Here is a 50,382-nt window from a genome sequence, read left to right as displayed (position 1 = left end):
CAGGTTACCCACGCGTTACTCACCCGTCCGCCACTCAGTCAACAAATCGTCATCCCGAAGGAATCGTGATAAGTTGCTTCGTTCGACTTGCATGTGTTAAGCACGCCGCCAGCGTTCATCCTGAGCCAGGATCAAACTCTCATAAAAAGTTTTACCTTAGCTTAGTTCTGAACGAACTAGCTTAATAGTTTCGTTTCCGTTTAACATTACTGTTATTAAGGATAATCATTTCAAAACAAAATTGTTTTACGATTGATTACTCGCTTGAATATTTCAAAGAATTTTCAAGGTTGTCATTCTGTTCAGTTGTCAAGGTTCTTATCTTCAAAGCCTCGTGTTTACTGGCTTTGTTGATGTTTTGTTGTCGTTGCTGTATCGCAGCGACTTGTATATATTATCACCACAGTTCCTTTCTGTCAACACTATTTTTCTAATTTTTTGCGATTTTTTTAAAGTTTTTCAAAAAAATCAAAGAAAGCCAGTATTTATCAGGCTTTAATGGTGTTTTTCAAAAGAATATATACATTTTTACAAATCACAATTTAAAGATTCGTGTTTCTATTATAATGATTTTTCTTTTCTTTTTCAATTAAAAAAATCACATCTAACTCGCAATTAATAGGTTTTTAATCCTATGTCTACGAGCTAGATGTGCTTATTTACTAGCTTATATTTTTTGTTTTGAATTAAAGCGACACATTTTCTAGAAGATTCTAGTAAGTAATAATGTATTTAGTGGGTTGTGATTATATAAGAAGGCTAGTATTGCATTTTCATTAATATCTAATAATAGATTAGATGCAAACTCTGTGTTTCCAAGAGCTGTTATTACTATAAAGAATAACCATACTATTATTAAGCCTTCACATAAACCAACTGCTGCTCCAAGGATTTGATTAGCTCCTTCTACAAATGGAATCTTAGCAAGGATATTAGTAAATGCTAAGATCATTCTGATTATAATGTAGAGAACTACAATTAATATCATGTATACTAAAGCGTTAAATACAATATTTGTAAGGCTTGTAGCTGCAATGTGTAATGTAATATCTCTTACACTTGTTGTGCCATACTCAGACATTGTTGATGCCATATCTGAAGATGAGTTATTTGAAAGAGCTTTTACAAGTGAATCTGGTAATTCGAACTTCTCACCGATTTGTTCAATGATTTCATTCATCTTATCAGAGATTTGTGTAAGCTTTGATGTATCTATTGTCTGATTAGCAAGTTCATTGGATGTGAGGTAAGAATTTACCGCCTCATTCTCTCCTAAAATTTCATAGAAGGATTGTTCCATCTTGTTGTCTAAATCAGAATTGTTTTTAATTGCTTCTGTAATAATTGGGGCAAAAATTGTTGTTACTAAAATACTTGCGATTAATGAAACAATTGAAAGCGCAATCTTTAACACGCCTTGAGCATAACCCCATATAGCAAATCCAACCAAAATAGCTAAAATTATAACTACTAACATTTCTTGTCCTCCCTTAATTTATTAATCTGAAAAGATTATTTTAGTTTTATAGTTTGTATGTAATTTCTATTAATTATAACATACTTTCCTTTTTTACCTAAGCAAACCACATCTGAAATTGTGGAATCAAAGGAAATATTTGCTAAAACCTTTCCCTTCATATTCATAACACAAAGAGATGAGTCATTGTTTAAAACAATACTTGAATCATCAAACTGGATTGTGTCATAGTTTGTGTCAAACGTTGTTTCACATACCTCATTACCTGATGTGTTATAAACCACTAATTTGTATAAATCGGACGAATCCGTGTTATCTGTAACGATACCAATGTATTTGTCGCTATAAAAGATTCTTTGAATTTCTTCATCTATACTAATCTTTTTTAAAAGCTTTGGTGTTTCTTTTACCTTATATAGGCTGATGCTATTCTCGCTTACTGCCACTGCAAGTGTATCTGTAAGGAACTGCACATCTCCAACAATTGTTGAGTCGAAATCATAGCCGCCTACAACTCTTTCAGTTTCATTTTTACCAACTTCAGAGAAATTATAGAATACGATGTTGTTCTTAATTTCTTCTCCACTTACATATATGTAAGCTGCCATAAGTTTTGTACCATCATCTGTAATGCTTACATCAAATGGATAGCCATCTCCGGAAAGCGTTGTCTTTACGCTATAGATTTTCTCACCGGATTTGTCATACATATTAATATAGTTAGCGTTGTTATCTTCAAGAACTGCAACCACTAAGCCATCCTTTGCTACTTCCACCTGGGAAATTGTAAGGGATGTGTTAACTTCACTTATGTAACCTGACTTATCAAATAAATAAATCATGTTACCGTTAACATCGCCAACAGCAATAAAGCTATCGCAAATCTTAACCTGAGGTTTCTTCATGCTAAAGGTTTGATTCCATACAGCGGTTCCATCTAATGTAAAATATGAAATACCATCACTACTACATCTTAAATATCCATCTCCATAGGAAATGTAATCTGATGTTTCCACGTCTTCTCTACTTATTGACTTAGTCAATTTATATGAGGAATAAGTTCTATTATCCAAAATGTAAATAACTAAGAGCACTATCAAAGCAATTACAAATACTACTGCCGTCACCACCTTAAGCTGTGTGATTCTGTGCTGTCTTACTTTTTGACGTATTTCTTCCTCTGTGTAAATATCATTGCTATCCTCTGAATCTTTTTGAACTATTTTTCTAATTGGCGCATTCTTATCGCCATTGAATCTAGGTTTGCCTGATAATATGTCAGCCATACGACCTCCCTATTTATCTTAGTTCCTTAAATTCAGAAATTGCCTGACCAATTGTATCAAATTCATACTCTTTCATCATTTCTGCAAGCTCAAATAACTTGTCTTCATCATCTATGAATTCTCTTCCAAGATAAGATTCATAGTTATTAGAAATAAACATTTTCTGATCAGTTAATTTCTTTTCAAGAACTTCTCTTTCTTTTTTCTTGGATGCTAATAAATTTTTGTTTTCTTCAATTTTACCTGTATATCTGCCCTCAATTTCAGAGATAATATTAGTCTTAGTCTTTTGCTCAAACTCATCGCACGCAGCTTCTCTTTCGCTTTCGATCCTAATAATCTCGTTGTTGATAGCTTCTATTTTCTCATCATATGACTCTAGGCCATACATTTCTTCATTCTTATCTTTTTTAATACTATGTCTGATTTTTTCAATTTTGAATTCATTAATCTTAATGAGATTCTTAACTTCTTGTGCCTGTGTTATTAATTCTCTGTGATTAACCATAATTCCTGAGTTAACCTTCTTGTAGATGAGAATAACAATTAAAGCAACAACAAATGTATATAAAACAAGAAATATATCATCTATAACTGGGCTTATATAAATTCCAAATGGAATCAAGCCAAAAACAATAGCAACACATGCTACAAAGATAACATAATCTAACATAGTTTTCGAATTAAATAATGCTAAAAATAATCTTGAATTGCAAAATAGACTTACCTTTTCTTGAGCAAAGGCCTTTTCTATCTGACGCTTTAACTCTCTATTTTCTGTCTTTAAGTCCTGTGTTTCTGCGGCAATACGTTCCTTTACTCCTGCCATCTTAGCCTGGTCTCTTTTAGACTGAGCCTTCTTTAGTTTATTTTTTCTTGCTCCAACAAGTTTATCATAGCTCGCATTTATACTTGCGCTGCCTTCCTTTACACGTGATGTAACTTCTGTCTGAATATTTTTTTCTGCTGTATTAACTTCTCTAGATAAAGCTTTGATGCTTTCGTTCAACTCATCAAGTTCCTCTCTATTGTCGTTATACTCTGTTACATCAGATATAATCTGCTCTAAAATTTCTAATCCGCCATTAAGTATATTCTGGTCTGCCATAATATATTTCACTCCCTCTTTCTAAGCCAAAAGTGTTTTCTTATAAAGCTGATGGGAGACTCTCAACCGAGAATCTCCCTCATCCTTTATAAATTATATAAATTGTAACAATATTTTAAAACAATCGCAATTATAATCTGAAAGAAATTCAACTTTTTCTAAATTATTATGTCCATTTTTTGCAAAATTAAATTTGCCAATTAGCAAGCTAATTTATGGATTATTAGTGATGTGACTTATAGTAATTGATTAAGCAACCATCTAAAATAATCTGGCGCTCATCATCTGTAAGTTCATCCATCTTAAGTTCGAATTCCTTCATTCCCTTATTAACAACGTATGCCTTAAAGCTTGTAGCTTTCTTTGTGATTGCATCCTGTACATTTGGAATGAAAATGTAATCATCATTAGCAAATGGTAAATCACCCTTATCAATAATAAATGGCAACATACCCCAGTTAATAAGATTTGATCTATAACGCTTAGTTGCATATTCGTTAGCAATGTTAGCCCAACCGCCAAGAACCTTCTGACAAGAAGCAGCCTGTTCTCTAGCTGAACCATCACCTGGCTTAACTGCAAAGATTGTAGAACCAACACCTGTATTTTCCTTAGATACATCAAAGCTTTCCTTGATTGTATGCATGATTTCTCTTAATTCAGGTACTGCATCACCCATGCATTCTCCAGCTTCTCTAGCCTTTTCAGCCTTCTGGATTTCCTTAGCCTTTCCTACATATGCAGGATCTTTTCTTGAAAGAGCAAATTCTGCAAGACCAAGTGGATTTGATCTGTATGATGATGTTTCACCTGATGGAATAAGTTCATCAGTTGTTGTTACAGGATCATGGATCTCAGATACCACCTTAATTACAAGATTTTCTGGTAATGAAACCATATCTGGCCAATCCTTAATATTAGGGCCAAACTGAATTTCCTGACTTGGATCTGCAACGCCCTTGCTATCAAATACACGATTAGCATAGATTGAGCTATCGAAATGATATGTTGGACCGCTAAATTCTACATCTAAGTCTGTTGCTGAAGTTAAGTAACCCTTATTAGCTGCTGTTGCTGCAATAGAACGAGCATCCATAAGTGCAACTGATGCAATCTGGCCATTTTGTAACTTAGAACCTTCTCTGTTAGGGAAGTTTCTAGTTGAATGTCTAATTGAGAAGGCATTATTAGCTGGAGTATCACCTGCACCAAAGCAAGGTCCACAGAATGCTGTCTTAACAATAGCACCTGTTGCCATAAGGTCAGCTAATCTACCATTTCTTGCAAGTTCAACATAGATTGGTGTTGAAGCTGGATATACAGATAATGTAAATTCGTCTGCACCAATTGAGCGGCCCTTTAGAATATCTGCGGCTGCGCAAATATTTTCAAAACCACCACCAGCACAACCAGCGATAATTCCCTGATCAACATATAACTTGCCGTCTCTAATCTTATTCTGTAATGAGTAGTCAACCTGACCATCAAGACTTACTAAAGCCTTCTTTTCAACATCAGCTAAGATGTCCTTTAGGTTAGCGTTAACTTCTTCGATTGTATATGTATTACTTGGATGGAATGGCATAGCAATCATAGGCTTGATCTTTGAAAGATCAACGTATACAACTCCATCGTAGTAAGCAACATCACCAGGATTAAGTTCAGCGTATGACTGACTTCTTCCGTGAATGTCGTAGAATTCCTTGATTCTATCGTCTGTTCTCCAAATTGAAGAAAGACATGTTGTCTCTGTTGTCATTACATCTACACCGATTCTGAAATCAGCTGAAAGACTTGAAACACCAGGTCCAACGAATTCCATAACCTTATTCTTAACATAGCCATTTGCGAAAACTTCGCCGATGATAGCAAGAGCCACATCCTGAGGACCAACACCCTTAGCTGGCTCGCCTGTCATATAGATAGCAACTACCCCTGGCATGTTAATATCATAAGTTCTATTAAGTAACTGCTTAACAAGTTCAGGACCACCTTCACCCATAGCCATTGTACCTAGAGCACCGTAACGAGTGTGGCTATCAGAACCAAGAATCATCTTGCCTGCTTCTGCGAGCTCTTCTCTAGCAAACTGATGGATAACTGCCTGATGAGGTGGAACATAGATTCCGCCATACTTCTTAGCAGCTGTAAGTCCAAACATGTGATCATCTTCATTAATTGTTCCACCAACAGCACATAAACTGTTGTGGCAATTTGTTAAAACATATGGAAGTGGGAACTTCTCAAGTCCAGAAGCTCTTGCTGTCTGAATAATACCAACGAAAGTAATATCATGAGAAGTCATCTTATCAAACTTGATCTTTAACTTTTCCATATTACCTGATGTATTATGCTTCTCTAAAATTCCATATGCGATTGTGTTCTTTTTAGCTTCTTCTACTGAAACTTCTCTGCCAACCTTTGAAGCAACTTCTTTACAGACATCAACACCATCCTCAATAATGTCGACACCGTTTAAAAGGTAAGCTCCGCCTTTGCTTAATTTTATCATACCAACTTCCTCCATTTATAAGCACTAAAATAACATGTCTACAAAATTAGATATATTCAATATGGTAATAAATTACAATAAAGAAGAAACCTTTTTCTTAATTTCATCTATATCTGCTTGTGTAGCTTCACCTGGAGTCCAAGTCACATTTACAGAATCATTCTTGTATCTTGGAATAATATGCATGTGGAAATGGAAAACAGTTTGACCTGCTGCCTCACCATTATTCTGCACGATATTAAGTCCGTCAAAATCAAGTACCTGATTATATGCCTTAGCCACCTTAGTAGCTACCTTGAATATATGGGCTGCTGTCTCATCATCTAACTCATAAATGTTATCAAAATGATTCTTTGGTAAAATGAGAACATGGCCCTTAGAAGCTGGACTAGCATCAAAAATTACCTTTACAAGCTCATCTTCATAAATTGAGTTTGTCTCTATCTCTCCATTAGCAAGTTTACAAAAAATACAATCATCTTTCTTCATGTGCTTTCTCCCTTATTATTATTAGCACTTCCTGTATAGTACACATTTACCTACTGTACCCTACTAAAGTACACTTAGTATAATAACCTAAAGAAAGGGATATTACAATATTACTATTTTTGAAAAATAAATAATTCGTCTAACATTTTCAAATCCTTTAGATTGCCCTTTGCGGTCATGTCTCCTGCCATAAATGAGCGCTGGAAAGAGGTCTGTCCGCTGACAATTCTTTCAAAAGTTTCTTTATCCATTTTGCCAATCACATCTGCATCAAGCTTTTCACCAAAGCTTACCTCTATGTTGGAACCTGAGATTTCAATAACTAGTTTCTTGCTTGAAGAAGTATCTGTAATGCTTGTTTGCTCTTTCTTATCGCTGATTATTAGCATGTAACTTCCTAGGTATTTGCTGCTGTTATTGAAATTATTTTTCAAGACGTCGATGTAATATTGGTCGCCGCCCTTGCTTTCGCTATCATAGAGTTCCTTATACATTGCCGATAGATACTCGATGTCTTCTTTTTGAGTTTTTACAAATGTGTCGTCGGCCGCAAACTTTGAAAGCTGCTCATTTTCCTGCGGTGTTAGATGAATTGTATCTCGAAGTAGATTTTTCTTAATCATACTTGTGCTTGAGGGTAGTGTTAGAGCCTTCTTTGAGATGGTTCTGTATATATTTTCAGAAAACTTTTCAATGAAGGTGTTGTAATCTACATTAAATTCGAAATCAGAAACATTATCCACATAGGCACTTAGGCTATTCCCTAGTTTTCCACCAATGATCTCCCAAGAATTGTTAAAAGCGTTAACAACTTCTCTTTCTCCATAACATCTTGAAAGGACAACTGGGAACATGTAGACGTCTTCTACCTTGCTTTTATCTGCGTAGAGCCAGCAGCTATCAAGAAAATGTTGCATATAGCCGCCCATGCCTACCCATTCCACAGTGGTTGCAAGGACCACGCCGTCGCAATCGCCTATAGTTGAACCTAGTGAAGTGATTTTATTTTTTAATTCGTATAAATTGTATCTTTCAACCTTAACCTTTAATTCCTCTAAAATGTCCTGAATCTTTGAAATTACTGTTAAAGTTGGGTCATCAGCTAAACCTCTTCCGCCATAATAAATATTTACCCTCATAATCTATCCCCCAAATTCTTTAATTGTTCCAAAACTTTATTATTATTATCTTGAATATAGCATAAAGGCTAGCTTATTTCAACCTTAAAACTTACTGATGCTATAGTTATTATATCTCCATCCTTAAGAATTTTCTTTTCTCTAGTTTCAAGTCTTTCCCCGTTTAGGAAGCTTCCGTTAGAGGAATTAAGGTCTTCGAAAATGTAATCCTCTCCTTCTTTTTTAATGCTAGCGTGCATTCTGCTAACTAGCTTTGAGTCAAAGAAAATGTCTGCCACTTCCTTAAAGTTACCCATTACCATAGGGAATTTCTTTAGGGTGATTTCTTCTTTATCTAATTCAAGTTCTACATCTTCTGGATTTTTAAAAGCCATGTTTTTATGAACTGATTCAATAAGGCCTGTGCTGTCCCCATCAAGAATTAACTTGAATTTATTGGCATGTCTCTTTTTTACAAAATCCGAGAGAAGGACTGTATCAACGGAAATGTTATCCTCAACTTTAAAGGCTGTCTTAGATGTTGGATTTGTTTTAGTTGGACTTGTATAGCTGTACTCTGGCGCTGGGACTGGGGATGTTTTGCTCTTATAAGCGGCTGAGGCTTCTTTGTTTTGATAGTTTGTCTTCTTTTCTCTTGTCACATAAGGAATTTCTTCCTTTGTAAGGGCTGGCTCTGTCTTTAAGCTATCTAAGCTTTTCTTATATAAGTAGATACAAGCAACGCCCACTAAAAGAAATGCAAAGTTTAGGGCCTTTGGGATAGCAATTGGAATTAATCTTGGAGACAACATTTCTATTAAAGAAAGGATTGTAAAAATTATACCTGCTGCCAGAACCTTTTTATTGACCTCTAGTTTTTCCTTTTCAGGATCATCAATTAAGATTTCTTCCTTTGAAATTGTATCAATGGTTACCCCTTCCTCACTAAAGCCTTCATTATCATAAAAGTCATCCTGATAACTTCTATATTTTTCTTTAGGCTCCGGTGAATTATTTTCCACTTCCGGCTCTGTTGCATTTTCATAATCTGTAGTTTGAGGAGTGTCATTGTAGTCTGGCTCAAGAGCTTTTACTTCCTCTACAAACATCTTGTCGTGAAGTTCGTTGTAGAGCTTTAAAAGATTATATGGGTCGTAGCTATTAGAGAGAATATTTTGGTAAAATTCATACAAAAATACCACGCTAGTTTTATCCATGGAATGATCAAAGTGCTCTAAGACATACTCAAATACTGAGCGGAGATTATCTGTAAAGTTGGAGTTTTTCAAACTTGGTAGGTAAATAAAATTCAAATTTTTAGTGATGACATCCATGTAAATAAAGTTAGGGTCAAGTAGGACAAAATCAAGATCTAACATGTATTCATCTACTAGTCTTACCATTTCTGAGATGTTAGAGCAAAGTAATCTAACGTCTTCTAGTTTCATTTTCTCATATTCATAAAACTGGGCGAACTGCTGACGCTTGCTGATGTCATACTTTAAATAGTGTTTGTTGTTTACAGACGCGTTGCTAATCTTTAGGAAGTGATCAAGTCGATTTTTTACAATCATCTTAATCTGGTAATCCTCTTCGTAGCCCTTGTCTGTCTCGATGGTCATTAGGCTCTGGCCGTTTACTCTTTCGTATTCTATATTTAAATTTTCTTCGATTAGGTTTTTATTCATCTTCATTAATCCACTGCCTCCTTTAAGGCTTTAGTAATTCTTATCCATTTTTTCGGGTTGTTTACTGATATCATTTCACTTGTGTTTATGCTTTTACCCACGTAGGCTGTCACTAGAGGGAAACTTGCCTTCGCGGTGATTTTAATATTGTTATCTTTCTTTTGTATATTTATATCTGTGTCATTTAAGTAGAGAGTTTTTGCATCTATGTAGTCTTTGACTTTTGTGGCAAATTCCTCTTCTGTCATTTCATTCTTATCTTTAACTTCTGCTGCATTAATGTAGCGATATTCGTATTCGATTGCCGCTTGCTCTAGGGCGTTTCGCAAAATAATCCTATCATGCATATAAATTGCAACGCTTATGGAAATTATATAGACCATAAAAAATATGGGGACAATCACTGCATTTTCAAGGGTATAAACTGCCTTAAATCTAAAGTTTGCCAATGTCTTGATTCTTTTAAAAATTCCTTTCATCTTGCCCTCCTTTAATTAAAGTAAGCCATAGTGCTTATTAGGTAGCCAGCAAGTAAAAAGGGAATAAAGGGGATTGTTGCTTTTCTTTTTAATTTCTTTAGGGCTAGGCCTATGAGGGAAAAAACTGCTGCCGCTAGCATGGCAAGAAAGAAGCTAGAAAGGGCTATAAGAAAGCCGTTTGTTAGGGCTACTAAGCCTACTGTTATAGAATCTGCAATAGCAATTGCTTTGAATAAAAGAGACATAATAATTAGTATAAGCATGAATGATAAGCTTAAGATTAGCTCTTTTAAATCGATTTTGTCTTTTGTAAAAAATGGACATAGTAAATTTACTATCATCATTAGACCGTAGACTAGTAGCGCCCAAAGGCTTACTTCTTTTCTTTTTAAATCCATGTAGGATAGAATTGTTAAAGCAAACAGGCTAATTAACAGACCAAAATTTACTCTTATAATTTCTATTATCATAATTTACCTCTTCTTATTCTCCTGCGCATTTGCTGCAAGGTCTTCTGTTTGCCACACTAGATAGAGGTACTCGTAAAATGTCTCTATGTAGCTGGCTGCACTCTTCTGAGTTGTGATACCTAGTTCCGTAAGATGTGTAGTAGACTGTGCCGGAATTAATCTCGGCCTTACAAGAATCGCAAGGGTAATATTTAGCCCCCGATTGATTTCTCACATTTTCAATATTAGAAAAGCTGCTAGATAAAACATCACGCGTTAAATAGGTGCAACTTGCATCCCTATGATAAACTTCACCATCTTTTGTAATGTAGACATAGTCATCATCCTCGTCCCCGGCAAACTCCTCAAAGGCATCCTTATCCTCACCAAGCCAACCATCCGTTACAAGCTCCGTCTTCTTTTTAACTAGACTAAATCCGAATATATCAAAGGGATTATCAATTACATAATCTAGGCAAACTTTGATTTTAGAATTGTTATTTAAAATGGAACTGCGAAGCAGAACAAAGCCTGCATTGCCGCCAACTATATGGTTCTTACTAGCAAAATCACTGCCTAAATTGTCAATAAACATTCCAAGGAAAATACCATCATTAATTCCTGACATGGCAATTGCTTTTATGGTATTTGCGCTAGACTGTGTATTAGAATTGTTTGTGTTATCCAAGCTTGACTTGGTGCTTGTGCTTAAGCTGTTAAGATAATGTGCGTCTTCTTTTACATTTTCATAAATATAGGCGTAGCTAGAGCAGCGCCTTGCGGTTTCAAACAAAGCCGCGTTAATTCTTGTTTCTATGGCCACTATCTGTAGAAGGTAGATTATAGTCAAAATGGCAAATAGCACTATTGGGATAACTATAGCTCCTTCTACTGTGGCGCTAGCTTTTAAATATGCCCCTTTTAAACTTGGCATTAGTTTTTTTCTGATTCGGGGCTGATTGTTATCAATCATTAATCTGTATTTCCTTTCACATTTCTTTAAAGGGGCATATTCAAGCCTCATTAGTTAATATATGAATATGATATTTCTTGTTTGTAACTTGAAGTTTTACTGCTCTTTTTAAAGCTTGCCTCTCCCTTAAAGGAGACGATGTAATTCTTCATTCTAAAATCTGTGTGGCCCATGTCTATCATTTGTAATTCCATGGCGGCCATGGTGCCTAGATTTTTCTTAGATAAATTTTTTACAAGGAGCAACATTCTTAAATAATCCTCGTAGGCTAGACCTTTGTCGTCATTTTTATTATTGGTGAAATTCGAATCTAGAAGATTAGTTAGACTTAGTTGCCAGTTATCTTTTGTTTTTACTAGGGGAACTTTACCGCCCTTCATTAAGGTTCTTAGATCCATAATGCTCTCGCCATAAGCCCAGGCTGAAAGAATCAAATATTGTCCTGCTCTTACTGCTGCCTCGCAACCAGTAAAACCAACTAGGCTTAGGGCTAGGGTGTAGGCTTCCGCCTTTTTTGTGCTATCTGTTAAAAGGTAGGCAAGATTCATGCCCTCCCTAATCCCAGACATTTCAAATAGGGTTTTAGATAGATTTTCCTTATCTGACGAATTACCGCAAAGAATAAATTCAATCATATAATCTAATTGCCCTGTGTCGCTTTTTTTCAATTTTCCATCTTCATCTAAAAAGTCCGCCGCATCTTTAAAATGCATGGTTAGATACTCGTTATAGAAAATGTTATCTTTAGTGTCTTTTAAACTAATTTCCGTCTTTATCTCATCTCCTGATAAGCTATTAGCTAAATCCTTGTAGTTTATGCTCTTATCAGAAATTGTGGAAACATCGTCAATTATCAGGCCTAAATAGCCCTCCTGTAGAGTGGAAATGATTTTCTTGATTTTAGATAGACCAGATGATGAGGAACTAAAATCAATTTGTGAATAATCAAATTTTAAATTCTTATTAGAAATCTTTGAAAGATTAGATTTTATGCTATCTAGACTGCTTTTGTATTCTGTTATTTTATCTTTAGTTAATGTCTCTTTTATACAAGAAAGCTTATCCTCTGCATTGTTTAAATAGAGGTTGTTGCTTGTAATAGCTTCTTTAATCAGATCCACATTGCAAAGCTTTCTCTCGTTATTTTTAACGCCATTTTTAATTTCCTCATAATCTCCTGCAAAGCTATCGTAGAGCTCCTGCCCTAAACTCTCCTTATTGTTGGAAAGTTTTGTGGTTAAGTCATCCACGGATTTACTAGCAGTATCCTGAGAACTATAGTAGGCCTTAATGTAGCCCATGGCCTCCTCATTGGCCTTCTTGGTATCAGTTATATATTCTTCTAGCTTGTCATAATCTCTTTTAAAAATATTGGCATAGGAATTATTTCCATTGGCATTACTTTCCTCATCCGTAATTAATTCAAGCTCCTCAAGGCAGATATACATATCATCTACGATTTCCTCTAAATTAATGTAAGCATAATCACTTGAATTTAGCAGCTTATAAACTTTGTCGTTATCAATATTTGCATTGCTCATGGAAATCTCTCCGTAAATCCCTCGCTTAGCGTAGGATTTTTTAGCAAGCTGGGGCTTTCCATTTTTAATAACAACTCCATCATCTGTGGTATCAATACCCTCCACCACCTCAAGGAGGCGCAATACATTTACATCAAGCTCCACTAAATCCTCTTCAAGCCCTGCCATATCCTCAGAAATTTCCTTAGTGGCCTCGGCTCGCTTCACTTCTTCTTCTGAGTTCTTAAATGAATCCACAAGATCTGAATAAATTCCATACTTCATGTAGCTAAGGATTTCCTCGTAAACTCCCTCGCCGCAATTACTTGTGGCATACTGATAATCCGTGATATTTAGGCCATCGAGATAGACTTTTGAGGAGACGTCTGAGAGGTTAGTGTTTATGTATTTACTTAGCTTGGCCTCGTTTTTACTGGCATCCTTTAATAAAAATATGCCAAACTCCTCTAGACAGTCGTTGTGATAGGCTGCAAAGACCGACTCTGCAGAGAGAATGCAAGCCTGCTTAATCTGTGTATTTAGCCTGCTATCTGCTGCCGAGCGAACTAGGGTTATAAGTAGGGACAAAACAATAGTGATTGAGATACTCGCAAGAATTGTGATTTGGGCCGTAAGGGTTTTCTTTGTAGCTTTACATGAGCCACTGTTTCTGTCCTTGCGGTTATCACAAATCTGGTAAGGCTTAAATATTCTTTGCTTCATCTGACATGTTCTTTAAAAGAGTCTGAACAAGGCTTGTGATCTGTGTTTTGAAAATGCTAACAAGGCCGATAAGTACCACAATAATTAGCACAACCTCAATAACTCCCATTCCATCTTCTTCCTTTAAAAAATTCTTAAATCTTTTCATTTTTTCTTTTCCTTTCGTTTGTAAAAATATTTTCTATCTAAATTCCAAAAGACGTCACTGCCGGAAACATAATGATAATCATTACAATTACTAGCATCATAATCATTGGAATTAGTAGCTTTGTGGAGGCCTCTTCACCTTTTTGAAGAGCCATTTGTTTTCGAAGCTCAAAAGCTTCACGAGTTTCATTTTCTAGTAAAGAAACTAGGTCTTTACTACCTTTCTTTAAATTGCTAACAAGTAGTGAAATAAACTTTGTATATTCTTTTATATTTACTCGTCTAGCAAAATCCTCATAACAGGCGGCTTCAGGAATTCCTGCCTGCATGTTACAACTAGTCTCATACATTTCTTCATAAATAGCATGACTAGTGGCCTTCCCCTCTTTAAAATTCCTATTATAATCTGCTGCAATCTTAGTCCAGGCCATTCGAATTGTCATGCCAGAACCAAGCAAAAGACAAAGCTTTGAAACCAGTTCTGAATAGTCGTATTTCATCTGCTTTATCCTATTTTCCTTATCTTCTTTTAGCTTTGCATAATCCTTATAAATTATTAAAACCGCTAGCATTATTCCTAGGAAAATGTAATAAAAAGGGGAAGTTTCTTCTCTACGAATTTTATATATAAGTTCCTTACCATCTATATTATCTGGCAGGCTAAACTTATCTTCATTAACAGACTCCTCTAGATTCTTATCAATACGCTTGGCAATTAAGTTATCAAGGGATAACTCACTTTTATCCTTTGCTATTACAGTTATCCTGTATTCTAGGCTTGTCTTATACTCGTCATAGGAAAGGACGGCGCGAAGGACTACCGGTCTAGATTCATTTTCTAAAAAATCATCATTGCTGACCTTGCCATTGTAATTAATAATATTAAAATCATCAGAGTACCAGTCGATATTAACTAGGCCTGAAACTGCGCTAGTTTGCAGCTTTAGATTATACTTAACCTTATCAAGGCTCTCATTTGTGGCAAGCATGTTTTCTTCGATTTCTTCATAGGCCTTAAAAAAGTTTTCCTCCACCTCGCTAGCGTTAAGCTTTCTTGGATCAAGGGTTAAATCAAGGCTAGTAATTAACTTGCCAGACTTATCATAGACATCTACCGTCTCCTGTCTTGCGTCTGACCCAGGCGCCGGTCTTTTTAGGCTATTATCAGAAATCTTTGTGCTTGAAGAATTGGCTATGCCTTTAAGAATAGCCAGCATTAGGAAAGCTAGAAAAATAAGGAGGGCTGTTTTATAGCTCTTGTTAAGCTTTATTTTATGTCGTATTTTTTCAAAAATTCGTTTTGCTTCAGTTTTTAATTTCATGCTAGTTTGCCTCCTTTCTAGATTTCAATGTCCATAATTCTTTTGGATACTTTTACTGAAATGCCATAAATCACTAGGCAGATGGTCATTATGATTATGCCTAAGGGATTAAAATATAGGCAGTCAAGATAGCCTCTTGTGGTTAGTTTTAAGTAAAATATAATCACAATAGGAATGTAACTCATGATTCTTTGTTCCATCTTCTTAGCACTAATCTGGGTTTTGATTTCATTTGCCACCGCCCACTTTTCGCTGATTTGCTTTGTGGTGTTTTTAATAATTTCAATTAAATTGCCGCCGGTTCTTTTGGCATATCTAAAGACTTCTACGAAATAATTTATGTCTTCACTTTTCTGTTTGCTGGCAAAGTCTGATAACAAATCTTCTATATTTTCATTCCTATCAAGGCGCCTAACGATATTGTAAAAGTCCCGGCTAATCTCATCTTCCTTGCCAAATGTTTTCTCTAGTTCCACAAGGGCCTCACGAAAGGCATTCTCAATGGAGTAACCTACATCAAGAGCAAAACTTATGGAAAGTAACGCCTCCTTAAACTTTCCTAAATAGGCATTATTTCTTGATTCTTTCTTGATTTTGATTTCTTCCTTTAATAGATAGATGCCTAAGGGAATTAGAAAAATTGAAAAAATAAGACTTCCATAAAAGGCTAGGGAAATTATTAGGATTGTGGCTAAGACCTTAACTAGCATCAAGGCATCAATTTCTGACTTGTCTAGATTTTTTAGCCATAAGTTTGTTATTTGTTCTTTGAAGGCTTCCAAGAATCTTACCTTCTTCGTCCTCCCCTTCTTCTTTGAATAAAAATATGGGATTAAGTTTGATAGTTCCATCTTCATAATTTAAAACCTCTGTTATTTCCACCACTTTTCTTGTTTTATCTCGCATCCTCTTTAAATGAACTATTAGGTCAATGGCCGAGGCGATTTGCTGCCTTATGGCATCTAGTGGCATTTCAATTCCGCTCATTAAAACCATGGTTTCAAGTCGAGACAACATATCTTCACTGGAGTTACTATGACCTGTGGATAGGGAACCGTCGTGGCCAGTGTTCATACTAGTCAACATATCTAGGGCCTCGCCGCCTCTGCACTCGCCAACTACGATTCTATCTGGTCGCATTCGAAGGGAGGACTTAATTAGGTCTCTAATGCTTATGGCATTCTTCCCTTCGATGTTGGCGTTTCTAGCCTCAAGCCTTACTAAATTTTTTACTCTTGTTAGCTGTAATTCTGCGGAATCTTCAATTGTTATTACTCTTTCATCTTCTGGGATAAAGTTTGATAGGGCATTTAAAAATGTAGTCTTTCCACTACCTGTGCCCCCACTGACAAAGATATTTAATCTGGATTTTACAGCATTTTCTAAAAAGATAGCTGCTTCTTTTGTTATAGAATTTATCTCGATTAATTTTTCAAGACTTAGGGGACTTTCATAAAACTTTCTGATGGTAATCACAGGACCGTTAAGAGCTACTGGTGGCAGGACTATATTTACTCTTGAACCATCCTCTAGTCTTGTATCTACTATGGGAGAGCTTTCATTTACAATTCTATTGGACATGGCCGCAATTTTTTGTGCAATGTCTGCTAGTTTTTCATCACTTTCAAACTGTCCCTTATATCTAATTATTTGTCCCTTTTTTTCAATAAAAATGTTACGATATCCGTTAATCATAATCTCTGTAATGCTGTCATCATCAAGAAGTTCCTGTAGAATATCTAGCTTTCTTATGGAGTTAAACAATCTTTGCTTTAAGCTTTCTTTTAGTGTAAGGGGGATTATTTTATTCTGACTGTAGTTTTCGATTTTCCTATCAATTAGATCGTAGATATAGTTTTCTTCTAGCTCCCTTGTTATATCAAGTTCGCTATATATACTTCTCTTTAGTTCGTTGAAAATTTCCTCTTTATTAGTCAACATCTATAACCTCTTTAAGTCCTTCAAAGGATCTACTGTATTCAATGCGACTAAGAATCTTTTCGTTCATACATTCTTCTGTTAAATCCACATCGATTTCTCGAATTTCATCTAGCAGCTTTTCCATACCACTTTCATTCATGTAGGAAACCATGGAACACTCTCTTGCCTTATCAAAATAATCTGTAGACTTTGGCATAAAAAGTCTATTGCAGGCTCCGTATAAATTCCAAGGATTGTTAATGCCATTTCCAATATCTACAATTACGTAATCGTAGGAAAGACTTGCCCCCACAAGCTGAATAAAGGTAACTAAGTCCTCTACTGCAATATAGGAAATGTCCTCAGCACAAACCACTGAAGGAATGTAATCAAAGTTTTCAATTGTGGATATGCACTCTTTGATTTTTTTATGATACTGCATCTTGTTTTGCTTAAAAGCATAAAGAGCATCTGATAAGGTCTTACTAGAGCGTCTTGGTAAAATGTTTTCTAAACCTGCAAACTCTTCTAAACTAATAAAAAGTGTATGTCCTTTTTTTGCAAATTCTTTTGCGAGGCTAAGAGAAAGAACAGTACGCTTACTTGAGTTAACTCCCATGGCACCAATAATTTTACTAGATAGACTTGTGTGATTTTTTCTCTTGCCCTTTGAAAGTTTTGAGAGCAGTTCTTTTGATGGTTGATACTTACAAACCATAGATACATTTTCTAAATCTTTATTATCCTCCAGCTTTTTATCAATCTCTTCTTCGCATAAAACCACGTATTTATCAGCCTTATCAGACTCGCAGTAATATTCGTAGAGTTCTTCATTAAGCATTAAAACCTCAGGCTTTTCATCTTCTAAATAATCCTGTAGTTCTTCCTGCTTTGTAAAAATTCTTGCGTTATAGGGAACTTCGTTATCCTCATTTATGGCTCCCATTAAACGCTTGGCATAATTCTCGTCAGAATCATAAATTACACATGTATTTCGCATTTTCATACCTCTTTCTTTTGAATAATCTTAAGTTATAAACTAATTATTAGACAGACTATTAGGGCCAGTAAAATCCCGTAACTAAAGTGAATCCTGTGAAGTTTAAAGCCATAAGCACTGCTAACTGTTATGCTTTTTTTCATAAGAACTTCTATGGCTCCGATTATGAGATTGAAAATCATGGATAGCACGAATAGTTTAAAGATTAGTGGGCCAAGTAATAGCGCTAAATTTGTATAAAGTTTCACGTCTCCTGCTCCAATTCCGCCAATCATATAAATAATGTATGTTAGGAAAAATATTGCAAGCGCAAAGATAAAGTGATTAATTGTATTTTCCTCTTTTGTAAAAAATTTACCAAGTAACACAAAAACTGTGCCGGTAATAAATCCTATTAAGTTTAAAAAATTGGGAATCTTAAATGATGAATAATCATAATAAACAGATATGATTGTTAGAATTAAAGCCGCTAAAAAATATATTAAAATATTTACCTCCTAGCTGGCAGTGCTATGACAATATACCTTCTGTTTCTCTTTATGTCAACTATAAATTTTTAATATATATCCAGGTAAGGCATTAAAAGCCGCCTAATCACTAGATTTTCATTACAAGAAAAATTTTTAAAAAAGACAAGTTTCCATTATTGTGTTATAGTAATCATATATAATTTTTATCAGAATTGGAGAGTTTATGATTAAGAACAGTAAAAAGATTATTGCCCTTATTGCTAGTTTAGTGGCTGTAATACTTGTCTTAGTGGCTATTCTAGTTAGATTGCAGCTTGCAGGAATTAATGTTTTTACAACAAAGCTAAGCAAAGATAAGGAAAATGAAATTAAAACAGAGGGCAGGGAGGAATTGCTCGAGGAAATCAAGGAAAGCTACAATGATGGTTATTCCACAAGCCAGATTTTAAAGTCCCTTTTTACAAAGAATGTGGTCTATTTAAGTAACAACCGCTACAATTTCGCAGAAATTAATGATAATTTGGCTAAGTCAATCATTGATAATGACAAGATTAGCATTGATGATAAGACAGGCTACTACAGCTATGAGGATGACAATTACGAGTCTGTTGCTGGTGTGGATCTTTCCGTTTATCAGGGGGATGTTGATTTTAGTAAGGTTAAGAATGCAGGTTTTGACTACTGCATGTTAAGAGTTGGTTATAGAACTTATGGTGGTGGCGTGGTTACTGCCGATGCTAATTTTGAGACTTATGTAAGTGATGCTCTTAAAAATGATTTAGATGTGGGAGTTTATTTCTTTACCTCTGCTATAAACACTGCTGAGGCCAAGGAAGAAGCTCAATTTGTTCTTGATGCAATTAAACCTTACAACATTACTTATCCAGTTGTTGTGGATGTAGAGGAAATTGTTTCTGGAACTTCAAGACAGGAGAGTTTATCCGTTGAAGAATTAACTGAAATCGTTAAGACATTTTGTGAAACTATTGAAGATGCAGGTTATGATGTAATGATTTACTCAAACCTCAAGGGTTTCATCGCCAATGTAAATCTAGAAGAATTAGAGGATTATGATAAGTGGTTTGCAAACTACGATACAACTCCTTACTATCCTTATAAATTTACAATGTGGCAATACAGCCAATCTGGTAGCGTTGACGGCATTGACGGCGATGTTGACCTTGATATTTACTTAAAAGAAAAATAATACAGATTATGCAAATGGTCCTAATTGTTTAGAACATCGTCTCTAAACTTTAGGATCATTTCTCTTGTTAGAGAGACATTATCTGGAGTCACTTCAATATCTTTGGCTGCAACCCAAGTTCCAACTGATAGCTCTTCTTCCTGAAGCTTGATTGTGTCATCATCTCCATCAAGCTCGCAAAAATAGCCTGAAAGCTGAGAACCTGAGAGGCCCCAAGGCTGACTCTTATAATATCTAATATTCTTAACTTTAATGCCCACTTCTTCCATAACTTCACGTCTTACAGTATCTTCCATGGTTTCACCGATTTCTGTAAAGCCTGCAACTAATGCATAGTTTGTGTAGGTTCTGCCGGCATATTTTGTAAGTAAAATCTTGTCTTTGTTAGTGATTGCCACAATAACAGCTGGTGAAATCTTAGGATAAATGCTATTTCCACAGACAGGACATTTCATCATACGTTCCTTAACATCTCTTTCTAATAGCTTTCCACATCTTCCACAGAACTTGTTATCTCTATACCAACCGTAAAGATGATAAGCAGTAATAGTGGCATAGGCTAGAGCTCTATCCTTCTGAGTTCTAAAATTGTAAACGCCATAGTAGTCAAAGCCTTCTAGGCTAGACTTATATTCCTTGTGAACATCAGTATCTGCAAGCTCTCCAAAGAAGTCGCCCTTTAATACGATGTTATTTTTAAAGGCAAGGAAAAAGCGTTTAACTACTCTTACATTTTCAGAATCATAAATGGAACTATCCTTATCAATACTTGACTTATCCACATTATCCACAATATCAACACCCCTATTTTGTGGATAACTATCTTTCTTTTCCACCAAAGAGAAGAGATAGATATAGCTATATTTATCAGTATTTTCTGTGTTATCCACATTATCCACAGCGTTGTTGGTAACTATTCCTGCTTTAAACTCACTGTATTGTGGAAAATATAATTCATTTTCCCCTATTTCCTTTGCTAAAACTGTGGATCCTGCAAAGCAAAAGATTGTGTCATCGTCCTTAGGACTTGCATTTTTGTATTGATTGTCTAAATGTAATGGATAAATATCTTGTATCATAGTCTTACCACCTATCTATATTTTTTGCTTAAGAAAAATCCCCACCAAAAACTGATGGGGATAGTATTCTTATAAGTAAACTAATTCTTCCTTTGGAGCTTCACATGGTGTAACTTCTGAGCAGTAAAGAACAGGGCCCTTCTTCTTATAGGCCATCTGGAATTCATGCTTAATTGTTGCTGTTACCTTTACCCACTGCTTATTCTCAAGCTCTTTAATCTTATCATAGTAACTGATATATCCGATGAAAGATGTATCATCAACGCAGCATGTCATAACTTTACGTCCTGGAACGAAATTCTTTTCCTTAAAGTACTTGTTCTTTAAAACCTGTCCCTTAAATGTTACTGTCTTGCCATTATAAACTTCTGGACGCTCGTTAACATCCATGTACCAAATACCATAGTCTTCATCTTCAATTTCAATAACATCAGAATTTAAATCATAAGGTAACTGTTCTGAAATAGCTACCTGCTCACCCTTATCATCTTCAAATACAATCTGAAGTGATGGATTAAGCGCCTTAACGCTACGTCTAAATCCACCTAAATCCATTCCTGGAGCACATCTATTAAAGACAACTAAGTCTACTAACTTAACTGTCTCAGCTACGATTGAACGCATATTAGCCCACTGTAACTGGAACTGTTCTGCATTGATTAATGTAATTGCCTGATAAATTTCCCAGCCGTTTGGCTTTTCTGTATCGTAAATAAGCTGTGGAGCCCACATACCGTTATATTCTACTAATACGATCCATGGATCATATTTCTTATCAAGTTCAACTAACTTCTCATAAGTGAATTCTTCTTTTTCAAGAACAACCATGTCGATTCCGTTGTCTTTAAGGAACTTTTCAGAGTACTCTTCTTCGCCTTCTTCTAAAACGATTAAAAGCTTCTTCTGAGCTTCTTCAAACTGTCCCATCTCAACAGTATCAACGATAAATTTTGTCTTACCACTATCAAGCTGTCCATTAATTAAAAATATAGGAATCTGATATTGCTCTTCCTGTGCCATATTGTCCGCCTTTCTAAAAAAGGTGCGACATAAAAATATCTCATATCGCACCTATTCTACACATAATTATTATATTAGTTTTCTTTATAAAAGCCTTAGTTAGGAGCTTAAGCCCTATCTAAATTAAAGCTTGAATAAAGTCTTTAACTTCTCTTCATTTAACTTAGAACCGATAACACAAATTCTTCCTGTGAAATCTGCCTGTCCTTCTCTGATTTCGTACTCACCTGGTACTAAATCGAAGTTGAACCAATTACCTTCTGGTGACTGAACCATACCCTTTGTTCTAAGGATTACGCCGTATTCTGTTGAATCAGCTAAATCATCAAGGATATTATCTAAGTCAGCCTTTGAGTACTTGTTAACTGTTTCAATTCCCCAGCTATCAAATACTTCATCTGCATGATGATGGTGATGATCATGGTGGTGACCGCATGAGCATGTTTCTCCATCATGGTGATGATGTTCATGATCGTGGTCGTGATGGCATTCTTCACCCTCGTGGTGATGATGTTCATGATCGTGGTCATGTCCGCATGAGCACTCTTCTCCGTCATGGTGGTGATGTTCATGATCATGTTCGTCATGGTCGTGGTCATGGTGGCATTCTTCACCATCGTGATGATGATGTCCGCATGAGCACTCTTCTCCATCGTGATGATGATGCTCGTGTTCATGTTCCTCATGAGCCTTTTCTGCAGCTTCTGCTAACATTTCAAGTTCAAGATTAGTAACATTCTCCATAGCACCAAGAATTGTATCGCCTGAAATATCATCCCAAGGAGTTGTGATGATATGAGCCTTCTCATTTAATGTTCTAATAAGTTCGATTGCCTTATTAAGCTTCTCCTCAGTAACGTTCTGAGTTCTACTTAAAATAATTGTTCCAGCATGTTCAATCTGGTTATTAAAGAACTCACCGAAGTTCTTCATATAAACCTTAACCTTTGAAGCATCAGCAACTGTTGAAGCGCTGTTTAATGTGATCTCGTTCTCAATATGAAGATCCTTAACAGCCTTAATAACATCTGATAACTTACCAACACCTGATGGTTCGATGATGATTCTATCTGGATGATACTTATCTACAACTTCCTTTAAAGATGTACCAAAATCACCAACAAGTGAACAACAGATACAACCTGAATTCATCTCACGAATTTCAACACCTGCGTCCTTTAAGAAACCGCCATCAATACCGATTTCACCAAATTCATTCTCTATTAAAACTACCTGTTCTTTATTAAGCTTGCTATCCTGTAAGAGCTTCTTAATTAAAGTTGTCTTACCAGCACCTAAGAAACCTGAAATTATATCTACCTTAGTCATATTAAACCTTCTTTCTCAAAAATTAGATTGTGTGTAATTGATATTAGTACTTATAACATTTGTTTGTCAAGAAATGCTTGTGAATTTAAGAATAAATTCATAATTATTGATAAACAAAAGTTCAAGTAACATTTTCATAACTAAACTCATCTTTTATTATACTCTTGCTGTCAATCCCTAGAATTAATGAAACGTGCCCTCTTAAAGCTCGCCTCTAGCTTCTCTTAAGCCTTCTGCAAATTCACTTATCTTTCGTAGTCTATGATTAACCCCTGACTTACCTACTGGCGGGTCAAGCATCTCTCCTAAATCCTTTAGGTTTGTGTCTTGATTCTCTAGTCTTAAAAGAGCCACCTCTCTTAAGTTGACCTTTAGCTTATCAAGACCCACTGTGTCTCTAATATATTCAATGTCATTAACCTGCTTAACTGCTGCCTCTATAGTTTTATTAAGATTGGCAGTTTCGCAATTAACCTTACGATTCACATCATTACTTATGCCCTTGTAAATCATGATATTAAAGAGTTCCATTTGCAAACGCACAGCGCCCATGAGATTTAGCACATCTGTAATGTTATTACCTTCCTTTATGTAGACCACAAAGTTATTCTTTCTTTCCGTAACTTTGGCATCTAAATTAAAGAAGCGCAAAAGCTCCACTAACTTTTGTGCGTCCTCTTCAAATACACATACTATTTCATAATGATAGAATTTATTAGGATCACTTATAGAACCTGCTGCAAGGAAAGCGCCTCTAATAAAGGCTTTCTTACAACAATCCTTTTGGATAATTCGTGAATCTAAGAATTGTTCTTCTATTGAAAGAAATGTGTCATCACACCATTTAATAGTTTGCAAAATGTTAGCAACTAACTGTTGCTTGAAAATTCTAATTGTAATTAATTTACTAGAATTTAATTCGTGGCTCTTTGTATAATCCGACTCCTTAACATCAAAAAGTGTCTTTAAAAGTAACTCGAATTTCTCTACCACCAATGTATTCTCTGTTAGACTTTCTATGCCAATAAGCCCCTCTTCTGTCTCAATCACATGGGCTGTAAAAGACATAAGAGCTGCAAATTCTGCAATCTGGCAATGTCTTGCCGTGTCCATTTTATTCAATAATTCTTTTTTTACTTCTAATGAAAAAGACATCTCTACCCTTTCCTCTTAGCATCCTTTTCTATATCACGATGCTCGATTTTACATCCATAATCTAGTTCCCAAATTAGCTTATAAATTTCATTGGCAAGAGTAACTGATCTATGCTTACCGCCTGTACAACCTATGGCAATAACTAGATTGTTCTTACCTTCTTTGACATAATTAGGGAGTAAAAATCTTAACATATCCTTCATCTTAACAAGGAATTCTCTAGACTCACTTGCACTAAGTACATAGTCTTGGATTTCCTTATCATTACCCGTTAAAGGTCTTAGCTCTTGAATGTAATAGGGATTTGGAAGAAAACGTACATCAAACACAAGGTCAGCATCTGACGGAATTCCATACTTAAAGCCAAAGGATAGCACTGTAACAAAGAGGTTATTAAACTTCTTATTATGGATAAAAATCTTCTCCATCTCAGCCTTAAACTCTCTTGTTAGCATGTTAGAAGTATCAATTATAATAGTTGCCCTTCTTCTTAAGAAAGATAAAATCTCTCTTTCCTGCTTTATGCCATCTTCAATTCTATTTCCCTTTGCAAGAGGATGAGTTCTTCTAGTTTCCTTATAACGCTTAACTAAAACCTCATCACTTGAATCAAGGTAGAGAATACTATAGTTGTAATTATTCTCATCTAATTCATCTAAGACTTTATCTAACTCTTTAAAGCCTTCTCCATTTCTTACATCCACTCCCAATGCGATGTTCTCATATCCACCTTCACCCTTTGAAGCAATTTCTGCAAACTTCATAATTAGAGAAATAGGCATATTATCTACACAATAAAAGCCTTCATCTTCTAATACATTAAGTGCTGTACTCTTTCCTGCACCTGACATTCCAGTCACTATAATCATCTTCATGAAATTGCGCTCCTTTCAGTGAAATTTATAAGCTTATGTTTTATAAGCCAAATTAAGCTCGTATCAATGAAAATATTAGAATCCCAATTTAACTACTTCAAGTTCTAATGAAACTCCATTCTTTTCCTTAACAACTTCCTTAACCTTATCTGTAAGTTCAATAACGTCTTTAGCAGTTGCGCCGCCTACATTTACAACAAAACCAGCATGCTTTTCAGAGACCTTAGCTCCACCAACCTGTAGACCCTTAAGGCCTGCCTCATCAATTAGCTTAGCTGCAATGTAGCCTTCTGGTCTTTTAAATGTACTTCCGGCACTTGGATAATTAAGAGGCTGCTTCTCCTTACGGCTGTTGGCATACTCTTTAATCTTAGCCTTAATATCAAGACTATCACCCTTATTAAGTTTAAAGCAAGCATCCAGACAGATATAATTTTTCTTTGCTAAAATGCTTGTTCTATATGAAAGTTCTAGTTCCTCATTAGAAAGAGTCACTACTGTATTATCCTCTGCAATAGCAGTTATATTCACTAAAATGTCCTTTAACTCGCCACCATATGCACCGGCATTCATTCTAACTCCGCCGCCAATTGTTCCTGGAATTCCAGTAGCAAATTCAAAACCTTCTACACCCTGTCTTGCAAGATAGTTGCCCACGCTAGACATTAACTCTCCTGCCATCACTCTTACTGTAAAAGTCTTATCATCCTCTTCAAGCACCTCAATGCCCTTAAAGAATTTCAAAGAAACAACAATACCATCAAAGCCCTCATCACTTACAAGTAAGTTGCTTCCATTACCCATTACAAAAAAGTTAGTATTAGTCTCTCTTAAAAGTGTAACGACTTTTATAATCTCCTCTTTAGTGCTTGGCATAACTAATGCTCTACATTTTCCGCCAATTCGAAATGTTGTGTAGTTCTTTAAACTCTCCTCTGGGAAAATTCTAGAATCCCCCACAATATCTCTAATTCTATCTATAACATCTATCATAAAAACTCCTAACCACATAAAACTAATAAAGAGAAAAGTTGTAGCCAAATATAACTACAACTTCCCCCCAGAAAACTTATTAGTATTTATGTCCTTTTTTTACAAATTAGTCGTCGTCTTCATCGCCCTTCATTAAGTTCTCCTGAACTCTACGATAAAGCTCAACGGCCGCATTATATCCCATCTTCTTTTGTCTATGGTTAACCGCAGCTGCCTCTACAATAACAGCTAAGTTTCTACCAGGTCTAATTGGAAGTGAGTGGCAAACCACCTTATTTCCAAGATACTCTGTGTATTCTTCCTCTAAACCAAGACGGTCATATTCCTTATCCTTATTCCAATCCTCAAGCTTGATAACCATATCAATTTCCTGAGTTTCCTTTACTGATTCAACACCGAAAAGTGTCTTAACATCAATAATTCCAATACCTCTTAACTCGATGAAATACTTTGTAACACCAGGTGCTGAACCTACTAAAGTCTCATCTGAAACCTTTCTGATTTCAACTGCATCATCAGTTACAAGTCTATGTCCTCTCTTAATAAGTTCAAGGGCAGCTTCTGATTTACCAATACCAGATTCACCTGTAATAAGTACACCTTCACCGTAAACATCAACTAATACGCCATGAATTACGATACATGGTGCAAGCTGAACCTTAAGCCATCTAATTACCTCAGCTGTAAAAGATGAAGTTGTATCATGTGAACTTAAAAGTGGAATTCCAAGTTTATTAGCCATATCAATAACTTCCTGCTCTGGTCTTAACTCTCTACAAAAGATAAGACAAGGAATGTTACTTGAAAGTAATTGAGAATATCTTTCTAATCTCTCTTCCTTTGATAAGCTTTCCAAATAATTAAACTCTACATTACCTATAATCTGCAATCTATCATTATCAAATGATTGATAAAATCCTGTTAGCTGTAAGGCAGGTCTATTAATATCTGGCACATGTAGCCAAATCCCTGACGCATCTATGTCTGGTGTCATATTCACAAGCTGCATCTTCTCGATAACCTTAGATAATTTTACCTTCTCTTTACCATTGCTTGTTCCAGCCATTTTAATTTCCTCCTCGCCTTCTATTCTAGCAAATAATCCCTACTACTTAATTTCTATATCATTTATTTAAAGTTTATCACAGCAACTTTCACTTTTCAATGAAAGCCTAAAGTTTAACAGTTTAAAATCTTGGCATTTAGTGGAAAAAGCTGTAAATATTTTCCGCAAGCTCTAGGGTAATACCATCAACTTCCATAAGTTCCGGAATTGATGCATTTCTAATCTTATCAATATCAAGAAAAGCCTTCATAAGTGCCTTACGTTTTACAGGACCAATTCCCTTAATATCATCAAGAACTGATTTCACCTCATACTTTCCACGCAAACTTCTATGGTAAGTAATAGCAAATCTATGGGCCTCATCCTGCACTCTAGTAATCAGCTTAAAACCTTCCGAATGCTTATTAATAGGAATCTCCACATTATTATAATAAAGACCCCTTGTACTATGGGTGTCATCCTTAACCATACCAGCAACTGGGATGTGAAGATCAAGGGAAGCTAACACCTCGAGGGCTATATTTACCTGACCTCTACCACCATCCATCATAATAATATCTGGTAATTTTGAAAATCCTCTAGATTCTTCACTTCCATCAAGCTCTGCTAAGGCTCTACTAAATCGTCTAGTTAAAACCTCGCGCATAGATTCATAATCATTAGGCCCTTTGACAGTTCTAATCTTAAATTTTCTGTAATCATTTTTCTTTGGCTTTCCATTTTCAAAAACAATCATGGAACCTACGGACTCAACACCACTAGTGTTTGAGATATCATAGGCCTCCACTCTTTTTAAGTTTTTAAGGTTCAGCCAAGACTCAATCTCCTTCATAGCACCAATGGTTCGCTTCTCTTCAAGCTTAATCTTCTCAGTATCCTGATTTAGAACCATCTGAGCATTCTTATAGGCAAGCTCCACCATCTTTTCCTTATCCCCCTTCTTTGGAGTAATAAGGCTGACCTTACGTCTCTTAAGGTCTGTTAACCACTCAGTGATTACATCAAGCTCCTCGATTTCTTCCTGAAGCATGATGATATTTGGAATGTATGGAGTGCCCCCGTAATACTGCTTAATAAAGTTTAATATAATATCACTTCTAGTATCTCCAGTGGCTACGCGCATATGAAAATGTTCTCGCCCTAGTAACTTTCCTTCTCTTATAAAGAAAATCTGCACCACCGCATCTTCTCCATTAGAAGCGCAGGCAATTACATCTCTATCCGTTGGATCATCTGCTGTAATCTTCTGCTTTTGAGCTACCTGCTTCACAGAATTTAGTAAATCTCTATATCTAGCAGCCTCCTCAAATTCGAGATTTTCCGAAGCCTTTAACATTTTCTCATTTAAAGAATCCATAATATCTGAGTAATTTCCATTTAGGAAACTTATAACATCATCGATTCTTTTGCGATACTCCTCCATTGTAATATAGCCCTGACATGGGGCATCGCACTGTCCAATATGATAATTAAGACAAGGTCTTTCCTTGCCAATATCTGCTGGCAACTTTCTATTACAGGTTCTAACCTTATAAAGCTTAGTCAAAAGTTCAATAGTATCCTTAACTGCTGCCGATGAAGTATATGGGCCAAAATATTTTCCTGTACCATGCTTCATAGTTCTAGAAAAAAGTACCCTTGGGAAGGCCTCATTTACAGTAATCTTAATAAAAGGATAGGTCTTATCATCCTTTAGCATAGTGTTATACTTTGGCCTGTGCTCCTTAATTAAGTTGTTCTCCAAAACTAGGGCCTCAAGCTCTGAGTCCGTAATTATGTACTCAAAATAAGCCACGCGAGACACCATCTGAATAATCTTTGGAGAGTGATTTCTGTGACTTTGAAAATATTGTCGCACCCTGTTCTTTAAAATCTTGGCCTTGCCAACGTATATTATATTGTCAAATTTATCATGCATTATATATACTCCAGGCTTTGCTGGAAGCTTCTTTAATTCTTCTTCTAAATCAAACATAATTTTCCTTATCAATAAACTTACTTGCTAAAATAGCACCATTTTCATTCTTATTTTTATTATATCCTTGTAGTTTTTAATCATCAATTGGATACAATTATTTTTTATCTTAATTTCATAACTATACACAACTATATAAATTGTGAAATAATTCTATACATCTTGATTCTAAATGTATAGTTTTGTAAAATAGACTATATATATTTCGTTAAAGGAGGTCTGCCAATGAAACAAGTGAGAGGCCTTTATAAAAAATCCTTTTGTCTATTACTTGTAGGAATTATTATGTCCACTTTCCAAGGCAGTTACCAAATTAATTATGTTAAAGCCGAGGAGAGTCACATTTTCACCATCACCGAAGATACTACAAATTACGAAGTAACTGACGTGGCCACAGAAAATGATTATACTATTCCAAACACTAGCAATAGCCTAGACTTATCTGATTCAACTAAAACATCTCCAGTTGAGACCACGCATTTTATATATAACAATACAATAAATATTCAGTCAGATAGTAGCAATCAAATCTATATAAGCACTGTCACCGCCCTTGATGTAGAAGATGGTGCCGTTACAATTAGCTATAATTCTAGTAGTGACGTGGATATTACTTTTAATTCTTTTTTCTACGACAATGTAGTTTTTGAAATCACCGACACCAATAGCAATAATTATTATCTAAAAATTAATCGCTATGCCATAGTTATTTCCAACAATTTTTCTGACACCAGCGCTAGCAATAAATACGTATACATAAATCTCTATCTTGATAAGGATGAGGCAAGTAACGAGTATTACGCCCTTGATACCTTAATTAGGCAAGAATATAGCGATGGCAGTCATGATTATACAACCCCAAATTATGAAGATTTTTACCTTGTAACTGCCGGCACTAATGTGGAACTTGCAAGAATGAAGGTGGAAATCACTGATGACATTGAGGATATCTATGTGTTAGTTATAAGAGAAAGAAGCACCGTAGGACCATTTGATACCCAAGGACTTATCACTGCTTCTGGTCTTGGAGTTAGATATAACATTGCCAGCCAGACTAGCATTTATTAGGAGGTGTTTATGAGATTAAGAAAATCTATCATTTGCCTTATATGTATTCTTATAATGAGTTTAATAAACACTCCTATAAGTATCTTTGCTGGCGATATTCAAACCATTAGCGCTACGACTTCTGATTATGAAAATATTACCATAAGCGGAACTACTGATAGCGACGTATATGCAGTTTTTATTAAACTTTTTTATTGCGAGAATTGTAGTACTTATATTGATACGAACGAATTTTACCTTATCTTTAATTCAACTCTTCTTGAGGCTACGTCTGTAGAGGTTTCTAATCAAAGTTATAGCTTAAACCTTACTATTGATATTGGAAATAATGATCTTGATGATTATTATCTTAGTACTACTGATTATGATGGTGGAAATCAATTGCTTAGTTTAATTGATTATGTTGAAGCTAGTTCATCAACTAGCGATGACACTGATACTAGTGATGACACTGATACTAGTGATGACACTACTGATAACACAACTAGCACTGATTCTGGAAATGTAGAAGGGGATGAGGATACTGCCACTACATCTACAAGTGAAACTACTGAAGAATACGAAAGCACAACTACTACAACTGCTGATAGTGAAACAAGTGCTGATACTCAAGATTCAAATTCAATTTGGATTTATTGTATTTTATTTTGCTCCTCAGTTGGATTGATGTCCTTTTTAGTAAAGCGGACATTCGGAATCCGCTTCGCTACTTCATCATTCATGCATACATGATACCTATAAAAAAGGATATGCCTTAGAGAATGAAATTAAGTCCATTCCCTATTGCATATCCTTTTAACTATGTCTTATTTATAAACTCGCTTTAGTAGTAGATTTCTTATAAATAGCTCTTAAGAGTTTCAACCTTATCAAGCTTCTCCCAAGGTAAATCAACATCTGTTCTACCGAAGTGACCATAAGCTGCTGTCTGCTTATAGATAGGTCTTCTAAGGTCTAACATCTTGATAATACCGTTTGGTCTTAAGTCGAAGTTTTCTCTTACGATTTCAACTAACTTATCTTCTGAGAGCTTACCTGTTCCAAATGTATCTACTCTAACTGATGTTGGAGTTGCAACACCAATAGCGTATGATAACTGGATTTCACATCTGTCTGCAAGACCTGCAGCAACGATGTTCTTAGCAACATATCTTGCTGCGTAAGCTGCTGAACGGTCAACCTTTGTACAATCCTTACCAGAGAAAGCACCACCACCGTGTCTTGCCGCTCCACCGTAAGTATCTACAATAATCTTACGTCCTGTAAGGCCTGAGTCACCATTTGGTCCGCCAATTACAAAACGTCCTGTTGGGTTGATGTAAATCTTAGTGTTCTCATCAATCATCTTAGGATCAACGATTGCATCAATTACATACTTCTTAATATCAGCATGAATCTGATCCTGAGTTACATCTGCAGCATGCTGGCTTGAAACTACAATAGCATCAAGTCTTACTGGCTTGTCATTCTCATCATATTCTACTGTAACCTGAGTCTTACCATCTGGTCTTAAGTAGCTAAGTGTTCCATCCTTACGAACCTTAGTTAACTGAAGAGAAAGCTTCTGAGCTAAGTTTGCTGAATATGGCATGAATTCAGGTGTTTCATTAGTTGCATAACCAAACATCATACCCTGGTCACCAGCACCTGTCTCTAAATCGTCCTTGCCATCTCTTGTTTCAATAGCATTATCAACACCCATAGCAATATCTGCTGACTGCTTATCAAGTGCAACCATAACTGCACATGTATTACCATCAAAGCCCTTATCAGATGAATCGTATCCGATATCTGTTACTGTCTTTCTAACGATTGAAGGAATATCAACATTAGCCTTAGTTGTTACTTCTCCCATAACCATAACAAAACCTGTGTTAGTTAGTGTCTCACAAGCTACTCTTGAATAAGGATCCTGCTCAAATAATGCATCTAAAACTGCATCTGAAACCTGATCACAGATTTTATCTGGATGACCTTCTGTTACTGATTCTGAAGTGAATAATCTTTTTTCCATTGTCTTGGATTCTCCTTTCGATCTTGAACAATTGTTATCATCTCGTGAATATTTTTTATATCTAAAAATAGCGAACTGCAAAAAAATAAGTCCCTTAAGGGACTCTAAATAAATTCAGACTCCTCTTATTGTTCGAAATTCTCTCGCTCAGGTTGGCACCTTCCTCTAATCTAAGTTAAAGGGGTTGCTGGGTTTCATCGGTCCTATGTACCTCCACCACTCTAAATAAGGGATATAATCAATATTCAATTAACGCACAAATCGATAGCTCTCTATCGTAATAGCATGATAATATATGTAATCTTATTCGTCAAGACTAAATTTATGTTAATATTTTTAAGTCCTAGTAACATTTTTAAAACCCCAGAGCAGCATACACTACTCTGGGTAAAAATGAAGAAGGAAGTTATAAAGCTAATTAATTAAGGCCACGATTTCTAGATTTGGCTCTCTAGATAAATCTATCAACCTTTTCCCCACTAAGACTGTCGGCCTTGAGAGGTCATTTTCATTAACCAAAATTACCTTTCCGGCACTGCCATCTGACAGTCTCACATCTGTATGTATATAGGAAGTAACTATGTTTCTTAAAAATGTAATAGCTACCGTTGGGTCATATTTGCTAAAGGAATCTTTATACATAATATCTACAACAGTGAAAGGACAGATAGCCTTTCTATAAACTCTATTAGCTGTCATAGCATCATATACATCTGCCACGGTTATAATCTTTGCCTCCATAGAAATCATGTCATCCTTTAGTCCAAAGGGATAGCCGCTGCCATCGCATCTTTCATGATGTAAGAGGCAGGCTTCCTTAATTCTTTGGTCGATATTCTGATTCTTTAAGGCCTCATAACCTAAATTGACGTGCCTTTTCATAATGGTATATTCATTATCCGTCAATCTACTAGGCTTAGTTAGTATCTCAATTGGAATATTTAATTTACCCACATCATGAACAATTCCTGCAAGGGCTAATAAACGAATCTTTTCTTCATTATAATTTAGCCACCTGCCAATAGTTGATGCTAAAAGGGCAACGCTTACACTGTGGACATAAGTAAGGTCATCGTACTGCCTGATACTATGAATCATATCCAATAGCTGCAAATTATTAGGAGTGGTCTTAAGGAGTTTTAACGGACCCTCTAATAATTTGGCTGTATCGATGGACTTGTTGAAATTGATTACATTTTCAAGCTCTTCCTTAACCTTAGAAACTGAATGTATAAATTCCGCCTCGAATTTCTGAAAAGCTTCAGACTCTCTTACCTTGTCGTAATATTTAACGGTTTCTCCTGATTCTTGTAAAAATGGTACGTCCTCGTTAGTGGACTCATTGTCAACGTAAACCTTAATCTCTAGTATATGATGATTTGAAATAGTTGAAATAAGGTCCCAATTTAGTACCGAACCCTTCTTTACTAGAAGATGTCCATCAGGGGTAACAACGTCTTTAGCAAGCGTCATTCCTACTTCTGCGTCAAATATAAATATTACGGCCTCTTCCATATTGCGTACTCCATTAATACTAATAAAACTATGGTATAATTATAAACTTTAAATTATCTTATGTCAACTTTTATACTTAATTATTGATAGTTTTAGAATATATCTTTGCATAAAAAAAGAACCTCTCAGCAGCTATTGTATAACGCTCTCCGCGTCCTACGTTCTCCTTAAGGTTCTTTTAAATACTTCTCCCGTTTAGTTCCTATCCTTAGGAACTAAGTTTATGTTAAGCCAATGCTGTCCATTTCAGCTGGCATAACCACCTCAACTGCTGGAACATTGTCCACTTCGTTGATTCCATTTGTTGCTCTATCTTGATTTATGTTTCTCTCATTTACGAAAAATACAATGGCAATAAGAGCAGCTATTCCTATAAAAAGAGCTATAACATCCTTTTTTACAGCCTCTAATCTTTCTTCAATTGTAGGTCTTTTCTCATCATCTTCGTAGTAATTATAATCTTCGCTAAGAATCTTAAATAATCCCATTTTTAAAACCTCCAATTCTTCCTTGTATTTTCTTTATCGGAACTAATATAAAAAAATTAACCCCCAAATAAAAATTTTTTAAAAATTTATTTGGAGGTCAATATAAATTGCTCTATTAAATTTAGTTTACGCGATCTTATCTTTCGCATGTAGTGGCTTATCTTTGATTAGTTTTGGAATATATCTAATCTCTGAAACTGTATAAACTGTTACAAAAGCCTTAGGATCAACTTCCTCAACATAACGCATAAGCTTTTGATATTCCTGCTTTGTAACAATACAAATAATTTCTTGTCTTGCTACCATATCATAGGCGCCGATTGCCTGATAGATTGTAGCGCCACTGTGTAATTCATGTAAAATGTAGTTTCTAATAAGTTCTTCTTTTTCTGTAATGATACAAACTCTCTTCTTAATGTTTTGTCCAAAGATGAAATGGTCTAGGACAATACCATTGATGTAAGTTCCAAAGAGTGATAAAATCACTGACTTTGCATCATAGAAAAATATAGTCGAGCAGGCAATTAAAATTCCTGCAAGGGCCATTCCCTGACCAAGCTCTAAATGGAAATATTTATTAAGTACCTTAGCAACAATATCCATTCCTCCTGAACTTGCATTATCATTAAATAATAAGGCGCATCCAAGGCTTACTAGACATACATAAAGTATAACGTCTAGAAATGCATCGTTTGTAAGCGATAGGTTGTTAGGATATACATTTTCAAAAACTCCTAAAAATACTGGGAGCAAAAGAGATGTATAAATTGTCTTAAAGCCAAATTCTGAACCAAAAAGGGCAAAACCTACTATTAATAAAAGGATGTTCATAATAAAGGTTAATTGCGAAACTGTAAGTGGCAATACATTTGCCAAAACAATAGCTAAGGCCGAAACACTTGAAATTGCTGTGTTAGATGGCTCCATAAAAAAATAAACTGCAAAGGCTATAATAAATGTGGCGAAAGCCATGTAAATTAAGTCTTTAACGCACTCTCCTACAGAATTGTAGTTTGGTAAAATCTTAAAACTTTTAAGCTTGTTCATGATGACTCCTCTAGCTTTATTTAATTATTTTTATTTCTGTTGTCTCTATTGTCTCTATGATTGCGACTATGCTTATTATCTCTATTATTGTCATTGTGACGATTAGCTCTGTGATTATCATTATTACGGTTATCTCTGTGCTTGTCGTTTCTTCTAGGTCTATTCTTGTTATCGCCGTAGCTTCTTCTAGCAAAGTTTCTTCTATAATTGTTACGCTTATTGTGGCGCTTAAACTTTGTTCTGTCTAATTCAAGGGACCATTCTGTGCTTGCCTCTGGAATTTCCTTGCCCATAAGCTTTTCAATTTCATAAAGCAAATGTAACTCATCCTCACAGCAAAGTGTGTAGGCAATTCCTGACTCGCCGGCACGTCCTGTTCTACCAATTCTATGAACGTAATTGTCGGACTCTTCAGGTAAATCATAGTTAAATACATAATTTAACTTAGGGATATCAAGTCCTCTTGCTGCAACATCTGTAGCCACAAGAATCTGAACCTGACCTGAACGGAATCTATCAAGGGCATCTTTTCTTTGACCCTGAGTCTTATCTCCGTGAATTGATACTGCAAGTAATCCTGCCTTAACTAAGGCCTTGTGAAGTCTGTCAGCACCCTTCTTAGTTCTAGTAAATACAATAGCGTTCTTTCTATCTTTACGTGGTAGCGAAAGATTTTCCGGGTTCTTGATTTCATTTTGCAAGAACTGAATAATGATTGTATCTTTAAGCTCGCCCTTTGTGTAGATTAAGCGCTGGTCAACTGTTTCAGCTGCATCGTTTTGTGCTGCAACCTGAATACGAACTGGATCTTTAAGCATCTGATTAGCTAAATCTTCCACAGCCTTGTCCATTGTGGCAGAAAACATAATCATCTGTCTCCACTCAGGCAAGAGGGAATTAATCTTTCTAACATCTGGCACAAAGCCCATATCAAGCATTCTATCTGCTTCATCTAGAACGAAATAATCTACGGATTTAAAATCTAGCACTCCTTCGTTATAAAGGTCAATTAAACGACCTGGTGTAGCAACAATAATGTCTGCTCCACGCTTTAACTGGGATAACTGATTTCCTTTTTTGGCACCACCATAAAGACATACAGTCTTTAAATCCATGTATCTTCCGTACTTTTTAAAATTCTCAAAAGTCTGAATTGCTAACTCTCTTGTTGGTGTGAGAATAAGTGCTCTAACTCTTGCTCTTTTTCTAAATTCGATAGAATTAAGGATTGGTAAGGCAAATGCAGCGGTTTTTCCTGTACCTGTCTGTGCTAATCCTATTACATCTCTACCTTCCATAATTACAGGGATAGACTGCTCCTGAATCGGAGTGGCCTCTTCATAACCTGCTTTTCTGATGGCATTTAAAATATCTTTCTTAATTCCAAATTCTTTAAATTTCAATACTTTCTCTCTTTCTAAAAAAAGACTGATCAGCTCTCTTTATGCTCGATCAGTCTAGGTCTATTTCACTTTCATTTGCACGTGTCTCTAAGAGCAACCCCTCAATTATACAGTGCTTTCACGAAAATTACAAAACATATATTTAATTAATCTCTAAAGAATTTATAAATTTTCCAAAAGTTTCCCACAGGCCAGATAAATATCATCCCATGTTTTTTGAAAGTTTCCTGTGTACCATGGGTCTGCAACGTCTCTTTTCTGACCTGCATACTCCATCATTAAATGAACCTTTCCCTTTGTATCTTCAGGAATTAGTTTCCTCATATTTCTTAAATTATTGGCATCCATAGCAATAAGCAAATCAAACTTGTCATAATCCTCATACTTAACTTGTCTAGCTCTTTTCCCTTTGCAAGAAATTCCATGACTTGCAAGTATTTCTCTTGCTGGTGGATAAACGGGATTTCCTACTCCACGCCAAATTTCTTCTGTTGAGGTAGCTGCTGATTCTATGTAAAATTCATCAACCCTTCCCTGCTTTTCTACCATATCTTTTAAAATAAATTCTGCCATTGGTGAACGGCAGATGTTGCCGTGGCAGATGAATAGTATTTTTGTCATAGTTTTGATTTACTCCTTTTTGCCCTGAAATGCCCAGTTTTGCAATGGTTTTCGGAAATCTTGTGATTTGCTCTGAAATGCGTGAAAGGGGCAAATCAGAGCGAACCAACGCATGTTACTACTAAGGATTTTTAATCATCCCAACCAATACCAAGTGGTGTTCCATCTGGTGAGAACGGCACTCCAATAGATTCCAATAATTCCATGGCATTTTCATATTCAGAATCCCAGTTATCATCAAAGTCAAGATTGTTCAGATGTCTTTGAATTCTCTCTGCTTCTCGTTTCTTTAAACTTACACCAGTATCTGCCTCGAATTCCGCTCTCATCTCATCTCTTCTATTTTTTGATTTATTTCTATATGTCTTATAAGACATATCATATTTTACAAACAACCATTGTGCTATTGTTTTCGCTTTATGATAATCTTCTCCTTCGCAATGAATTCTAACCTTCTTTGATGGTCCTGTGACTGCACTATCATATTTTGTAGCATTCATATATTTGTTTCCAGGTTTTGTAACTCTACTCATAACAATGTACTCCTTTCAAAAAAAGGCAGACAACATCATCTGCTGCCCGCCACTATAGAACATAAAGAACATCTATACATTTCCTTTTGCAGCATTAAATATAGTTTTTCTCATTTCATCTCGCCATTCATTGTTTGCAATACACATTCCCATGTAGCAATGCTCATTAAACATGCAAACCTCACAAATCATCTGGTCTACTGCTTGCATAAGCATATCATCATCATTTGGTAACTCATAAGCTTCAACCTTCGAAATATCATACGGTTTTCTGATTCCAAATGAAATCTGCTTACCATGCCTTGTTTTCAGATAACGATAAATCTCGCCTCCAAAGGATAAACAATCTCCCTCTTGATATTCTTCAAAGGGTTCAATATCCATCCAAACATGGTCTTCCTTACCCTCGTAGCAATCTCCATCCATTAGTCCACCAGATATATAAATACGCTTGAACATTACTTTTCCTTTTTTCTTATTATAACGCTCTATTTGACCTTTGAATTCACACCACGCATTACTGTAATAGCAATACTCAAAGCAATGCCTTCTGATGTTTCTGGAATTAAACACCGCCTGTAGATATTCCTCGTAAGACAAGTCTTCTCCACCGACCACATCTTTCATTGCGTCGTCTGTGGTATCAATAGCACCAAACTCTGACTGAACAAGATAACCACTGTGACTATACTCCTCTACAAATTTCTTCCATCTTTCTTCGTCAGATGGAATGTGAACAGGTTCAGGCTTTTTGCCTTCAACCTCTTCCCACATTGCATCAATGCCTTCTTCATAATGATTCATAATCATCTACCTCCTTTAAAAAGTGCTACCCTTGGTAGCCTGACATTTTAATGTTGGTAACCGAATCAGCATGCATTTTAATGATAAGCGAAAAAGCCTATTTTTTCAACAAAATAACTCCCCACCCATAAGCCCGAGCGACATATTTCATCTCCTGAATGTCCTGTTTCGAGTCTTCAATATCCTGTTTTATCCCCTGAATGTCCTGTTTTGCATCTTTCCATATCCATTTAGGATGATTTTATGCACTGGATAAATGAAAAAATCACCCTAATTTTTCAGATTTTACAACATCAATTATTTTGACAATTTGTGACCACACGCCCGATATAATCACAAGCTGTATCCCTTCAACAATACTTCCTATGAAATCATACCGGTATAAGATGATACTTCATTTTTCTTGCTTTAAACCAACACCAGCCATTTGTGACATTTTCTATTGTGGCATATTCATCATCTACAAGATAAATATAGTCTTCGTGAAAAAAGATAGTTCCGCCACCCCAATATGGGTCATACAACTCAGGATTTCTACTCGATATATCATACTCAATATCACCTTCAAACCACATCTCTAAATTACATCCCCATATGTCTGTCATTGCAACATATAAAACATCACCTGTTTGTTTTATTTCTGAAATCATTCCGTCGTGAAATCCACCAACTGCCCAAAATAAGTCATGCACATCTTTTTCATTTAATATATATGGATACGGATTATAATCATATTCAGCATCCATAGCTATGCATTTCTGCAGCAAATCATCTGGGACCTTTTGATCTAAAACCCAATTATATAGTTCTTCTGTTGGCAAAAAAAATACAGACATAATGTTATCATTAATCTTTTTCCAATTTGATTCATCATTATCTGTAAAAATAACCGTTGAAGCCAACTCTTTCTCTGCAAACATTGGTTGCAAAATTAAACTGTTCTTTTCTTCATTTAGCACCACACAATATCTATGCTTATAGTCCCATTTATTTTTAGGGTAGTCATAATAACCAAATACCATTGTTGTATAAAATTTTCCATTCCCTTGTCTAATAATCGCATACATTTATTTCACCCCCCCAAATTATATCTCATCAAATCACATTATATCAGAAAATCAGCATCATCGTATATTGCATCATAACAACCTCGCCTAGAACCTGTATGTATAATTATATTCTATTAACCATTTTCAATATTATTTCATTTTTGGCTAATAAGATACAATAATAGGCCAGTGCCTTCTGGGCTCTCCCAGGGTACTAGCCTATGTCATCTTCTATTTAGTTTCGGTTCATGTACCGGCCGAGATAGCCATCCTAAAAACTATTGTTATTACGATACACTACTTTTTCAAAAGGTTTAAACAAGGTGTAAAATAAAGTCAAAATAGTGCTAAAACCCTGTGTTTACAAGGATTTCTTTATCTGCCAAATAATTGATCACCTCGTCCATCGTCAATCCGTTATATCGAAATTCTCTTTCCTTTATCATTTTACTACAACCACTTCTCTTTTATACGCTGGTGAATACTCTTCGTCCCACGCTTCCAAAAAATCATCATTACCAGAGATTTTATCAATCAAATCATATCCTCTCTGAATTGTTATTTCCTCGGAAAACGGAATTGTATCCTTCTCAAAAGATATCTCACGGCCCCCTACTTCGAAAATAATTGCTCTCGTAAGCCAAACCTCATATGCCGGTTCACCGTTAATCGCCATAGTCTGTTGCTCATTAACAATCTTTACCGAAGTAATCTCTTCACCTACTGGCGTAGATATCATCTCAACATCCTTGAATGCTGACTTTATCATTGAATCCGCTGTAACTGATAATTTAGCTACTGCCATATCATCTGTTGCGCCGAAATAATCGACTGCCTCCTGCACATTGGTAAATGCATACACTTCATCGCCAATATACAATCCAACTATTTGTGTCACACTATTGGTATACTCAAAGGCATCGCACTTATACTTAACAAACGACTTTCCAATCCAGCTCTTTATTAAATTGGAATCAAATCTCATATCTATAGATTTCATCGCTAATTACCGTCCTTTCACAAAATGTATTTTTTGATACTTAATACCACCGTGATTGGTACTTTTTTTAATATTAATCTCTACTGCTGGCGTACCATCACTAGACGAGACCTCACGATACGAAAGGATTGAGCCATCTTTCATTTTCGTATAATGACCTTTTCCATTCGACATCGGTAGTTCTATGCCTCCATGTGCAGCCTTATCATAAAAATCCTGTGCTATTTTTACCGGATCAGCACTGGTTATGTTTCTAACATAGTCTCTTCCTTGCCCTTTTTTACCAAAATATCCATTATAATAATCGTAACTTGATGTAAGAGAAGAAAGGTTTTCTGTTATTGAATGGTGGTGTCCGGTATCACCTTTGTAGCCATGTCCCATCACTCGCCCTCCTCTTTCTTATGTGTCTGCTCAAAAAGAGAAGGATATCTATGAAAGTTTGCGTAATCATAGAATCTACCAAAAACATCTTCTGGCATATATCCGTGAACCAAAACATCCGTAGGTTCAAGAACCCGTAGCATTTCTTCCGTTCCTACACGCCAAAGTTCTCGATCACGCTTAGAGCGAATACATCCATGAGTGCTCACACATACAATCCTATGTTTTGGCACACCTAGAAAACAATAGTCAAAGCTGGATTCATCACTCCATCTAATATTAGGTATAACCGGTATTCCCTGTTTCTGCAAATAAAAGCCTATCGCTCTGTTAAAATATGTATTTGTCTGCTGAATGCAAGGAGCTTGTCCCACCAGCATCGTACAATCTGGAGTTATCACTCCATCAAACTGCTTCAATAAATCTACATATTTATCAGTTGCAATAAGTACTTTTGCAAAATACTTATCATGCATATAAAAATGCACATACTGTCGTTTATTCTCTGCCTTCTTAATCTTTTCAAAAGGCAACATAGCTTTTGGAACCTGCGTATTATCAACATCTAAAAGTGCAGGAATTCCTGGCTTTCCGACAAGTTCAGCACCTTCTGTTAAGTATGGATATGAACCGTCATCTAAAATAGTTTTCTTCATAAGAAAACTCCTTTCCGGGCACAATATGCCCTAAATCTTAAACAAAAGTTACTCTTGTGCTCCCGGAAAGAATATGCTAAACTATATAAACAAAGTTTTGGACGTGTTTAGCATGTCCTTCGAGAGAACGCTCTTTAAATTGCGCCAACAATTTAAGGGCGTTTTTCTTTATTCAATTGTCTGTCTCTGTCCATAGGCACAATCTCCTTTCTTTAGGCAATTTCTATTTCTAACTGATCCATGATTTTAATTTCATAATCAACGTAATCAGTTTTGCCATACTTAATCCATTTTCTATAATATTGCAGCGCATAACACGCTGCCATATAACCAATATCAAACGCTTCCATGACATTTTCCGTTGTTTGTCCTTTTTTCATATTGTGAATCAACGGAGGGGAAGCCAATGCATATTTAGCAAAAAACTTTGCCTCAGCCTCTTCAATCTCACCTTCTTGTGTATGTCCTAAAATATAGTGACCAATTTCATGCATGATAGTTTGATTAATTCGGCTGTAATCCTTATTCTCGTCATTATAATAGATTATCCACTCGCCCTCATTTGTTTCTACAGAATAACCATCTTCACTGTATCCAACAGCCTTTAGCCACATAGCTGAGTCTAACGCAGAATAAGGGATAATCGTCATTCCGATTTTTATAGCAACCTCAAAAGAACTAAGAGGAACGCCTTTTATATCATAATCAACAAACATGTCTGCAACTGCTTGCTTGATTTCTTCGTAAGTATCATCACTCAGTCTCATTCATTCCCCCCTTTATCCATAAGTAGCCTCACAAATTCCATTTTCTCCTCCATAGACATTTCCGAAGCGTTACGAGCTATAAGAGCCTTAGCAAATACAAGATCGCTCTCTTTATCCATCTCACGATCCCCACTCAACAAATCATCCGTAGTGGTTCCTAATGCTTTTGCGATTTTTACAAGGTTTGCTCCTCTTGGCACCCTATCTCCTTTTACATAGTGAGAAATTGCCGACTCTGTTATTCCAGTCATCTCAGATAATTCTTTTTGAGATATTCCCTTTTGGTTTAACATTTCCTTAATCCTATACGTCATACTTCTCGCCATTGCTTTTCCTCCTAAAATCAGCATACCTAATTACTACAATAATAAAATATCATTAAATTATCACTTTGTCAAGTGTTTATAGTGGATTTTACAGCTATTATAATGATTAATGCTATATTTAGTGTTTATCTCTTTACAAAATGATAATTAATAATAAATAACAAACCCGCCCAAGAACATCAATCACCAGAATAGTTATCTCTGTCATTGACATTCCCGGACGGGTTCGTTTTATAGTAGTCAAGGCCACTTAAGGATAAGTGTCCTAAATCAAATATTTAGTTTCGGTTCATGTACCGACCGAGATGGTCATCTTTAACATATTGTTATTACGGTACACGACTCATTTTAAAAGGTATAAAATATAATCAAACAAGTGCATCTTTTCTTACGTAATAAGTGCCCCTGCCACGTCCTCGACGTTCAAGCACATCCTCATTTACAAGTGCTGTTAACGAGTTTTCCACCGATGCACGCCCTAGCTTTGGGCACATTTCCATTATTTCGCTTTTTGTAAACTTGCCTATTTTCTTATAAACGGCAGCTCTTACCTGTTCAATTGCAGGTTCCTTTATATCAATAATTTCAATTCGCTCCTCAAAATCTTTATAAGCTGCAATTATGGTCTTTAGTATATACTTGATAAAAGGAGTCGGATCATCTTCTCCTTCATGCCAACCATTTTGGCTCATGTTAAGCGAGTCATAATACAAATCTTTTAAGTCAGCTATCTTTTTTTCCAAAGATACATATCTACCCACAACATAACCAGCTCTATAGAGTAGCAATGTTGTCAACAATCTACTCATTCGACCATTGCCATCATTAAAAGGATGCACACATAGAAAATCATGAATGAATATTGGTATTAAAAGTAATGTATCTACTTCTTCGGTAGCAGACACTCTATTAAACTCTTCACATATTCTATCAATAGCAATAGGTGTCTCTAAGGGACTAAGTGGTTCAAATATAATATGTTCAACGCCATTTTCATCCCTAGCAACAATGTGGTTATCACTGTTTTTAAAATGACCGCCTATACTTCTGTTGGTAAAACGATAAAGATTCTGGTGTAACTGAAGAATATAATTTGAAGAAATTGGAATATACTCATAACTTTCATGAATCATATCCAATACAAATCGATAGCCAGCAATCTCCTCTTCATCACGATTCCTTGGTGTAGTTTTTGACTGCATCAATTGATTCAATCTTGTATTTGAAGTAAAAATTCCTTCAATCGCATTTGAACTCTCAGTGCTTTGAACCTTAGCCACTTCAACTAACTTATCTAAAACAGCTGGTTTCTGAGTTAAATACAACTCTTGCTTTCCTCTATATTCATGTATACCTGAGACTAAACCTAATATTTCACTATCCCATTTGTAATCTTTATACTTACTGTAATTAAATTCTCGCATAGCGTTTCTCCTTTTCGCCTAAATTATATCATATATTAGGCGATAATCAACACTTTAGGCGATTATTCGCCTATTTTCTTACTTATTTTAGGCGATAAAAACATGTTTAGGCGTTAAGCCTTGGTACATTTATCATAAGCAAAATAAAAACTCATTATTTTATTATATTCTATGATGCGAACACCTTCAATGTGATAGCTTACCATTTTCGTAATCTACTCTTTATAATTGTTCCGACACTGTCGGCACAATCTACGATAAAAATTATGAGTTCAAACAAATAACACCCCACCAGTCCGTGTCAATCTACAGCACATCTTCTACATACATTAATTCTTCGAATGCATCTCTTGTGCCGGAACCATCCTCTCTACCAATGACTACGATTGGCTGATCCTCTACACCGAGTTCACTCCAATTTGTAATTTCTCCTCTGTATACTCTCGCAAGGTTTTCAGATGTAATATCAGATACGCTGCTATTTTTATCTGTGATAACGGCGATAACATCAATAGCTATAACATTTTCTACACATCCATCAGCGCTTTCTTCGTCTTTAAGTGCTCTAGATGCGTTACCGATATCATACAAATAACAGTTTCACCATGGTTAGAATACTTGTCACATGTAAAATCTGTTATCTATCCCAAGTAAATAGTAAGTAAAAAACACACAAATTCATAATTGTGCAAATACAACACAATCGATAAGGACATAACCAAAAAATCCGGTAACGCATGGATACATTTCCACACATCACCGGATAATTCTTTATTTCATGAACAATTTCCTTTGTGTAATTCTTCTATAAAAAGCATTTTCAGATATAAAAGTGCTTTGTTCGTAAAATTATAATTCAGGCATAGTAATAATTAATTATTTTCTAATTTAAATATTTCATCACAGCATTGACTGATTAATTCTTCATCATGCGTCACTACAATAATTATCTTCCCTTTATTAGCTAACTTCTTTAAAATGTTTGCACATAATCGCATATTTTTGTAATCCAGCCCACTGGTAGGTTCATCAAAAAGAAGGATCTCTTTATCCATCATTAGACTTACAGCAATTGCAAGTCGTTGTTTTTGACCTCCTGAAAGTGTATTTGGATGACAATCTTTGTATTGTAGAAGGTTCATTTCATCAAGTGTCTTTTCGGCCAATGCTAATGAATCCTCTTTGGCACCAATAAGGCATTCATTTAATAGAGAATCCGCAAATAATTGATAATTAACATCTTGCATTACAATAAAAGATTTCTGCATCCGTTCTTTACCAGATACTGTTTTCCCATATAAACTGATTGCCCCTTGACTTGGCTTAATTAAACCGCAAATAGCACGCAGAAGAGTGCTTTTACCCGCCCCATTGTTCCCTACAACACAATATATTTGATTCGGATAAAAGTCTTTATTAAGCGAATTCAAAACTTTATGTTTGTTAAGTTCTACCGATAAACCTTTCAGGCTCAAACAATCATTGATACATTTTGTTTCCTGCTGTTTATAATCGCATTTTTTATATTCATAACATGGCAATTCATACTTGTTGGTCCTTAGTCCCATTGCATTTAAAGTATTCAGATCCATGGTTCGAAATGTATCCCCATCTATTTCTTGTTTTATTTTCCCATTTTCCAAGTAAATCACGCGATCAATTAAAGATGTTAGATAATATAAACGATGTTCAGCAACGATTACCGTCCCGCCTTCTCTTTTTATTTTCTCTAGGCATTGTTTAATTTCACCAATGCCTTGGGTATCAAGGTTCGCGGATGGTTCATCCATCAAGTATATTTTTGGATTCGTTGCATATACACTAGCGAAGGCTATTTTTTGTTTTTCACCTCCAGATAATTTAAAGATATTTCTATTTCTTAATTGCTCTAAATGTAACTCGCTTGTCACCCGGTCTAGTTCAGCTTTAATTACATCTCGTTGTATACCCGCATTTTCCAGGCCAAAGACAATTTCACCATCAGTATCCGCATTAAAGAATTGCGTTCTTGGATTTTGAAATACACTACCAACCAAAGAGGATAGCTCATAGCTTTTATACTCACGAATATCTTTGCCATCTAAAAGTACATTTCCTTTTAAATTACCACCATAGAAACTGGGAATTAAACCATTTAAGATTCTGGTAATTGTTGTTTTCCCACAACCGGATTCACCAACAAGTAGGACAAATTCTCCCTGCTTAATTTGGAAATTAACATCTTCAAGTGCACCGTTCTCTTTTCCAGGATAGGCGAAACTTACATTTTTAAATTCTATATTCATACGCTTCCCCCTTTATTAATTGCCAGTATACATACAAATGCCAGCAAAAATACCAGCAACAAAACACCATCAGCCATTCCAAACTTAATATGAAGTCGACTTGTTCTTTTACCAGGATTTTCAATTCCTCTTGTGATAGCAGAGGAAGATAATTCATCAGCACTTTTACATGCAGTAACTAAAACTGGCAAATATAAAGCATCAATGACAGTCCCCGGATTCTTAAGGAAACATAAGGGTGAAAAACTAATTCCCCTAAAGGCCATAGCATCACGTATATGGCTCCAATCCTCTTTTAGCGTTGGTATATATCTAAAGATAATCGCTAACGGAATGACAACACTTCGTGGAATCCTCCATTTAGACATGGCAGCCATAAATTCTCCCATTTGCGTGGTTCCGATAACAACACCGGCCATCATACAGCATGGATAGCATTTAAATACCAGCCCCAGCCATACCATCAAACTTATATAGGCAGTTCCACTGAAAAGTGATAAAAAGTACAAACTGATAAACCAAAGAACCGCAAATACAATTACAGTTCTAACAGTCTTTTGCCATCGTCCTAGTAATATGCCTAAGATGGCAATCAATAAAATCCACAAACAAGTATAAATACCCGTTGGTATGAGCATACTAAATAAAAGGGTAATTGCTATTAAAATCATCTTTGTTCGCGGGTCAATTCGTATCATTCCACAATACCTGCTTTCACAAATTGCTTACGCATTAATCGCAGACCTAATAAACCACTTAAGCTAGCAACAATGATTGTACCAACAATCATAATGAGCATCATTTTACCTGTCGCAACAGAACTCATTACATCAATATAAGATTGTTCCGTTCCTTTTTGTAACATGAAGGAAATCCATGATTCACGATTAAAGTAGAATACAAAATAAGTGCCCATAGCGCCAATACAGTAAACAATATAGGCAACTAAATTTAATTTCTGATTTTTGAAGTTTTCAAAGCCTGCAATAACTGCAGCAATAATACTGCATATTAAGATTCCAAAATTTAACCCCCAATGCATGCCGGTAAGAGTACCTAAAATGCATTCAACAACACCAACAATTGCCAATGCACCACGCTTAGGAACTTTAGCTATAAATAACATGAAGATTGGTCCTGCCAGAACTGCCGCTCCAATAGGAAAATAGAATGTTAATGAAGGTATAGCAGCAAATGGACCTCCTCCAATCATAACAGCCATAAGAAATAATACAGAGAATATTCCTGTGATTATGAAATCTCTCGCATTTAATTTATCACCTTTTTTATTCATTTTAGTTTACCTCTCTTTATCTCATATAGCAGCTTCTGTTAGCCGCAACTAACTTTTTATCATGTTTATACGAATTAAACAATCCATTTCTATCATGTTCGTCTAATTTTTACTTTTGTTCGTCCATCTTGAATTATTTCGTAAGTTTTGATGCATTCCACATGGCCGTATACTTTCCATTTTTTACTAATAATTCTTCATGGCTACCATATTCAATAACTGTTCCATGATCAATTACCAAAATCTGATCAGCTGATTGAACAATAGGCAATGTGTGTGCAATCATAACGACTGTTTTACCTAACTCCAACAAATGCTGTACAGCCTTTTTAACGAGCAATTCATTTTCAATATCAAGTGACGCTGTGGCTTCATCTAAAAGAACAATATTACTGTTTCTTAGGATGGCTCGAGCAATAGAAAGTCTTTGTCTTTCACCTCCGGATAATTTATTGCCATTTTCTCCAACCACTGTATTTATTCCTTCAGGTAGGTACTCAATAAAATTGCAATTGGCTTTTTGGCATGCATTGATAATCTCCTCATCAGTGGCTGTTGGAGCTGCAAAACGTAAATTGTTCCTAATCGTGTCATTAAATAAAAATACATCCTGATCAACGAGACTTATATTTGATAATACGGTTTCTACATCAGCTTTAGAGATATCCTCATGGTCAATCAGTATTGTGCCAGAATCTGCTTCGTAATATTTAGACAGCAAATTAAAAATAGTCGTCTTTCCAGAACCCGATTCTCCAACGATTGCTGTAATTTTATTCTCAGGTATTTCAAAGCTTAGATTCGTAAGTACTCTTTCCCCCTTTACATAGGAAAAGTTTACATTTTCAAAACTAATTTTAAAGGTCTCAGGTGCATAACTTCCGGATCCTTTTTCTTCCTCTTTCTCATCAAATAATTTTGCTATTTTCGATTTTGATATAAGAAGATTTCGATATGCTACGATACTTACGTATAAAGACGCTTCCACTTTGCAGGAAAATAAGGATAGCATTATAATTACGATTAATTCTGCTGCGCTTAATTCTTGCAGCACCATAGCATTAACGGCAATATAAATTGAAGCCGCAGCACCCACATATACACAAAACATGAAAGCAAATCCAACAGGAATCAAGGCACGTTCATATTGATAGCTTACATTCGAAAACTCCTTCATAGTATTTCGCAAAGCAATATTTTTCTTCCCGGCCATACCATAAGATCTTAGTGTCTGGCTTCCTAAAAGGTATTCACTAATGGCGCTGACAGTTTCTTCTCTGGCAAGATTTTTGGTTGTTCCATATTTATTGACCAGATGAAATGACAGCTTTAAAGCAGGAATTAAAAGCAGTAATGATGCAAACATGATGAAACCGATATACATATTTTTTAATGAAACATAAAGAGCTAAAACGACAATGAGTACACAGAATTTAATTATGTCCGCAAGTTTATGTGTTAAAATCTGTTCATAATCAGCAACTTCATTCGTAGCTGCATTCATGTAATAGCCCATTCTTTTTTTTGTAAAATTGCCAAGTGGAATTCTTCGCAATTTATCACCGATACCTACGCGTAAATTTTCAGAAACTCCCGCTCCACCAATTTGACTTTCCGTATAGGAAACCGAATAAAGAATTAGGCGTAATACAAATATAATGCCGAGACATCCTGTTGCTCTCAAAATATCTCCAAAGAAAATTGTTTTCCCAAAAATAAGCTCTAAAACCTTAAATAGAACCATGAAATTGCAACCGGATATAATACCTTCTAAAACGACACCTGTAATTGATAGTTGTAATCTTTTCGTAGGTTTAAATAATTTATTGCTCATAAAAATCACCTCTTTTAGCGCTATATTTCATTGTTCTTGCAGCATTGTAATCCTGCCAACTCTTAGCAAAATAAGCATTTTTAGAAAGGAGTTCCTCAAGCGGCAATACGTCACTAACGGTGTGCTTTTCCACCACTGCAACACGATTACATAGTGTCGTGATACCAAGTCTATGAGCCACTATGATGACCGTCTTACCTTCACAGAGATTGACTATGGCCTTATCAATTTCAACCTGATTTTCAGGATCAGCAGCGCTCGTTGCTTCATCCAATATGAGGATAGGTGCATTCTTTAAGATTGCTCGCGCAATACAGATTCTTTGCTTCTGACCGCCTGAAAATCTACCACCAAAATTACCTACCGAAGTATCATATTTGTCAGGAAGACTCATAATGAAGTCATCAATTTGAGCTAATTTTGCTGCATTTCTGACTTCTTCAAGAGTGGCATTTTTGCCCATTGCTATATTTTCATACAAACTGCCTCT

At 35.6% G+C, this 50,382-nt stretch carries 49 protein-coding genes, 1 rRNA gene and 1 riboswitch (1 of these 51 cut by a window edge); of the genes, 3 read left to right on the top strand and 47 right to left on the bottom strand.

Annotated elements, in window-relative coordinates:
- From BLQ66_RS09745 to BLQ66_RS12355, 18 genes are all read right to left on the bottom strand, one after another.
- A 16S ribosomal RNA gene (locus tag BLQ66_RS09745) occupies nucleotides 1-147 on the bottom strand; the annotation flags it as partial.
- A 556-nt stretch (nucleotides 148-703) separates the two neighbouring features.
- A complete protein-coding gene (locus BLQ66_RS09740; protein ID WP_074521991.1) occupies nucleotides 704-1,477 on the bottom strand; it encodes a CvpA family protein in 774 nt (257 codons plus the stop codon).
- 35 nt (nucleotides 1,478-1,512) lie between these two features.
- Entirely contained in the window at nucleotides 1,513-2,763 is a 1,251-nt protein-coding gene (locus BLQ66_RS09735) for a DUF5711 family protein (protein ID WP_074521990.1), read from the bottom strand.
- Nucleotides 2,764-2,776: 13 nt separating this feature from the next.
- Nucleotides 2,777-3,871: a hypothetical protein gene (locus BLQ66_RS09730; protein WP_074521989.1), complete on the bottom strand. Its 1,095-nt coding sequence runs from the start codon at nucleotides 3,869-3,871 to the stop codon at nucleotides 2,777-2,779.
- 223 nt (nucleotides 3,872-4,094) lie between these two features.
- Entirely contained in the window at nucleotides 4,095-6,383 is a 2,289-nt protein-coding gene (locus BLQ66_RS09725; RefSeq protein WP_074521988.1) for a hydratase, read from the bottom strand.
- A gap of 72 nt (nucleotides 6,384-6,455) precedes the next feature.
- Nucleotides 6,456-6,872, bottom strand: a complete 417-nt coding sequence (locus BLQ66_RS09720; RefSeq protein ID WP_027431021.1) for an HIT family protein — start codon at nucleotides 6,870-6,872, stop codon at nucleotides 6,456-6,458.
- A gap of 113 nt (nucleotides 6,873-6,985) precedes the next feature.
- Nucleotides 6,986-8,011, bottom strand: a complete 1,026-nt coding sequence (locus BLQ66_RS09715) for an SCP2 sterol-binding domain-containing protein (protein WP_074521987.1) — start codon at nucleotides 8,009-8,011, stop codon at nucleotides 6,986-6,988.
- A 68-nt stretch (nucleotides 8,012-8,079) separates the two neighbouring features.
- Nucleotides 8,080-9,684, bottom strand: coding sequence for a DUF6382 domain-containing protein (locus BLQ66_RS09710; RefSeq protein WP_074521986.1), 1,605 nt, complete (start codon nucleotides 9,682-9,684; stop codon nucleotides 8,080-8,082).
- Nucleotides 9,684-10,157 carry a TadE family protein gene (locus BLQ66_RS09705; RefSeq protein ID WP_074521985.1) on the bottom strand — a complete coding sequence of 158 codons (474 nt, stop codon included), beginning with the start codon at nucleotides 10,155-10,157 and terminating at the stop codon, nucleotides 9,684-9,686. Before BLQ66_RS09705 ends, BLQ66_RS09710 begins: the two co-directional genes overlap by 1 nt.
- Nucleotides 10,158-10,168: 11 nt before the next feature.
- Nucleotides 10,169-10,627, bottom strand: a complete 459-nt coding sequence (locus tag BLQ66_RS09700) for an A24 family peptidase (protein ID WP_074521984.1) — start codon at nucleotides 10,625-10,627, stop codon at nucleotides 10,169-10,171.
- 13 nt (nucleotides 10,628-10,640) lie between these two features.
- Nucleotides 10,641-11,540 carry a TadE family protein gene (locus tag BLQ66_RS09695; protein WP_180364716.1) on the bottom strand — a complete coding sequence of 300 codons (900 nt, stop codon included), beginning with the start codon at nucleotides 11,538-11,540 and terminating at the stop codon, nucleotides 10,641-10,643.
- Between the two features lie 89 nt (nucleotides 11,541-11,629).
- Nucleotides 11,630-13,822 (bottom strand): DUF5702 domain-containing protein, encoded by a 2,193-nt coding sequence (locus BLQ66_RS09690; protein ID WP_074521982.1) that lies wholly within the window; start codon nucleotides 13,820-13,822, stop codon nucleotides 11,630-11,632.
- Nucleotides 13,803-13,970, bottom strand: a complete 168-nt coding sequence (locus tag BLQ66_RS09685) for a Flp1 family type IVb pilin (protein ID WP_074521981.1) — start codon at nucleotides 13,968-13,970, stop codon at nucleotides 13,803-13,805. The genes BLQ66_RS09690 and BLQ66_RS09685 overlap by 20 nt, the downstream gene beginning before the upstream one ends.
- Before the next feature lie 37 nt (nucleotides 13,971-14,007).
- Nucleotides 14,008-15,291 (bottom strand): immunoglobulin-like domain-containing protein, encoded by a 1,284-nt coding sequence (locus BLQ66_RS09680; RefSeq protein ID WP_074521980.1) that lies wholly within the window; start codon nucleotides 15,289-15,291, stop codon nucleotides 14,008-14,010.
- A gap of 17 nt (nucleotides 15,292-15,308) precedes the next feature.
- The gene (locus tag BLQ66_RS09675; RefSeq protein ID WP_074521999.1) at nucleotides 15,309-16,001 is read right to left on the bottom strand and encodes a type II secretion system F family protein; all 693 of its coding nucleotides are present in this window, start codon (nucleotides 15,999-16,001) and stop codon (nucleotides 15,309-15,311) included.
- 7 nt (nucleotides 16,002-16,008) lie between these two features.
- On the bottom strand, nucleotides 16,009-17,232 hold the full coding sequence (locus BLQ66_RS09670; RefSeq protein WP_074521979.1) for a TadA family conjugal transfer-associated ATPase: 1,224 nt from the start codon (nucleotides 17,230-17,232) through the stop codon (nucleotides 16,009-16,011).
- Nucleotides 17,222-18,211 carry a P-loop NTPase family protein gene (locus tag BLQ66_RS09665; RefSeq protein WP_074521978.1) on the bottom strand — a complete coding sequence of 330 codons (990 nt, stop codon included), beginning with the start codon at nucleotides 18,209-18,211 and terminating at the stop codon, nucleotides 17,222-17,224. The genes BLQ66_RS09670 and BLQ66_RS09665 overlap by 11 nt, the downstream gene beginning before the upstream one ends.
- 32 nt (nucleotides 18,212-18,243) lie before the next feature.
- Nucleotides 18,244-18,672, bottom strand: a complete 429-nt coding sequence (locus BLQ66_RS12355) for a prepilin peptidase (protein WP_408606428.1) — start codon at nucleotides 18,670-18,672, stop codon at nucleotides 18,244-18,246.
- Between the two features lie 232 nt (nucleotides 18,673-18,904).
- Between BLQ66_RS12355 and BLQ66_RS09655 the strand changes: the two genes are divergently transcribed.
- Entirely contained in the window at nucleotides 18,905-19,888 is a 984-nt protein-coding gene (locus tag BLQ66_RS09655; protein WP_074521976.1) for a glycoside hydrolase family 25 protein, read from the top strand.
- Nucleotides 19,889-19,908: 20 nt separating this feature from the next.
- On the opposite strand, the gene nudC is transcribed toward BLQ66_RS09655, so the two are convergent.
- The 8 genes from nudC to uvrC form a co-directional block, all read right to left on the bottom strand.
- On the bottom strand, nucleotides 19,909-20,967 hold the full coding sequence (nudC, locus tag BLQ66_RS09650) for an NAD(+) diphosphatase (RefSeq protein ID WP_074521975.1): 1,059 nt from the start codon (nucleotides 20,965-20,967) through the stop codon (nucleotides 19,909-19,911).
- 69 nt (nucleotides 20,968-21,036) lie between these two features.
- Nucleotides 21,037-21,987: a TIGR03943 family putative permease subunit gene (locus tag BLQ66_RS09645; RefSeq protein ID WP_074521974.1), complete on the bottom strand. Its 951-nt coding sequence runs from the start codon at nucleotides 21,985-21,987 to the stop codon at nucleotides 21,037-21,039.
- A 123-nt stretch (nucleotides 21,988-22,110) separates the two neighbouring features.
- Complete coding sequence (locus BLQ66_RS09640; protein WP_074521973.1) at nucleotides 22,111-23,316, bottom strand: CobW family GTP-binding protein; 1,206 nt, start codon at nucleotides 23,314-23,316, stop codon at nucleotides 22,111-22,113.
- Between the two features lie 201 nt (nucleotides 23,317-23,517).
- Nucleotides 23,518-24,471 (bottom strand): DNA-binding protein WhiA, encoded by a 954-nt coding sequence (gene whiA / locus BLQ66_RS09635; RefSeq protein WP_027431033.1) that lies wholly within the window; start codon nucleotides 24,469-24,471, stop codon nucleotides 23,518-23,520.
- Nucleotides 24,472-24,473: 2 nt separating this feature from the next.
- Nucleotides 24,474-25,346 (bottom strand): RNase adapter RapZ, encoded by an 873-nt coding sequence (rapZ, locus tag BLQ66_RS09630; RefSeq protein WP_027431034.1) that lies wholly within the window; start codon nucleotides 25,344-25,346, stop codon nucleotides 24,474-24,476.
- A gap of 75 nt (nucleotides 25,347-25,421) precedes the next feature.
- Nucleotides 25,422-26,339, bottom strand: coding sequence for a UDP-N-acetylmuramate dehydrogenase (murB, locus tag BLQ66_RS09625; protein ID WP_074521972.1), 918 nt, complete (start codon nucleotides 26,337-26,339; stop codon nucleotides 25,422-25,424).
- A 106-nt stretch (nucleotides 26,340-26,445) separates the two neighbouring features.
- On the bottom strand, nucleotides 26,446-27,405 hold the full coding sequence (gene hprK, locus BLQ66_RS09620; protein WP_074521971.1) for an HPr(Ser) kinase/phosphatase: 960 nt from the start codon (nucleotides 27,403-27,405) through the stop codon (nucleotides 26,446-26,448).
- 136 nt (nucleotides 27,406-27,541) lie between these two features.
- On the bottom strand, nucleotides 27,542-29,380 hold the full coding sequence (uvrC, locus tag BLQ66_RS09615; RefSeq protein ID WP_074521970.1) for an excinuclease ABC subunit UvrC: 1,839 nt from the start codon (nucleotides 29,378-29,380) through the stop codon (nucleotides 27,542-27,544).
- A 225-nt stretch (nucleotides 29,381-29,605) separates the two neighbouring features.
- On the opposite strand from uvrC, the gene BLQ66_RS09610 reads away from it, so the two are divergent.
- Together BLQ66_RS09610 and BLQ66_RS09605 are read left to right on the top strand one after the other, a co-directional pair.
- Nucleotides 29,606-30,448: a hypothetical protein gene (locus BLQ66_RS09610; protein ID WP_074521969.1), complete on the top strand. Its 843-nt coding sequence runs from the start codon at nucleotides 29,606-29,608 to the stop codon at nucleotides 30,446-30,448.
- Between the two features lie 9 nt (nucleotides 30,449-30,457).
- Nucleotides 30,458-31,180 carry a hypothetical protein gene (locus tag BLQ66_RS09605; RefSeq protein WP_074521968.1) on the top strand — a complete coding sequence of 241 codons (723 nt, stop codon included), beginning with the start codon at nucleotides 30,458-30,460 and terminating at the stop codon, nucleotides 31,178-31,180.
- Between the two features lie 106 nt (nucleotides 31,181-31,286).
- Here the strand turns inward: BLQ66_RS09605 and metK are convergent, their stop codons facing one another.
- The 21 genes from metK to BLQ66_RS09500 form a co-directional block, all read right to left on the bottom strand.
- Complete coding sequence (gene metK, locus BLQ66_RS09600) at nucleotides 31,287-32,462, bottom strand: methionine adenosyltransferase (RefSeq protein ID WP_074521967.1); 1,176 nt, start codon at nucleotides 32,460-32,462, stop codon at nucleotides 31,287-31,289.
- 122 nt (nucleotides 32,463-32,584) lie between these two features.
- A riboswitch (SAM riboswitch) is annotated at nucleotides 32,585-32,694 on the bottom strand.
- 182 nt (nucleotides 32,695-32,876) lie between these two features.
- Nucleotides 32,877-33,977 carry an HD-GYP domain-containing protein gene (locus BLQ66_RS09595; protein WP_074521966.1) on the bottom strand — a complete coding sequence of 367 codons (1,101 nt, stop codon included), beginning with the start codon at nucleotides 33,975-33,977 and terminating at the stop codon, nucleotides 32,877-32,879.
- A gap of 221 nt (nucleotides 33,978-34,198) precedes the next feature.
- On the bottom strand, nucleotides 34,199-34,465 hold the full coding sequence (locus BLQ66_RS09590) for a hypothetical protein (RefSeq protein ID WP_074521965.1): 267 nt from the start codon (nucleotides 34,463-34,465) through the stop codon (nucleotides 34,199-34,201).
- 126 nt (nucleotides 34,466-34,591) lie between these two features.
- Nucleotides 34,592-35,512: a YitT family protein gene (locus BLQ66_RS09585; RefSeq protein ID WP_074521964.1), complete on the bottom strand. Its 921-nt coding sequence runs from the start codon at nucleotides 35,510-35,512 to the stop codon at nucleotides 34,592-34,594.
- 20 nt (nucleotides 35,513-35,532) lie between these two features.
- Nucleotides 35,533-36,915, bottom strand: a complete 1,383-nt coding sequence (locus BLQ66_RS09580) for a DEAD/DEAH box helicase (protein ID WP_074521963.1) — start codon at nucleotides 36,913-36,915, stop codon at nucleotides 35,533-35,535.
- Between the two features lie 162 nt (nucleotides 36,916-37,077).
- Nucleotides 37,078-37,536, bottom strand: a complete 459-nt coding sequence (locus BLQ66_RS09575; RefSeq protein WP_074521962.1) for a low molecular weight protein-tyrosine-phosphatase — start codon at nucleotides 37,534-37,536, stop codon at nucleotides 37,078-37,080.
- Nucleotides 37,537-37,667: 131 nt separating this feature from the next.
- Nucleotides 37,668-38,069: a hypothetical protein gene (locus tag BLQ66_RS09570; RefSeq protein ID WP_074521961.1), complete on the bottom strand. Its 402-nt coding sequence runs from the start codon at nucleotides 38,067-38,069 to the stop codon at nucleotides 37,668-37,670.
- 72 nt (nucleotides 38,070-38,141) lie between these two features.
- The gene (locus BLQ66_RS09565) at nucleotides 38,142-38,879 is read right to left on the bottom strand and encodes a hypothetical protein (protein ID WP_143453000.1); all 738 of its coding nucleotides are present in this window, start codon (nucleotides 38,877-38,879) and stop codon (nucleotides 38,142-38,144) included.
- A gap of 365 nt (nucleotides 38,880-39,244) precedes the next feature.
- Nucleotides 39,245-39,940: a hypothetical protein gene (locus BLQ66_RS11805; protein ID WP_083330339.1), complete on the bottom strand. Its 696-nt coding sequence runs from the start codon at nucleotides 39,938-39,940 to the stop codon at nucleotides 39,245-39,247.
- Between the two features lie 424 nt (nucleotides 39,941-40,364).
- Complete coding sequence (locus BLQ66_RS09555) at nucleotides 40,365-40,766, bottom strand: hypothetical protein (RefSeq protein ID WP_180364715.1); 402 nt, start codon at nucleotides 40,764-40,766, stop codon at nucleotides 40,365-40,367.
- Nucleotides 40,767-40,928: 162 nt separating this feature from the next.
- The gene (locus BLQ66_RS09550; protein WP_074521958.1) at nucleotides 40,929-41,306 is read right to left on the bottom strand and encodes a hypothetical protein; all 378 of its coding nucleotides are present in this window, start codon (nucleotides 41,304-41,306) and stop codon (nucleotides 40,929-40,931) included.
- Nucleotides 41,306-41,962 carry a DUF4417 domain-containing protein gene (locus tag BLQ66_RS09545; RefSeq protein WP_074521957.1) on the bottom strand — a complete coding sequence of 219 codons (657 nt, stop codon included), beginning with the start codon at nucleotides 41,960-41,962 and terminating at the stop codon, nucleotides 41,306-41,308. The genes BLQ66_RS09550 and BLQ66_RS09545 overlap by 1 nt, the downstream gene beginning before the upstream one ends.
- A gap of 212 nt (nucleotides 41,963-42,174) precedes the next feature.
- Entirely contained in the window at nucleotides 42,175-42,729 is a 555-nt protein-coding gene (locus tag BLQ66_RS09540) for an ImmA/IrrE family metallo-endopeptidase (protein WP_074521956.1), read from the bottom strand.
- Nucleotides 42,726-43,055: a helix-turn-helix domain-containing protein gene (locus tag BLQ66_RS09535; RefSeq protein WP_074521955.1), complete on the bottom strand. Its 330-nt coding sequence runs from the start codon at nucleotides 43,053-43,055 to the stop codon at nucleotides 42,726-42,728. The genes BLQ66_RS09540 and BLQ66_RS09535 overlap by 4 nt, the downstream gene beginning before the upstream one ends.
- A 368-nt stretch (nucleotides 43,056-43,423) precedes the next feature.
- A complete protein-coding gene (locus BLQ66_RS09530) occupies nucleotides 43,424-44,380 on the bottom strand; it encodes a Fic family protein (RefSeq protein ID WP_330389846.1) in 957 nt (318 codons plus the stop codon).
- Nucleotides 44,381-44,785: 405 nt separating this feature from the next.
- Nucleotides 44,786-45,070, bottom strand: a complete 285-nt coding sequence (locus tag BLQ66_RS09525; protein ID WP_074521953.1) for a substrate-binding domain-containing protein — start codon at nucleotides 45,068-45,070, stop codon at nucleotides 44,786-44,788.
- A gap of 281 nt (nucleotides 45,071-45,351) precedes the next feature.
- The gene (locus BLQ66_RS09520) at nucleotides 45,352-46,764 is read right to left on the bottom strand and encodes an ABC transporter ATP-binding protein (protein ID WP_074521952.1); all 1,413 of its coding nucleotides are present in this window, start codon (nucleotides 46,762-46,764) and stop codon (nucleotides 45,352-45,354) included.
- On the bottom strand, nucleotides 46,761-47,462 hold the full coding sequence (locus BLQ66_RS09515; RefSeq protein WP_074521951.1) for an energy-coupling factor transporter transmembrane component T: 702 nt from the start codon (nucleotides 47,460-47,462) through the stop codon (nucleotides 46,761-46,763). Before BLQ66_RS09515 ends, BLQ66_RS09520 begins: the two co-directional genes overlap by 4 nt.
- Nucleotides 47,459-48,058: an MptD family putative ECF transporter S component gene (locus BLQ66_RS09510; RefSeq protein WP_074521950.1), complete on the bottom strand. Its 600-nt coding sequence runs from the start codon at nucleotides 48,056-48,058 to the stop codon at nucleotides 47,459-47,461. The genes BLQ66_RS09515 and BLQ66_RS09510 overlap by 4 nt, the downstream gene beginning before the upstream one ends.
- 133 nt (nucleotides 48,059-48,191) lie before the next feature.
- The gene (locus BLQ66_RS09505) at nucleotides 48,192-49,892 is read right to left on the bottom strand and encodes an ABC transporter ATP-binding protein (RefSeq protein ID WP_074521949.1); all 1,701 of its coding nucleotides are present in this window, start codon (nucleotides 49,890-49,892) and stop codon (nucleotides 48,192-48,194) included.
- Nucleotides 49,882-50,382: the 3' end of an ABC transporter ATP-binding protein gene (locus BLQ66_RS09500; RefSeq protein ID WP_074521948.1), read on the bottom strand. It continues 1,269 nt past the right edge of the window; 501 of the gene's 1,770 nt are visible here — the last part of the coding sequence; the start codon falls outside the window, past its right edge; its stop codon occupies nucleotides 49,882-49,884. Before BLQ66_RS09500 ends, BLQ66_RS09505 begins: the two co-directional genes overlap by 11 nt.

It is taken from the genome of Lachnospira pectinoschiza (assembly GCF_900103815.1).
GTDB lineage: Bacteria > Bacillota > Clostridia > Lachnospirales > Lachnospiraceae > Lachnospira > Lachnospira pectinoschiza_B.
Note: the sequence above shows the minus strand (reverse complement) of the source record. Positions and strands in the feature narration are given on the sequence as shown.

Coding starts and splice junctions, on each gene's coding strand:
- BLQ66_RS09705 (WP_074521985.1), bottom strand. CDS start 10,157: ATGAAAGGAATTTTTAAAAGAATCAAGACATTGGCAAACTTTAGATTT.
- BLQ66_RS09715 (WP_074521987.1), bottom strand. CDS start 8,011: ATGAGGGTAAATATTTATTATGGCGGAAGAGGTTTAGCTGATGACCCA.
- BLQ66_RS11805 (WP_083330339.1), bottom strand. CDS start 39,940: ATGTATGCGATTATTAGACAAGGGAATGGAAAATTTTATACAACAATG.
- BLQ66_RS09585 (WP_074521964.1), bottom strand. CDS start 35,512: ATGAACAAGCTTAAAAGTTTTAAGATTTTACCAAACTACAATTCTGTA.
- BLQ66_RS09680 (WP_074521980.1), bottom strand. CDS start 15,291: ATGAAATTAAAAACTGAAGCAAAACGAATTTTTGAAAAAATACGACAT.
- BLQ66_RS09545 (WP_074521957.1), bottom strand. CDS start 41,962: ATGAAGAAAACTATTTTAGATGACGGTTCATATCCATACTTAACAGAA.
- BLQ66_RS09695 (WP_180364716.1), bottom strand. CDS start 11,540: ATGCCAAGTTTAAAAGGGGCATATTTAAAAGCTAGCGCCACAGTAGAA.
- uvrC (WP_074521970.1), bottom strand. CDS start 29,380: ATGTTTGATTTAGAAGAAGAATTAAAGAAGCTTCCAGCAAAGCCTGGA.
- BLQ66_RS09730 (WP_074521989.1), bottom strand. CDS start 3,871: ATGGCAGACCAGAATATACTTAATGGCGGATTAGAAATTTTAGAGCAG.
- BLQ66_RS09605 (WP_074521968.1), top strand. CDS start 30,458: ATGAGATTAAGAAAATCTATCATTTGCCTTATATGTATTCTTATAATG.
- BLQ66_RS09740 (WP_074521991.1), bottom strand. CDS start 1,477: ATGTTAGTAGTTATAATTTTAGCTATTTTGGTTGGATTTGCTATATGG.
- BLQ66_RS09505 (WP_074521949.1), bottom strand. CDS start 49,892: ATGAGCAATAAATTATTTAAACCTACGAAAAGATTACAACTATCAATT.
- BLQ66_RS09590 (WP_074521965.1), bottom strand. CDS start 34,465: ATGGGATTATTTAAGATTCTTAGCGAAGATTATAATTACTACGAAGAT.
- BLQ66_RS09675 (WP_074521999.1), bottom strand. CDS start 16,001: ATGCTAGTTAAGGTCTTAGCCACAATCCTAATAATTTCCCTAGCCTTT.
- BLQ66_RS09670 (WP_074521979.1), bottom strand. CDS start 17,232: ATGTTGACTAATAAAGAGGAAATTTTCAACGAACTAAAGAGAAGTATA.
- BLQ66_RS09565 (WP_143453000.1), bottom strand. CDS start 38,879: ATGATTATGAATCATTATGAAGAAGGCATTGATGCAATGTGGGAAGAG.
- BLQ66_RS09685 (WP_074521981.1), bottom strand. CDS start 13,970: ATGAAAAGATTTAAGAATTTTTTAAAGGAAGAAGATGGAATGGGAGTT.
- BLQ66_RS09640 (WP_074521973.1), bottom strand. CDS start 23,316: ATGACTAAGGTAGATATAATTTCAGGTTTCTTAGGTGCTGGTAAGACA.
- murB (WP_074521972.1), bottom strand. CDS start 26,339: ATGATAGATGTTATAGATAGAATTAGAGATATTGTGGGGGATTCTAGA.
- BLQ66_RS09550 (WP_074521958.1), bottom strand. CDS start 41,306: ATGGGACATGGCTACAAAGGTGATACCGGACACCACCATTCAATAACA.
- BLQ66_RS09735 (WP_074521990.1), bottom strand. CDS start 2,763: ATGGCTGACATATTATCAGGCAAACCTAGATTCAATGGCGATAAGAAT.
- rapZ (WP_027431034.1), bottom strand. CDS start 25,346: ATGAAGATGATTATAGTGACTGGAATGTCAGGTGCAGGAAAGAGTACA.
- BLQ66_RS09570 (WP_074521961.1), bottom strand. CDS start 38,069: ATGAGTAGAGTTACAAAACCTGGAAACAAATATATGAATGCTACAAAA.
- BLQ66_RS09520 (WP_074521952.1), bottom strand. CDS start 46,764: ATGAATATAGAATTTAAAAATGTAAGTTTCGCCTATCCTGGAAAAGAG.
- hprK (WP_074521971.1), bottom strand. CDS start 27,405: ATGGCTGGAACAAGCAATGGTAAAGAGAAGGTAAAATTATCTAAGGTT.
- BLQ66_RS09535 (WP_074521955.1), bottom strand. CDS start 43,055: ATGGCGAGAAGTATGACGTATAGGATTAAGGAAATGTTAAACCAAAAG.
- BLQ66_RS09575 (WP_074521962.1), bottom strand. CDS start 37,536: ATGACAAAAATACTATTCATCTGCCACGGCAACATCTGCCGTTCACCA.
- nudC (WP_074521975.1), bottom strand. CDS start 20,967: ATGATACAAGATATTTATCCATTACATTTAGACAATCAATACAAAAAT.
- BLQ66_RS09655 (WP_074521976.1), top strand. CDS start 18,905: ATGATTAAGAACAGTAAAAAGATTATTGCCCTTATTGCTAGTTTAGTG.
- BLQ66_RS09645 (WP_074521974.1), bottom strand. CDS start 21,987: ATGGCACAGGAAGAGCAATATCAGATTCCTATATTTTTAATTAATGGA.
- BLQ66_RS09690 (WP_074521982.1), bottom strand. CDS start 13,822: ATGAAGCAAAGAATATTTAAGCCTTACCAGATTTGTGATAACCGCAAG.
- BLQ66_RS09720 (WP_027431021.1), bottom strand. CDS start 6,872: ATGAAGAAAGATGATTGTATTTTTTGTAAACTTGCTAATGGAGAGATA.
- BLQ66_RS09665 (WP_074521978.1), bottom strand. CDS start 18,211: ATGCGAAATACATGTGTAATTTATGATTCTGACGAGAATTATGCCAAG.
- BLQ66_RS09700 (WP_074521984.1), bottom strand. CDS start 10,627: ATGATAATAGAAATTATAAGAGTAAATTTTGGTCTGTTAATTAGCCTG.
- whiA (WP_027431033.1), bottom strand. CDS start 24,471: ATGTCTTTTTCATTAGAAGTAAAAAAAGAATTATTGAATAAAATGGAC.
- BLQ66_RS09595 (WP_074521966.1), bottom strand. CDS start 33,977: ATGGAAGAGGCCGTAATATTTATATTTGACGCAGAAGTAGGAATGACG.
- BLQ66_RS09515 (WP_074521951.1), bottom strand. CDS start 47,462: ATGATACGAATTGACCCGCGAACAAAGATGATTTTAATAGCAATTACC.
- BLQ66_RS09540 (WP_074521956.1), bottom strand. CDS start 42,729: ATGAGACTGAGTGATGATACTTACGAAGAAATCAAGCAAGCAGTTGCA.
- BLQ66_RS09510 (WP_074521950.1), bottom strand. CDS start 48,058: ATGAATAAAAAAGGTGATAAATTAAATGCGAGAGATTTCATAATCACA.
- metK (WP_074521967.1), bottom strand. CDS start 32,462: ATGGAAAAAAGATTATTCACTTCAGAATCAGTAACAGAAGGTCATCCA.
- BLQ66_RS09610 (WP_074521969.1), top strand. CDS start 29,606: ATGAAACAAGTGAGAGGCCTTTATAAAAAATCCTTTTGTCTATTACTT.
- BLQ66_RS09725 (WP_074521988.1), bottom strand. CDS start 6,383: ATGATAAAATTAAGCAAAGGCGGAGCTTACCTTTTAAACGGTGTCGAC.
- BLQ66_RS09710 (WP_074521986.1), bottom strand. CDS start 9,684: ATGAAGATGAATAAAAACCTAATCGAAGAAAATTTAAATATAGAATAC.